Annotated in this window: 44 protein-coding genes; 20 read left to right on the top strand and 24 right to left on the bottom strand. The window is 45.2% G+C overall.

Features of this window, described 5'->3' with window-relative positions:
• Positions 1–56: 56 nt before the first annotated feature.
• Positions 57–392, bottom strand: coding sequence for a helix-turn-helix domain-containing protein (locus tag H6F98_RS09420; RefSeq protein WP_192218414.1), 336 nt, complete (start codon positions 390–392; stop codon positions 57–59).
• A 98-nt stretch (positions 393–490) separates the two neighbouring features.
• On the opposite strand from H6F98_RS09420, the gene H6F98_RS09415 reads away from it, so the two are divergent.
• Complete coding sequence (locus tag H6F98_RS09415) at positions 491–967, top strand: cupin domain-containing protein (protein WP_192218413.1); 477 nt, start codon at positions 491–493, stop codon at positions 965–967.
• Positions 968–1,086: 119 nt separating this feature from the next.
• On the opposite strand, the gene hemL is transcribed toward H6F98_RS09415, so the two are convergent.
• Complete coding sequence (gene hemL, locus H6F98_RS09410) at positions 1,087–2,385, bottom strand: glutamate-1-semialdehyde 2,1-aminomutase (protein WP_192218412.1); 1,299 nt, start codon at positions 2,383–2,385, stop codon at positions 1,087–1,089.
• Between the two features lie 106 nt (positions 2,386–2,491).
• Here hemL and H6F98_RS09405 point away from each other — a divergent pair, with 106 nt between their 5' ends.
• Both H6F98_RS09405 and hisIE read left to right on the top strand, forming a co-directional pair.
• Positions 2,492–2,680, top strand: a complete 189-nt coding sequence (locus H6F98_RS09405; protein WP_192218411.1) for a ChaB family protein — start codon at positions 2,492–2,494, stop codon at positions 2,678–2,680.
• A 431-nt stretch (positions 2,681–3,111) separates the two neighbouring features.
• The gene (gene hisIE / locus H6F98_RS09400; protein WP_192218410.1) at positions 3,112–3,762 is read left to right on the top strand and encodes a bifunctional phosphoribosyl-AMP cyclohydrolase/phosphoribosyl-ATP diphosphatase HisIE; all 651 of its coding nucleotides are present in this window, start codon (positions 3,112–3,114) and stop codon (positions 3,760–3,762) included.
• A 22-nt stretch (positions 3,763–3,784) separates the two neighbouring features.
• On the opposite strand, the gene H6F98_RS09395 is transcribed toward hisIE, so the two are convergent.
• The 9 genes from H6F98_RS09395 to H6F98_RS09355 all read right to left on the bottom strand — a co-directional run bounded on the left by H6F98_RS09395 (position 3,785) and on the right by H6F98_RS09355 (position 13,026).
• Positions 3,785–4,108 (bottom strand): hypothetical protein, encoded by a 324-nt coding sequence (locus H6F98_RS09395; RefSeq protein ID WP_192218409.1) that lies wholly within the window; start codon positions 4,106–4,108, stop codon positions 3,785–3,787.
• A gap of 371 nt (positions 4,109–4,479) precedes the next feature.
• Complete coding sequence (locus tag H6F98_RS09390) at positions 4,480–5,265, bottom strand: class I SAM-dependent methyltransferase (RefSeq protein WP_199348388.1); 786 nt, start codon at positions 5,263–5,265, stop codon at positions 4,480–4,482.
• 264 nt (positions 5,266–5,529) lie between these two features.
• Entirely contained in the window at positions 5,530–7,920 is a 2,391-nt protein-coding gene (locus tag H6F98_RS09385; RefSeq protein WP_192218408.1) for a glycoside hydrolase family 65 protein, read from the bottom strand.
• 125 nt (positions 7,921–8,045) lie between these two features.
• Positions 8,046–8,795, bottom strand: a complete 750-nt coding sequence (locus tag H6F98_RS09380) for an HAD family phosphatase (RefSeq protein ID WP_199348387.1) — start codon at positions 8,793–8,795, stop codon at positions 8,046–8,048.
• Positions 8,796–9,063: 268 nt separating this feature from the next.
• Positions 9,064–9,843, bottom strand: a complete 780-nt coding sequence (locus H6F98_RS09375) for an ABC transporter permease (protein WP_192218406.1) — start codon at positions 9,841–9,843, stop codon at positions 9,064–9,066.
• Between the two features lie 54 nt (positions 9,844–9,897).
• Positions 9,898–10,842 carry an ABC transporter ATP-binding protein gene (locus tag H6F98_RS09370; RefSeq protein ID WP_242058455.1) on the bottom strand — a complete coding sequence of 315 codons (945 nt, stop codon included), beginning with the start codon at positions 10,840–10,842 and terminating at the stop codon, positions 9,898–9,900.
• A gap of 363 nt (positions 10,843–11,205) precedes the next feature.
• A complete protein-coding gene (locus H6F98_RS09365; protein ID WP_242058454.1) occupies positions 11,206–11,589 on the bottom strand; it encodes a P-II family nitrogen regulator in 384 nt (127 codons plus the stop codon).
• Positions 11,590–12,021: 432 nt separating this feature from the next.
• Positions 12,022–12,396 (bottom strand): hypothetical protein, encoded by a 375-nt coding sequence (locus tag H6F98_RS09360; RefSeq protein WP_192218404.1) that lies wholly within the window; start codon positions 12,394–12,396, stop codon positions 12,022–12,024.
• Positions 12,397–12,585: 189 nt separating this feature from the next.
• Positions 12,586–13,026, bottom strand: coding sequence for a thioesterase family protein (locus H6F98_RS09355; RefSeq protein ID WP_192218403.1), 441 nt, complete (start codon positions 13,024–13,026; stop codon positions 12,586–12,588).
• 225 nt (positions 13,027–13,251) lie between these two features.
• On the opposite strand from H6F98_RS09355, the gene H6F98_RS09350 reads away from it, so the two are divergent.
• Positions 13,252–14,595 (top strand): Mur ligase family protein, encoded by a 1,344-nt coding sequence (locus H6F98_RS09350; protein WP_199348386.1) that lies wholly within the window; start codon positions 13,252–13,254, stop codon positions 14,593–14,595.
• A gap of 22 nt (positions 14,596–14,617) precedes the next feature.
• Here the strand turns inward: H6F98_RS09350 and H6F98_RS09345 are convergent, their stop codons facing one another.
• The gene (locus H6F98_RS09345) at positions 14,618–15,193 is read right to left on the bottom strand and encodes a Uma2 family endonuclease (RefSeq protein ID WP_192218402.1); all 576 of its coding nucleotides are present in this window, start codon (positions 15,191–15,193) and stop codon (positions 14,618–14,620) included.
• A 240-nt stretch (positions 15,194–15,433) separates the two neighbouring features.
• Here H6F98_RS09345 and H6F98_RS09340 point away from each other — a divergent pair, with 240 nt between their 5' ends.
• From H6F98_RS09340 to H6F98_RS32735, 3 genes are all read left to right on the top strand, one after another.
• Positions 15,434–16,252: a type 1 glutamine amidotransferase gene (locus H6F98_RS09340; RefSeq protein ID WP_192218401.1), complete on the top strand. Its 819-nt coding sequence runs from the start codon at positions 15,434–15,436 to the stop codon at positions 16,250–16,252.
• Positions 16,253–16,426: 174 nt separating this feature from the next.
• The gene (locus H6F98_RS09335; RefSeq protein WP_192218400.1) at positions 16,427–17,365 is read left to right on the top strand and encodes a hypothetical protein; all 939 of its coding nucleotides are present in this window, start codon (positions 16,427–16,429) and stop codon (positions 17,363–17,365) included.
• Positions 17,366–17,462: 97 nt separating this feature from the next.
• The gene (locus tag H6F98_RS32735) at positions 17,463–18,524 is read left to right on the top strand and encodes a peptidoglycan-binding protein (RefSeq protein ID WP_199348385.1); all 1,062 of its coding nucleotides are present in this window, start codon (positions 17,463–17,465) and stop codon (positions 18,522–18,524) included.
• Between the two features lie 148 nt (positions 18,525–18,672).
• On the opposite strand, the gene H6F98_RS09325 is transcribed toward H6F98_RS32735, so the two are convergent.
• Positions 18,673–19,497 carry a DUF2927 domain-containing protein gene (locus H6F98_RS09325; RefSeq protein ID WP_192218399.1) on the bottom strand — a complete coding sequence of 275 codons (825 nt, stop codon included), beginning with the start codon at positions 19,495–19,497 and terminating at the stop codon, positions 18,673–18,675.
• A gap of 262 nt (positions 19,498–19,759) precedes the next feature.
• On the bottom strand, positions 19,760–20,089 hold the full coding sequence (locus tag H6F98_RS09320; protein ID WP_192218398.1) for a hypothetical protein: 330 nt from the start codon (positions 20,087–20,089) through the stop codon (positions 19,760–19,762).
• A 32-nt stretch (positions 20,090–20,121) separates the two neighbouring features.
• Here H6F98_RS09320 and H6F98_RS09315 point away from each other — a divergent pair, with 32 nt between their 5' ends.
• Entirely contained in the window at positions 20,122–22,458 is a 2,337-nt protein-coding gene (locus H6F98_RS09315; RefSeq protein ID WP_192218397.1) for an NACHT domain-containing NTPase, read from the top strand.
• Here the strand turns inward: H6F98_RS09315 and H6F98_RS33095 are convergent.
• Entirely contained in the window at positions 22,408–22,578 is a 171-nt protein-coding gene (locus H6F98_RS33095; RefSeq protein ID WP_206759648.1) for a hypothetical protein, read from the bottom strand. The two genes, H6F98_RS09315 and H6F98_RS33095, sit on opposite strands and share 51 nt — an antisense overlap.
• Positions 22,579–23,071: 493 nt before the next feature.
• Here H6F98_RS33095 and abc-f point away from each other — a divergent pair, with 493 nt between their 5' ends.
• The 3 genes from abc-f (at position 23,072) to H6F98_RS09300 (ending at position 26,835) form a co-directional block, all read left to right on the top strand.
• Complete coding sequence (abc-f, locus tag H6F98_RS09310; protein ID WP_192218396.1) at positions 23,072–24,682, top strand: ribosomal protection-like ABC-F family protein; 1,611 nt, start codon at positions 23,072–23,074, stop codon at positions 24,680–24,682.
• Between the two features lie 124 nt (positions 24,683–24,806).
• On the top strand, positions 24,807–25,064 hold the full coding sequence (locus H6F98_RS09305; protein ID WP_192218395.1) for a TIGR03643 family protein: 258 nt from the start codon (positions 24,807–24,809) through the stop codon (positions 25,062–25,064).
• Between the two features lie 775 nt (positions 25,065–25,839).
• Positions 25,840–26,835: a tyrosine-type recombinase/integrase gene (locus H6F98_RS09300; protein ID WP_192218394.1), complete on the top strand. Its 996-nt coding sequence runs from the start codon at positions 25,840–25,842 to the stop codon at positions 26,833–26,835.
• Positions 26,836–26,841: 6 nt separating this feature from the next.
• Here the strand turns inward: H6F98_RS09300 and H6F98_RS09295 are convergent, their stop codons facing one another.
• The 5 genes from H6F98_RS09295 to H6F98_RS09275 form a co-directional block, all read right to left on the bottom strand.
• Positions 26,842–27,222 (bottom strand): hypothetical protein, encoded by a 381-nt coding sequence (locus H6F98_RS09295; RefSeq protein WP_199348384.1) that lies wholly within the window; start codon positions 27,220–27,222, stop codon positions 26,842–26,844.
• A gap of 246 nt (positions 27,223–27,468) precedes the next feature.
• Positions 27,469–28,143 carry a Uma2 family endonuclease gene (locus tag H6F98_RS09290; RefSeq protein WP_313929825.1) on the bottom strand — a complete coding sequence of 225 codons (675 nt, stop codon included), beginning with the start codon at positions 28,141–28,143 and terminating at the stop codon, positions 27,469–27,471.
• Between the two features lie 135 nt (positions 28,144–28,278).
• A complete protein-coding gene (locus H6F98_RS09285) occupies positions 28,279–30,219 on the bottom strand; it encodes a DUF3370 family protein (RefSeq protein ID WP_192218393.1) in 1,941 nt (646 codons plus the stop codon).
• Between the two features lie 177 nt (positions 30,220–30,396).
• Positions 30,397–31,881 (bottom strand): adenylate/guanylate cyclase domain-containing protein, encoded by a 1,485-nt coding sequence (locus H6F98_RS09280; protein WP_192218392.1) that lies wholly within the window; start codon positions 31,879–31,881, stop codon positions 30,397–30,399.
• A 136-nt stretch (positions 31,882–32,017) separates the two neighbouring features.
• A complete protein-coding gene (locus tag H6F98_RS09275) occupies positions 32,018–33,040 on the bottom strand; it encodes a molybdopterin-dependent oxidoreductase (RefSeq protein WP_242058453.1) in 1,023 nt (340 codons plus the stop codon).
• A 169-nt stretch (positions 33,041–33,209) separates the two neighbouring features.
• Here H6F98_RS09275 and H6F98_RS09270 point away from each other — a divergent pair, with 169 nt between their 5' ends.
• Positions 33,210–33,716, top strand: a complete 507-nt coding sequence (locus H6F98_RS09270; protein WP_192218390.1) for a helix-turn-helix domain-containing protein — start codon at positions 33,210–33,212, stop codon at positions 33,714–33,716.
• A 344-nt stretch (positions 33,717–34,060) separates the two neighbouring features.
• Here the strand turns inward: H6F98_RS09270 and H6F98_RS09265 are convergent, their stop codons facing one another.
• Positions 34,061–36,439 carry a DUF4347 domain-containing protein gene (locus H6F98_RS09265; protein ID WP_242058452.1) on the bottom strand — a complete coding sequence of 793 codons (2,379 nt, stop codon included), beginning with the start codon at positions 36,437–36,439 and terminating at the stop codon, positions 34,061–34,063.
• 521 nt (positions 36,440–36,960) lie between these two features.
• Between H6F98_RS09265 and H6F98_RS33090 the strand changes: the two genes are divergently transcribed.
• Positions 36,961–37,113 (top strand): hypothetical protein, encoded by a 153-nt coding sequence (locus tag H6F98_RS33090; RefSeq protein ID WP_206759647.1) that lies wholly within the window; start codon positions 36,961–36,963, stop codon positions 37,111–37,113.
• A 45-nt stretch (positions 37,114–37,158) separates the two neighbouring features.
• Here H6F98_RS33090 and H6F98_RS09260 read toward each other — a convergent pair whose 3' ends face one another.
• On the bottom strand, positions 37,159–39,915 hold the full coding sequence (locus H6F98_RS09260; protein ID WP_192218388.1) for a DUF4347 domain-containing protein: 2,757 nt from the start codon (positions 39,913–39,915) through the stop codon (positions 37,159–37,161).
• 861 nt (positions 39,916–40,776) lie between these two features.
• On the opposite strand from H6F98_RS09260, the gene H6F98_RS09255 reads away from it, so the two are divergent.
• Entirely contained in the window at positions 40,777–41,898 is a 1,122-nt protein-coding gene (locus H6F98_RS09255) for a response regulator (RefSeq protein ID WP_192218387.1), read from the top strand.
• 76 nt (positions 41,899–41,974) lie between these two features.
• Here H6F98_RS09255 and H6F98_RS09250 read toward each other — a convergent pair whose 3' ends face one another.
• On the bottom strand, positions 41,975–48,844 hold the full coding sequence (locus H6F98_RS09250; RefSeq protein WP_192218386.1) for an AAA family ATPase: 6,870 nt from the start codon (positions 48,842–48,844) through the stop codon (positions 41,975–41,977).
• Positions 48,845–49,290: 446 nt separating this feature from the next.
• On the opposite strand from H6F98_RS09250, the gene H6F98_RS09245 reads away from it, so the two are divergent.
• Together H6F98_RS09245 and H6F98_RS09240 are read left to right on the top strand one after the other, a co-directional pair.
• Positions 49,291–49,827, top strand: coding sequence for a hypothetical protein (locus H6F98_RS09245; protein ID WP_192218385.1), 537 nt, complete (start codon positions 49,291–49,293; stop codon positions 49,825–49,827).
• Between the two features lie 227 nt (positions 49,828–50,054).
• Complete coding sequence (locus H6F98_RS09240; RefSeq protein WP_192218384.1) at positions 50,055–51,422, top strand: CRTAC1 family protein; 1,368 nt, start codon at positions 50,055–50,057, stop codon at positions 51,420–51,422.
• 74 nt (positions 51,423–51,496) lie between these two features.
• Here the strand turns inward: H6F98_RS09240 and H6F98_RS09235 are convergent, their stop codons facing one another.
• Positions 51,497–52,030, bottom strand: coding sequence for an opioid growth factor receptor-related protein (locus H6F98_RS09235; RefSeq protein WP_192218383.1), 534 nt, complete (start codon positions 52,028–52,030; stop codon positions 51,497–51,499).
• 320 nt (positions 52,031–52,350) lie between these two features.
• Here H6F98_RS09235 and H6F98_RS09230 point away from each other — a divergent pair, with 320 nt between their 5' ends.
• The 4 genes from H6F98_RS09230 (at position 52,351) to H6F98_RS09215 (ending at position 57,455) form a co-directional block, all read left to right on the top strand.
• Positions 52,351–52,662, top strand: a complete 312-nt coding sequence (locus H6F98_RS09230) for a hypothetical protein (protein ID WP_192218382.1) — start codon at positions 52,351–52,353, stop codon at positions 52,660–52,662.
• A gap of 70 nt (positions 52,663–52,732) precedes the next feature.
• Entirely contained in the window at positions 52,733–53,593 is an 861-nt protein-coding gene (locus H6F98_RS09225; RefSeq protein ID WP_192218381.1) for a Uma2 family endonuclease, read from the top strand.
• A gap of 281 nt (positions 53,594–53,874) precedes the next feature.
• On the top strand, positions 53,875–55,227 hold the full coding sequence (locus tag H6F98_RS09220; protein WP_396811199.1) for a glutamine synthetase family protein: 1,353 nt from the start codon (positions 53,875–53,877) through the stop codon (positions 55,225–55,227).
• A 98-nt stretch (positions 55,228–55,325) separates the two neighbouring features.
• Positions 55,326–57,455, top strand: coding sequence for a molybdopterin-dependent oxidoreductase (locus tag H6F98_RS09215; protein WP_192218380.1), 2,130 nt, complete (start codon positions 55,326–55,328; stop codon positions 57,453–57,455).
• The last annotated feature ends 216 nt before the right edge of the window (positions 57,456–57,671 follow it).

Below are 57,671 nucleotides of genomic sequence, written 5' to 3'. Positions count from 1 at the left end.
CTCTCCGTTTCGGGGAGGACTGGGGAGGGGTTTTTCGGATTTATGCAAGAGGTCTATTACTCGCTAGGAACTCTCGTTTCAGGAATATGCTTTTGCCCCCAAGCAATAATTGTCTTTAGTACAGGACGAAGACTTTGCCCCCGTTCCGTTAGTTGATAGTTCATCCGACGAGGATGGCTACTGTATGGCTGCTTTTCTATCAAACCCATCTCCTCAAGAGATTTGAGGCGATTTGCCAGGATATTGGTCGAAATTCCTTCAGGGGATTCCAAGAACTCCTCAAATCGCTGCTTCCCGAAAAACATCATGTCCCGAATCACCAAGAGCGTCCAGCGATCGCCAACTAAATCTAATGTACAGGCAATGGGACATGGAGAACGACGTTCTTGCATAGATCAACTTTTGGAACCTTGTCAGTCTTACTTGCATTTTACAAGTTACTCTGTTACATTAACTTTCAACTTGCAACTTAAAAGCTAAAAGGCTAATCATGACAACAGTGCAACTAACCCCAAAAATGGGAGAAAACTTTGCTGTCGTTGATGTGGGTAAATTCTCAGAATTACATCAATTCACTTTTGAGGCTCCGGAAAATACCCTCAAGTTAGAAGGCAAGGTATTTCTCAAAGAGCTTCTCAATCTCACAAGTGCTGAAATTTCCCTCAACAAGCTCCCCTCTAAAAAGTCCGTTCCGTTCTATCACAAGCACCGACAGAACGAGGAAATCTATATCTTTGTTCGAGGTAGTGGCGACTTCCAAGTTGACGATCGCGTTTTTCCTGTAGGTGAGGGTACAGTTGTGCGTGTCGATCCTGAAGGAGAACGCTGTATACGGAATACCTCAGATGTAGAGGAGCTTTGCTGGATTGTAGTTCAATCACGGGTTGGTTCTTATGCAGACCACACAATTCAAGATGGGTTTGGTGTTCCAAAGAAGGTGAGTTGGGTTGGCAAGGAACAACTTTAAAAGTGTTTTTCAAGTCAATAAAATACAAATCTCTTGTAGGGGCGCACGGCTGTGCGCCCTTGAGAGTATTGCCCTAAATCGAAAACGGCTACGAGGTAAAGCCGAAATCCCTAATCGAGTTACAGACTCGACATAACCTGCCGTGCAGCTTCCAACGTGCGGTCAATATCTTCATCCGTGTGAGCGAGGGAAGTAAACCCTGCCTCAAACTGAGAGGGTGCTAGATAAACACCGTGTTCTAACATCCCACGATGGAAACGGCTGAACTTACTCAAATCAGACTTCTTAGCATCCTCATAATTATGAACAGGTTCGCCTGTGAAGAACAAACCAAACATCCCACTGATTTGCCCACCATAGGCAGCATGACCTGTTTCCTTCGCAACTTGTAGCAGCCCATCTGATAGCTTTTTAGTAATTCGGTCTAGCTGCTCATAAGTACCTGGTTTTTGTAGCAATTCCAGCGTTTTAATTCCTGCTGTCATCGCTAGCGGATTACCCGAAAGTGTTCCTGCTTGGTACATGGGGCCTGCCGGGGCAACCATTGACATAATGTCTTTGCGTCCACCGTAAGCACCAACGGGTAAGCCACCACCGATAACTTTGCCCAAAGTTGTCAAATCTGGTGTGACACCAAACTTTTCTTGTACACCGCCATAGGCAATCCGGAAGCCAGTCATCACTTCATCAAAAACTAGCAATGCCCCATTTTCTTGAGTCAGCAGCCGCAAGCCTTCTAAGAAACCTGCATCAGGGGGAATAAAACCCGCATTGCCAACAATCGGTTCTAGAATCACACCCGCAATTTCCTCTGGATGTGCTTCAAAAATCGCTCTGACCGCTTCAAGGTCATTGTAAGGAGCTGTTACTGTGTTGCTAGTCGCAGATTTTGGCACACCAGGCGAGTCGGGTAAGCCCAATGTGGCAACACCCGAACCTGCTTTGACCAAGAGCATATCTGCGTGTCCGTGGTAGCAGCCCTCAAACTTGATGATTTTGTCACGTCCGGTAAAAGCACGCATCAGGCGAATTACTGCCATACAGGCTTCGGTGCCAGAGTTGACAAACCGAACCATTTCAATGCTAGGGACGGCATCAATAACCATTGATGCCAAAACATTCTCCAGCGCTGAGGGTGCGCCAAAGCTTGTACCTTTTTCCAGGGCATCGTGTAGGGCAGCAATCACTTCCGGATGGGCATGACCGCAAATAGCTGGCCCCCAACTTCCCACGTAGTCGATGTACTGGTTACCGTCAACATCCCAGATGTATGCCCCTTTCACTCGGTCAAAGACGATTGGTTGTCCTCCCACTGACTTGAATGCCCGGACGGGTGAATTCACACCTCCTGGCATCAGCTTTTGGGCGGCAGCAAAGATTTCTTCTGATTGGGTCGTTTTAATGGTGGTATTGACCAACGTTCTCTCCTTAGAAGGATGTCTAAAACTCTACCTGTAGGCAGGGATAAGCTTAGTTCAAAACTCTTATATTAAATGATTATCCCATTCAAGAAAAATTGAGATTATGTTTTATAAAACAAATCAAGATTTGCCTTTAGAAATTCGCGATCGCTTATCCGAGGCGGCGCAAGACTTGTATCGGGCGGCTTACAACTCCACAATTCAGTGGTACGGAGAGGCAACGAAGGCGCATAAAGTTGCGGCTAGTGCGGTAAAAATGAAATTAGCTAGAGATTTGAGTATCCTCGTTTAAGCTTACTGTAAGCTGGCAATTGTCTCGTTCACCATCTTTCATTGATAAGTGCGATCGCACTAACCCCTAAGGTAAGAGCTACCTGATCAGAGCCTACCAAACTACGTCAACGCTTCATTCACTCGTCAGAAACAGACTCGACTGTATATCTTAAATATTGCGGGCAAATCAATTACGGCTTGAGAGATTTGTCGAATCGTACCGACTCTTAAACCTGACCTAAATCAGCCAAGCACTCCCCCTTAACTTCCAATCCGCCACGATAAGCGGGGACTGTAGGCAAAGAAATAATTATCTCAATCTGAATACTAGATGCTAGAGACAGCAACAAGGGTCTGCTCTAGAAGGCATCACGCTGGTTCAATTTGTAGCACTCACTTTAAATCCACAACGGAAATGGTATTTTTAACAAGTAGAATACAGCTACTGCAATGCCTACTGCTGAACCCAACGCTTTGAGCCAAGCCATTCCGGTTGACAAAATCCGCTATAACGAACAAGGACTGGTGCCTGCGATTGTACAGGATTACTTGGATGGCACAGTTTTAATGATGGCGTGGATGAATCAGGAATCCTTGCAGAAAACTCTGGATACTGGTGAGACATGGTTTTGGAGCCGATCGCGTTCCCAACTGTGGCATAAAGGGGAATCTTCAGGTCATCTGCAATATGTGCGATCGCTTCGTTACGACTGTGATAGCGATACGCTACTGGTTAGCGTTGAACAGGTTGGAGATATTGCCTGCCATACAGGTGAACGTAGCTGTTTCCATCAAGTCGATGGGGAAAAGCTTCCACCACCAGCAGATACCTTATCTCAGGTGTTTGGGGTGATATGCGATCGCCGAGATAATCCAGTAGAGAGTTCCTACACCTGTAAGCTTTTTGCAGGTGGTGATAACAAGATTCTGAAAAAAATTGGGGAAGAGTCAGCAGAAGTGGTGATGGCTTGTAAAGATGATGACAAGGATGCGATCGCCAGTGAAGTTGCCGATTTGCTATACCACAGCTTGGTTGCCTTAGCTCACCATAAGGTTGAACTGCGAGACGTTTATCGCAAATTGCAAGAACGTCGGCGCTAACTCAGTTGGTTACTTTTCTCCTCTACTCATTTGCTTGCTCATCCTTCTCTAATTTAAGGTTGTAATAAACTAGACCGACTTTCTGAAAGTCCCAAACAGCACCTATAAGCCCCGCCTTTTTCAATTTCCTCAAACAGTGGCTGATATGAGATGAGCTATATGTCCCTATCTTTTGAACTAACGAAGCAGACGTATGAGGTTGTACTAGCAGGTGCTTGATAACAAGAGTCATAGCCGAAGGCTTTACCTTACGAGCTTTGGCTGTCTCCTTGCTATCTTTATTTATCTTATCCAGTTTAACTAAGTCTCCAGGATTAGGTTCGTTGTTAGTACAAAATTCGATCATAATGAATAGTCGTATGTCTTAGAAGTAATAGCCAAATAATTCAAAGGAAAACACCCCTCCTTAATTAAAAAGCGGGGTGACTGAAATACAACTAAATCACTCGAAACTTACCATTATCAAACTTCTCTCCTATCTCCATAATGATGGAGCTTCTATTAAGGCACTTAGTATACATACATACACACAATTATTATGCCAAGACCTAGCCAGTTTGAGCAAAAGTCTTAGCTAATGTGCATTCATGGCAGAAAGCTATCAGCTATCAGCTATCAGCTTTTTTGTTTTCCTCGCTGTCTACGCAAGTTCCTCTGCCCTCTGCCTTGTCTCCTCGATAATGAATTGAAATGCCGATTAGCTTATTGCAGCTTGCCTTATGACCAATGACGCGCCACAGTTAACTCAAATCTGCTATTAGAATAAATAACCGTCTCCTGGGATTCGTAAGTTCTCAATGCCCAATCTTTAAGTTCCTGTATGGCCTGAGAAAAAATATTATCCGGGATTTGCCAAGAAGAACTGAAGAACCTGCCTTGATAAGTGTAAAGTAACTCCCCAACTGTGCGACTACTATTCCATTCAGCCGCTGTTACCTTTTCTAACATTCCACCCTGTTCAGTTAGCACCTCCATTACCTCTGCTTCAGTTGCGCCGTACCGTGCTAAGGGAAATTCATGCTGCTGAAGTATTGTTTTCCACTGCTTTTCAAAGATGTCGTATCCAGAGAAGCTTGCACTGCTATGACAGTGTAAGAAAACACCGTCTGGCTTCAGTACCCGACGGATTTCGGCAAGCACCGCTCGCCAAGCAGGAACTAAATGAAGTAGATGTACAGTCAGCGCTACATCAAAGCAATTGTCCTCAACGGGAAGCGATGTCGCATTAGCCTTCAGCAAAGTCAGGTTATTCGGAAGACCTTCCACCTTGCACCTCAACTCGTCCATCATCTTCTCTGAGATATCAACACCTGTGTAAGAATATCCCTTCTGTATCAGTGGTACAGCAATTCGTCCTGTACCTATCCCTGGCTCAAAAAACTTTGTGTCTGGTGTAGCTGAGACGATGCGTAATATACACTCCGTTACTTGTTCAGACACTGATTCTGGTAAACCCCTTGTGGCATCGTAGATGCTAGCAACCCGATCAAAAGAAATACTCAAGATTAGCTCTCCTTGGTCAACTCCCTGACAGCGAGGCTGGTAAAGATTGAAAATCCTAGACTCAGACAGATGATTAGCTAATTATCTATCGCAACTTGCTGATTTTGGTAAGCTGTTGTGTATCTAAACTGCATATTAAACTAATCGGTTTTGGGGGGGGGAAAGGGGAAAGGTGAAAGGGACAAACCTTTATCCCTTCCCCTTAACCTTTGTTCCCATCAGTAGACATTGCAATTTCAATGCGCGTTAGCTTAATAGGACTGTCTAGCGTTCACCCTTAGCCTCAAGTACGGGTTTCAGTTCTACCGTCACTGGCATTCCCTCAAGGAGTTGAATATCTTTACCTTGATGAGCGATCGCTAACTGAGTTCCTTGCCGCAGCAAATAGGTTGCTGTTTCTTCTTGAATATCAACCTCTAATCGCTGTCCTTGAATCGTTAAGGGAAATCGTAGACGTTTAACTGTCTCAGGCAGTTTTGGATGGAACGATAAGTGACCGTTGTAATCTCGCATACCTGCAAATCCATAAACGGCTACCATCCAGGTTCCTCCCATCGCCGCGATATGGCAGCCATGCTTCACGTTACCCGCCACATCCCCTAAGTCCATCAGCACAGCATATTTGGCATATTCGACCGCCTTCTCCAAATAACCAATTTCAGCGGCAACAATGCTCTGAATCGAGACAGAAAGGGAGGAATCTCCTGTAGTCAATGGATCGTAATAGTCAAAGTTACGTCGCTTCTGTTCCGGTGAAAACTCATTGCCTAATAAAAACATTGCCAGCACAATATCGGCTTGCTTAATCACTTGATGTCGATAAATCACCAAGGGATGAAAGTGTAGGAGTAATGGATATTTATCAGCAGGCGTATTCTCAAAATCCCAGACTTTTTCGTCCAGGAAGCCATCGTGCTGGATGTGAATCTTTAATCGTTCATCGAAAGGCAGATACATATTATCCGCTGCCTTCCTCCAATTTTCAACTTCAGAAAGTTCTAGTTTGGTCTTATCGACTAAAGCAATGAACCTGTCTGGATGGCGATCGCGCAGCATCTCAACGGTGTTTGCTGCATACCAGAGGTTTTCGCGTGCCATCAAGTTGGTGTAGGTGTTGTTATTCACCACAGCGTTGTACTCATCAGGTCCCGTAACGCCATGAATGCAGAATTGACCTGCGACTCGATTTGAGCAAAATCCAAGGCTGTACCACATCCGAGCCGTCTCAACCAACATCTCTGCGCCTTCATTGAGGAGAAATTCTTCATCCCCAGTCGCGTTAATATACTTTTTCAAGGCATAGATGATGTCTGCATTGATGTGATATTGAGCCGTGCCTGCCGCATAGTAAGCAGAAGCTTCTTCTCCATTGATGGTTCTCCAGGGAAATAGTGCGCCGTCTTGGTTAACTTCCCTTGCTCGCTGTCGTGCCTTATCTAGGATGCTGTAGCGAAATAGCAATAGGTTCTTAGCAATTCGGGGAGCGGTATAAGTCAAAAACGGCTGGAGATAAATCTCCATGTCCCAGAAGTAATTGCCTTCATAAGCATGACTCGTGAGTCCTTTCGCTGGAACGCCTCCTCCTTCCGATCGCGCAGATGCTTGAAGAACGTGAAATAAATTGAAGCGTAGCACTTGCTGCATCAATTCTGTTGTATCACTGGGATCGTGCGGGTCACCATCAATTTTGAGGTCGCTGCGATACCAAAAATCATCCAGGTACTGTCGTTGGCTTGCAAGCAAATCGTCAAAACCATGAACAAGAGCGCGATCAAGGGTGCGTCCGGCTCGATCGCACAACTCTTGTGCTGGAAAATGGTCAGAGGTGTGATACGTCATGTACTTGACTAACCGAATTGGGACGCCAGGTTGGGCATCTACCGAGAAAACGACCTTGCCATCGTCTTCCGAACACTGGCTGTCATAAAAGTAAGGCGATTTCGTTTCAAATTCATGATCGACACCACAAGCTAACGTCATCCGGCTGTTTCTCGTGATGTGACTCAGTACGATCCGCCGATCCTTAACCCAGTGCTGCTGAGATAACAAAACCCGCTCTTTAAAGCCCTTGGCGAGACGAGGATCGCCTTCACTGGCACGAGCAGAAGCGTTGTAGTGCATTTCTGAGGAGATGACAATCGGTGCTTTGGCGTTGAGGATAGTTACTTCATAACAAATCGCTGCCAAGTGCCGATGTTCAAAGGAAACGAGTCGGCGTGATCGAATCGATACTTGCTTGCCAGACGGCGTTTGCCAAAGAACTTCGCGATCGAGTGTCCCGTTTTGCATATCAAGTGCCCGCTCAAACTTGAGCAGATTCGCCATCGGTAGGTCAAACGGTTCATCATCGACGTACAGTCTAATAATTTTGCTGTCGGTGGCATTTACAATAGTTTGTCCTGTTCTAGCAAAGCCATAAGCTTCCTCTGCATAGACGATGGGCCAGGATTCATAAAAGCCATTGATAAAGGTGCCATTTTGTCCAACGGGAGTGCCTTCCTCAAATACTCCTCGCATCCCCAAGTAACCATTTGCTGTTGAAAACAAGGTTTCCATTTGTACCAGGAGTTTTGGATTGAATTGCTTTTCAACCCACCGCCAAGGATCGGGGGGATAAATATATTTTGGAGGAATTAAAGGTTTATGGTATTGCATTTATTTTCAACCTGATTAATGACTTCCTGATAGCTTCTTCAAGTAGTGATACGTTTGAACTCAGACTGACGTAACACCGCAGGCTAGTAACAATCCCGTGAACCTTAATTGTCCTTAATTCTCAGTTAAAGTAGCTCACTTAAATCCTGGACAACGATATCCGCCCCATTTTTTTGCAGCGCCTCAGGATCTCCTTTGCGATCGACCCCAACCACGAGTCCAAATCCACCGGCGTGACCTGCTTGAACACCAGCAATTGCATCCTCAAAGACAACAGATCGCTTTGGTTCAACCTCAAGTTGTTTTGCCCCCAAAAGAAAAGCATCTGGGGCAGGTTTTCCTGCTAAGTGCAATTGATCGGCTAGATTGCCATCAACGACAACATCAAACAGGTGATCGATTCCAGTCAGCTTAAGAACAGCTTTGCAATGGTGACTTGATGACACAACCGCTAATTTGAACCCTTGATCGCTCAAATGACGGATGAGAGCAACCGATCCTTCGTATGCCTCAACCCCTTCTGAATGAAGTACTTGGTCAAAAAAAACATCCTTGGAATTACCAAGGGCACAAACCGTCTCATAACCCGGAGGATCAGATAGCTCTCCATAGGGCAACTGAATTCCTCTCGATTCCAAAAAACTTTGAACGCCGACATACCGCATTTTTCCATCAACATACAGCTTGTAGTCATTCTGGATATCGAAGGGTTGAAAGGGTTCATTGGTCTTTTCAGCCCGTTGCTTTAGAAACCCATCAAATACCTGTTTCCAGCAAGCAGCATGAACCTTCGCGGTTGCGGTAATTACACCATCTAAATCAAATAAGACAGCATCAAACTGACTCGAAGTGATGGATGAGTTGAACTGGCTCACTCTCTTCATTCTCCTATCGTCAAACTAGTCCCAGCATCTCACTGAGCAGCAATCTATCACTGCCTACTCTCGATTGTGAGTTTTATGCACCATGCTTGCCTCTACCCTCAGTCGCGTTGGGACTACAACTTAATAAGCGATCGCTTAAGCTGTGACGCATTTAATCTGTAATAGACATTCATAGGAAAAAGGTTAAAGGGAAGGGAGAAGGATTTTCCCTTGTAGATTCACCTTTTCTCTAAAAATGCTGATTGTTCAATGACCTGTTTTACCGGAATAAGTGAGGATAAATCTGCCGCCAAGCCAACACGGAAAAGGCAGCAATCCACAACAGCAACCAGATTAACTGGAAGAACCAAAACGAAGGTAATCCCAACGGCCAACGTAATAAGTCAACGAGGGACGCTAGGGGTAACATAGCAGCAACAGAACCTAACAAGGATGGTAGAGTGTCGCGGGGAAAGTAGGTGCCACAGAGGGTGAACATCGGAATAACGAACAAGAAAATCGGCACATTAATGTGATCGACAGTACGCACGGTTCCTGCTGTGAACAGCCCCATGGCACCAAATAGCATACTGCCCAAAACAATTAAGGGGAAAGATATGAGTAAGTGCCATCCGGAGTAGAGTCCCCAGACTACGGCAACTAATCCAGTTAGAAGACCTGCAATTGTACCCTTGGTTGTTGCCCACAGCCAATCACCTAAGAATACTTCAGTGAAAGTCAAGGGTGCTGTAAGCAAGCCTTGCCAAGTTTTTTGATAGCTTAGGCGAAAGAAGCTACCGAAAGAGCCTTCAAAAAATGATTGGAACAGTACTCCAATTGCAATCATTCCTGGTGCCAGAAATTCTAAATATTCAATAGTTTGGCCATTGTATGGAACATCCCCTATAAGCGGAGTCAACCCATACCCAAAGGCAACAAGATAAATCAGTGGTTCTGATAGGGGTAGTAGACTGTTGACGAGCCAGGTCTTTTGATAAACTTTGGCGTGGCGATGCCAAACAGAGTAGACTCCCCAAGGTGTTATTGAGATGCCTTTCATACTGGTTATTAGTTATTGGTTATTGGTTGTTGGGTTTCCAATAAGGAATCAACGTTAGTCGAGTGATGTGCCTGTCAGTCGTAAGAATACGTCTTCTAAATTGGTGCGACGACGGGTTAGGCGTTCGGGTGCAATGCCACTTAGCTGTTCCCACAGTGGTTGGGGATTGTCTATTGGTAATCCTATTAAGTAGCTGCTACCAAAGGGTCTGTACCAAGTTCTTGCACCATTGGCTAGCTGTTGGAGTGTTTCTTCATTGATGCCCTCAATTTCTACCACTTCTCGACCAACTGTTCGCTCAATCAGTTCTTCTGGGGTACCTTCGTCAATCATCTTGCCTTGCTGGAGTAAGATAAGGCGATCGCATAATCGTTGTGCTTCATCCATGTAGTGAGTCGTTAACAACACCCCACATCCATTCTGCTTTAGCTGCGATACCAGTCGCCAAAAGTCCTGTCGCGCATCCGGATCGAGTCCAGTTGTCGGTTCATCCAAAAACACGACTTGCGGACTATTTATCATCGCTCGTGCGAGAACTAAACGCCGCTTCATCCCGCCTGAAAGTTCATCAACACGATTGCTGGCATAATCTTGCAATCCCACCTGTGCAAGTAATTCACCCGCGAGGTTCCGTGCTGCTTTGCCAACAATGCGGTAATGATGGGCAAAGTGAACCAAGTTCTCAAATACCGTAAAATCCGGGTCAAGATTGTCTTCTTGAGTAACAATTCCCATAGAGGCACGAGCTATTCGTCCTTGAGCTTGTACCTGATTTTTTCCCAGTTCGACAAAACCTCGGCTGGGAATCACTGCCCCATACAACATTCCCACCGTTGTTGTTTTCCCTGCGCCATTAGGGCCAAGAAGACCAAGAATTTCTCCGGGATTAAGAGTAAAGTTAACGCCTTGAACTACCTGCCTTTGACCATAGGTTTTCCACAAATCATAGGCAGTCAGCGCCATAGGTTCTGCAATTTGGCTTTTAGATGCAAGTCTCATAGTTTTATAGCGATTAACTATTCGCTTTGGCTCTTGAATGCCATGTAATACAAATTGTAGTCTGATTTGTATTTTTGTCAAATAGCCGAGTTGTTCAGTGATTTAGCCAAGCTCATCGTCTACCTTTGACTCAAGTCCAAGCTCATTGCTTAAGTCAGGTACAACAAAGATGAGAGTTACTAGAATGAGCAGGCAAAGTTTCACCTGCTCAGGCTTAAGTAACCCCAACGATACAATGAGCGATCGCTAATTTACTTCATCCAACTGGTTCACCCAATTGGGTGAAGTGATAATCGCTTAAGACTATAAAAAATTAACTTGCAAACTTCAAACTCTAATGAATGAAAAGCTCTCAAAACCCGATTAATCAGCCAAGGTTTCTACATCCTGTCGGAAGACAATTATGGCGTGCTTGCCCTGATAGTCTTTTACTGACCAAAGGATGGAATCAGATACTTCTCGTGACACAAGAGTCTTGATTTCAATATTGGTGTTGTAGCCTGCCATGTCTCCCATGCGTTTGCCATGGCTACCCTCACCCTGCACTTGATTAATGGTATATCCGCTTACGTTATTGTGTTTAAATAATTTAACGATTGGGTCTCTTAGGACGGTTTCAGCAATTATGGTGAGTAGCACGGCGGTTTGAACTGGGGCGACTTCGGGGGGCATTGGGAACTCCACTTTTGTTGGTTTGAGATTGTTGAGGTAGTTGAGAGAACTCTGTTGCCAAAATGGTATTGTCAACGCTTCTTTAGAGTTGATAAGACCTTTTGACAAACTAGCTTTGGGTGTATGAATACTAATGCTGTTGGCAAAGTGGTTTCAATGTTCTGAAAGCCTAATTCTGTTGTAGCTTTTTGTAACATTCTACAGGGGCGCAAGACATAACGCCCCTACAAGAAGGGTTGCTCTTAGAGGCAGGCTCCCGTTCTAATTGATAGAACCTACCGATAAGAGTAGTAGCTTACTTGACTCTAGGCATAACTTGATCACACTAGTGCAGCGCGGCAAAAATTAAGTGACTAGTTAACAACGGAGCCAAAAGTAGAAAGTCTAAGCCTTTCTGCCTTCTGCCCTATGCCTTCTACCTTCTGCCTTCTTGTACTAGACCCTTCATTTTAAGCCTTAGAGATACACTATTGCACAAAAAGGGCATCTCTAATCGTTGACTGACGCTTATTCCTTGCCAGTGACCTTATCAACTAGGTCTTTTGCTCCTTCAACTAAAGCATTCTCACCTGGATTTTCTTTTCTAAATTCCTTCAAATCTTCCTCATAAATCTTATCCAGACCTTTAGGGTCGTTGAGTGCTTCAGTGGCTTCCTCGTAAGCTTCTTGTCGAGCCTCTTCTTTAAGCCCCGTTCCTTCACTCAACGTATAGGCGCGATCGATTGTTTCCTCTGCCTTCGACGGACTATTCAAGGGTTTATCTGCTAAAGCAGGTTGATTAGCAAAAACAAATAGACCTGATAGGCTTAGCAAACTCATAAGAGTAAAAAGCAAAATGCGCTTAGCAAAAGCTTGCCCAATTGCTGAAAAAATCCGCTGCATGTAAATCTCCTTAAATTTCGTAGGATTCTGCACTACAAGCACAAACGAAGAAAGACGCGATCGCGATTCTCACAAACATCACGCGCCGTCCTCAAAGACATCCTACGGGTCTGGCGACAACAGACCTTCTTCCGGAAGATACATTCAAGCTGTATTGAGAGTTACAGATTATTACTATGGCAGACAATACTAATTTCTCAATGTTTGCTGCATTGAGTCTGACTGATTCGCTTGGTTAAACACATCAAGCAACTGACGAGGAATTGCCCGTGGGCGCATTGCTTGGGTATCAACCCAAACCCATAACACCTCAGCCGTTACTAGCAGTTGCTCTTCACCTTGTTTGCGGATTTCGTAACGCCGAATTGCACGCGGTCCCCGCAGTTGTTGTAACCAAGTTGTCACCTCTAACGTATCACCCGCAACGGCTGGACGAAGGTAATCAATTTCCACCCGCCGCATAACGAAGACACCACCCAGTTCCCGGTATTTCTGATGGTTAAAGCCAAGATGTTCTGAATGTTCAATAGCTGCTTGCTCTAGGTAATGCTGATACACGGCGTTGTTGACGTGTCCTAAAGCGTCCATTTCGTGGTATCTCACACGTAGCTTGGTGGTGAATCGTTGCATCTGAATTTGGTCTTTTCTATTTATTCGCTTTCCACCGTTAGATTATCTGTTGCTACTCTTGTCTATTCCCTACTCCCCACTGAATTCTTCCTGAAAAGCCGTAGACAGAATCTCTGTACCAACTAGCTGGGTAGTGTAGAATGCTGACGATCAATAAACAGGTGAGTAAATAGCAGTAAGACGCTAAAAGCGTAGAGACTGTGTTGCCCAAGCAGGAGTACAGAGTTGAGCATATCAATTATCGATAGATTGCGGTTAGGCGTCTCTGTTGGCGCAGCAAAAACGGTAACCTCTCTTGTGCGGTTACTTCGCCTAGGGGCGGCGAGTGTGCTGCCAGGAGATATGGCACGTCGTCTTCAGCCGAAAGTGCTGCCGTTACTATTTGGGCAGGTAAGGCGAGGGGTGATTCTCATCGTTGGGACGAATGGCAAAACAACAACCTCTCTCCTTTTGCGGACAATTCTTGAGCGTCAGGGGTGGCGAGTTGCCCATAATGCCACGGGCGCTAATTTGATTAACGGGTTGGTCACAGCACTACTAGACAATACGAGTTTGATTGGGCAACTTGATGCTGACTACGCGATTTTGGAAGTGGATGAGAATGTATTGCCCTTAGTATTGCGCTCTTGTCAGCCTCAGTTCATCTTGGGGTTAAATCTGTTTCGTGACCAGCTAGACCGATATGGGGAAGTTGATACGATAAGCCAGAGATGGCAAAAAGCAATTGCGCCTCTCCCGACTGATACAGTGGTGATTCTGAACGCCGATGACCCGACTCTCTCGCGCCTCGGTCAGCAACTCCCTCAAAAAGTCTTATTCTTTGGATTGAGTGAACCAGAGGCTTACCTTGATGAGATTCCCCACGCTGTAGATTCGATTTATTGTCCCAGTTGCGGGCATCCCTTGGACTATAAAGGTGTTTACCTGTCGCACTTAGGGGATTACCACTGTCCTAGTTGTGGTTTTAGCAAAAGTCAGCTAGCTGTTGATAGCCGGGAATGGCCGCAAATTTTGATTGGCATTTATAACAAATACAACACGCTTGCGGCGGGGTTAGTCGCCAAGGAAATTGGCATTGATATCCCTACTATCTACGACACCGTTAAGAACTTCCGCGCTGCTTTTGGACGTGCTGAGGAATTGGATGTTAACGGTAAGCATGTGCGGATTCTGCTGTCGAAAAATCCTGTAGGGATGAACGAAACCATCAGAGCAGTGAATGATATCCAAAAAAATGGAGGGGCTTCAACAAAGCTGCTGGTACTCAATGATCGAACACCAGATGGTACTGATGTTTCTTGGATTTGGGATGTCGATACTGAGAAGCTAGTAGCGTCGGGGGGAACAGTTGTAGTGAGTGGCGATCGCGTTTATGATATGGCACTACGTCTACGCTACAGCGAGACTGACGGGCAAAATAACTTCAAGTTAATTGTGAAAGAAGACTTAAAAGAAGCGATCGCTACTGCCTTGGAACACACTCCTGCCAATGAAACCCTACACATTTTGCCGACTTACTCTGCCATGCTGGAAGTGCGGGGATTGCTGACAGGTCGTCAGATTTTATAATTTGCTGTCAATCGTAAGTCACCTAGTTCAAAATCTGTGCCAAGTCTAGGACAAATCCAGGCAGCACATCCTCTCCAGACAAGCTAGTGGAAGATTCTAGAACTTCAATATCCTGCCCTAATCTGTAAATTTCCACCCGTTGATTTTGAGGGTCAATCAGCCAGCCTAGACGTACACCGTTGTCCATGTACTCCTGCATTTTCTGTTGCACTGTCTTCAAGCTATCAGAGGCAGAGCGCAACTCGACAGCAAAATCCGGAGCCATAGGCAGGAATCTAGTAGGGTCTGGATTCAGAGCTTCTAACCATTCCAGACTCACCCAGGATGCATCAGGAGAACGGTTTGCACCATTGGGGAGCTTAAAACCCGTTGAAGAGTCAAAAGCTAAACCTGTGCCATCAGCATCTGTCCAATTGGCTAAGCGCTGCGTCAGTCTACTGTTTCGGTTCCCGCTTTCCCATCCCGTTGGTGGCATAATGATTAATTCTCCCTCTGCTGTGCGCTCCAGGCGCAAATCCCGATTGTTCTGACAGAGTTGGAAGAACTGTTCATCGGTTAGCTCAATAGTGGGGCTTAAGTTGAGGATAAGGGCGGTCATCGATTACCTAAGAATCTCGCTAACTGTAGCGTAGCGTATGACGGGGTTGGCTCAGTAAAAGCGATCGCTTCTCGTCCAGCTTATTGGGCTACAAGGCAGACAACTTTCGGTCGTCACTTCCCTATCCATGAAACTAGAGTTTTTCTGCATAGAACATAAACTCTTCGTTTGGTAGAGTGGTTAAATTATTCTGAGGCAGTCAGGTCAGCCTTGAAGAATTCAAGAAATTAATTGATGGTGATGAATCCTCAACAACTAGAACTAACAATAGGCTGGCTCTATCCTAATCTGATGAGTACCTATGGTGATCGCGGTAATGTCATCTGTTTGCAACAACGTGCTCAATGGCGAGGAATCAGCGTCAAAATCATCTCTCTTGACGAGCAAGCCCCTACTGCCGAAATCCACAACGTTGATATCTTAATGGGCGGTGGTGCCCAAGATAGGCAACAGGAAATCGTTATGCGCGACCTCCGGGGCATCAAAGCCGACACATTACGTGAAAAAATCGAAGCGGGGACACCAGGCGTATTTACCTGTGGCGCACCGCAATTGCTAGGTCACTACTACGAACCGGCAATAGGTCAGCGGATTGAAGGCTTAGGGTTATTTGATATGGTGAGCAAGCATCCTGGAGCCGATTCTCGTCGTTGCATTGGCAATGTTGTCTTTGAGCTAACAGCATCACCCTTAGCACAAGACTTAGAAGCGACGCTAGGAACGAAACCGATAGTGATTGGCTTTGAAAATCATGGGGGTCGAACTTTCTTAGGGAATGTAGAAGCACTGGGTCGCGTTGTGAAAGGGTATGGAAATAATGGAGAGGATGGTACAGAAGGGGCAGTTTATCGAAATGCGATCGCTACTTATTCTCATGGGCCTCTCTTACCAAAAAATCCCTTTGTCGCTGATTGGCTCATCCAGACTGCTCTAACTCAAAAGTATCAAACCCCCGTTCCACTGAAACCTTTGGATGATACTTTGGCAATACAAGCACGGAATGCAATGTTTAAACGCCTCGCCCTTACCCACCTGATTAAAGAACCCCTACACTGTTGAAATAAACTACTCATCACTAAAACTCCCATAGGCTGTAGTTGCTGCTTGTGCCAGCTCTTAGGGATGAGCAGAAATGTTGCGTTTATCTAATCTCACGCCCCGTTATCAATCATCGACCACAATCTTTGCAATTATTAAGATGGTTTGCCATAGAATAAATTCGCAAGCAGGGACATGACTGGAAAAGTAATCGATAGCAGTGCAAATAACCTACTCATTCTTATACTCCCGATCGCGTTTTTGATTGTCCTCCTGTTCAAGGCTTGGCCAGCACTGCTGGCACTACTCATCTTCAGCATTTGTTTTCAAGTTTGGCAGCAATATCAATGGAAGCAGTGGAGTAAGCAAGTTAACCCCTACTTCAACCAGCTAATTAAAGAAAACCAGGGCTGTCTGACAGTGATGGACTTACACCTAAAAGCTGGCATATCGGCACCAGCAGCAACGCGCTACCTTGATAAAAAAGCCGAAGAATTCGGTGCCCAGCGTCAAGTCTACGAAGATAAAGGCACTGTCTATTACTTCCTCACAGCAAGCGCTCTCGGTAGTATGTTCGAGGAGAGTGAACCAACTGTTGAGCCAGAGGATGAATCGTTAGGCAGTCAACGTCCAAAGCTGATGGAACTCTTGAGTCAAAAGGTGTCGAGTCCGCCTCAAAGCGAATCCTCTCCTAGTGAGCTTATCGAATCTCCAGAACCTTCAGCGGAAAAAGAGCCTCAGCCAGTAGAAACTCCAGAACCCCCAGCCGAAAAAGAGCATCAGCCACTAGAATCTCCAGCCGAAAAAGAACCTCAGCCCCTAGAAACTACTCCCCCTGCCGATGAAATTAAGGCAGACCCCAAACCAGTGGAACACCATAAGCTGGAACAAACGGAGCCAGCAAGCGAAAAAGAGGACTTGTGGGCAGATACACCTGACAACGAGCAACAAATTTCTCAATCTCTCATTCAAGCCGAACTTGCGAAACGGCTTGACGTTCATTCGAGTACCGTTGGTAAACGTAAATCTGACCCTGATTTTTCAGAATGGAGTCAAAGTCGAGACCCAGAGGGAATTGCGTGGAAATACTCACCAAAGACTAAAGAGTTTGTACCCCTAGAGAAGAAGCCATAGTCAGAGCAAGTTCTTTTTTGTGTTGAGTTCTATAACAACCTCCAGAAATAACTCAAGACATTTTTGAAGTAGAAAAAAGAAGTAGAAAATATATGGTATGGAAACACTTGCCTACGCACATTTACATACAGCCTACGAAGAAGCAGACCTCAATCCGACTGCTTACGAGCTGAAATTATTTAACAACTTCAATTGGCAACCACCTAGCTCAGCTTGGATTAGGTTTTTAGCCACTGTTATCGCTATCTCGGTTTTGAGCATGGCTGGTAGTTCCCTGGCTGCCTATGTCAGAACCAATGGCAGTCCCTTGAATATTCGCGCCACGCCTGGGGGTGCTGTCATCGGCAGTTTACGCAATGGCACCTATATCGGTCTTAGTGGTTCTACCTCTAGTGGCTGGTCACGGCTTTCAACAGGTGGCTGGGTATCTTCCAGTTGGATAAGTGGTAGTGGGGGCGGCGGCGGTGGCGGTGGCAGTGGTTCTGGCTCCGTTGCCCTTGTACGCACGAATGGCTCACCGCTTCATATTCGCTCCAGCCCTAGTGGTGCTGTTGTCGGCAGCGTCGCCAACGGTAGCCGGATTTCCCTTAGTGGTCGTACATCTGGTGGTTGGTCACAACTTTCTAACGGTAACTGGGTATCCTCCACTTGGATACGAGCCAGTTCTGGTAGTGGTGGTAGTGGTGGTAGTGGTGGTGGCGGTGGGGTACCCTCAGGCACCTTGCAAATTGGTAGCAATGGCTCCGCCGTGACTAACCTCCAGAATCGCTTGAGAACTCTGGGTTTTTACAGCGGGCCTGTAACTGGATACTATGGTCAGTCAACTGCGGCAGCAGTAAGAAACTTTCAAGCCTCGGCGAGACTGCAAGTAAACGGTATTGCTGGACCGCAAACCCTAAGCGTATTGTATGGCGGTAGTTCTGGCGGAAGCGGCGGTGGGGGTGGTACGCCCTCAAGCACCTTACGAGTGGGTAGCAATGGCTCAGCCGTTACTAACCTTCAGAATCGGTTGAGAACCCTTGGCTTCTACAACGGACCCGTTACTGGATACTATGGTCGGTTAACTGAATCCGCTGTAAGAGACTTTCAGATATCCAGGAGAATACAAGCTAACGGTATTGCTGGACCACAAACCCAAGGCGCTTTGTATGGTGGCTAGTGCAGGGGGGCGGAAATAACTATCCAGTTGAAAAAGGTTAAAAAGCTTACTGTATAAGCTTTCTTTCCTTCGGCTTCCTGCATCCTGCCTTCTTGCACTAGGTTTTAGAATTTAGGAGTTTGAAATGAACTTCCTTTACGGGTGCATTCTACTGAAAACGAATTGAACAAAATGGATCAACTGAAAAATCAAGAGCAGGGTCGGCATCACTTGTCCCACAATTAGATATAGGTTCTTTTTTTGCTTCAAGTTTTTGCAACACCTCTAAAACTTGTGATTTGGTCATTCCTGGACGGATTTCTGGAAGAGTAAGCATTTGAATAACAGCTTTGTCGAGATCTGAATAGTCTGTAACATCAGTCCAGCCTTGATAAAAAATACTTTCTTGGTATATGTAGGAATCTTTCATTAACCCTAAAGATTGTGTGAGTTCTTCTCGAATCAGGTGAGAGCGTTCTTTTTGGGTTAGTCCAATAGTGGAAATTAGAACTCTCGAATTATAAATGGCATCATTATCCCAGTCTGTCCAGAAAAAGCCATAGTTGACGGGAGAATAGTTTGGCTCGTATTGTGCAAATTGGGATTCGGGAACAAAGTAGATTTCTAGATTAGGATTCTTAGCATCAATTTGCAATTTTATACTATTAGTTAAGGTATTGATTTCGTCAAGGACTGTTTGTAAAGTTTTAAGGTCTTCAGCAGTAGGAGAACCATTGACCTTAATTTTAATATCCCTATCCCATTTCTTAATGGTTGGATTTGAGCTTCCAAACTCAGAACCAAGGGCAATTTCAAAAAAATAATTAATTTGAGCAGGTGTGTAGTTTCTGTTAACTAGTTGAATATTGTTTTTTGTATCAAGCTGCTTGTGATTCCCATAGTCAGGTAGCTGGTAAGCCGAGAGTGTCTGCGAACTTAAGAGACTTAACAGAGTTGACTGAACCACTAGTACACAAAAGCTTGGCTTACGCATAGTAAATTCGGATAATCAGGTAGATGCATTGACGTTATCAATAACAATCAATGTTCCTTAGCATACCTAATTAGCGGTTAGCGAACTCTCTATCTTAAAAGTGAGAATCTAATGGCAAGGATAACGGATTGAGCCTAGTACTTCCGTATTATATTAAGGGTGTGCGTGAGTCTAGGATACTAAAAGCTTTCTTCTTACGATAAATGAGAGAAGTGAGTGCAAGAAGAGGAAAGAAGGGCTATCGGATAGAATGCGATCGCATTTAGTTTCGCAAACTCATAATGAGCTTTTTGTCTAGAGAGATAAGTAAGTTTTGCTCAACCGTTAGCACCATACCGTCATTGAGACTTCTATTTAATGTATTAATTGCTACTTTAGAAGTTATTGTTTTAGCCTCCGCTGGTTGTCCAGCAATCCAGATGAGGCAGACAGTAATAGCCACGGCTTCGAGTAAGAGTTGCAGATTCCGAAGGTTCATGCTAGCTAAGGGGATGTGACGGTTGAAGACTTCTGAAGATGAATTGAGTATAAAATCCAGATGTTTGCGATCGCGTTTGCACCAATGTTTGACTTTATGTATAAGTATTGGCACGCACAATAGAAGAAAAGTATTAGGGTTGGGGTATGGCAAGGCGATCGCTCCAGGCATCTGTAGAAGGCATCAAAAGAGCAAAACAAGCATTCCTGCGAAAAGGCTGGACGCAGGAGTACTTAGCTGGTGAGGTGGGTTTAGAGACTCGTCAGCCGATTTGGAAGTTTTTTGCGGGTAAGCCCGTTGATAGAGGTGTCTTTAGCGAAATCTGCTTTCAGCTAGACTTGCAACCAGAAGAGATTGCGCTTCAACTCCAAATTGATGAACCCACAGCAGAAGAGAAAGTTCAAGACCTCGCTAATGAGATTGATGCACTCGTAACCAGGGTGCGCTCAGAGCGTCACGATAAAATTCAAGACCAATGCGGCACCCTGCACCTCTTGGATATTGCACGACCTGTAGGTTTAGATGACCTTTACGTTGAGGTCAACATCCTTGAAGAAATTACCAGTCAGCGTTGGCTAGAAATTTCTGACTTACAAGGCTTCAAACCTGAAGAATTTGACCGCCTGGGTTTGGGGAAAGTGCGTCAGGAACAAGTACCAGGACTTAAAGCCGTTGAGCGGTATGCCAAATTGATGGTACTGGGTAAACCGGGTGCTGGGAAAACTACCTTCTTGCAGTATCTTGCCATTCAGTGCAATCAGGGGCATTTCCAAAGCGGGAGCGTTCCCATTTTCATCCGGCTGAAGAACTTTGCAGAGGATGCCCTGGATGAAGGCAACTTCAGCTTATTAAACTACATCAATCAAGAATTCTCCCGCAGTGGTGTTTCCGAGCAAGATGTTGAAACGCTACTCAATCACGGCAAAACCTTGATACTGCTGGATGGTTTAGATGAAGTACCAGAAGCAGCCAGTGATGAAGTCATCAAACAAATTCGCAAAATAGCGGAAAAATATTACAAAAACCAACTGATTATCACTTGCCGGATTGCTGCTCAAGAGTACAGATTTCAAGGGTTTACTGAAGTCGAGATTGCTGACTTCAAACCCGCGCAAATTGAAAACTTTGCCAAAAAGTGGTTTGTCGCCGTTGCGAGGAATTCACCCGAATCTGGCTTGAAAAAGGCATCCCTGTTTCTTGAGCAGATGGCACTGCCAGAACATCAACCCATCAGAGAACTCGCCGCCACACCTGTCTTGCTCAACCTGACTTGCCTGGTTTTCCATGCTAAGGCGGATTTTCCCGTTAAGCGCTCTGACCTTTACAAACAAGGGCTTGACCTGCTATTAATTCGTTGGGATGAATCGAGAGGCGTTAGGCGAGATGACATTTATCGTAATTTATCCTTGCCCCACAAACTCCAGTTGCTCAGTCAGCTAGCGGCAATTACGTTTGAGCAAGGGGATTATTTCTTTGAAGAGAGCCGACTCCAGCAATTAATTACGGACTACTTACGCACCTCAGCCAACGCACAGACTAACTCAGTGACTCTAGAGCAAGATAGTCTTGCTGTTGTGAAATCTATCGAGATACAGCATGGACTGTTAGTTGAGCGAGCGCGACGGATTTACTCATTCTCCCACCTAACGTTTCAAGAGTACTTCACAGCAAGAGCGATCGTTACTGGTTTTCATTTATCCTTGCCACAGCTAGCGGAACACCTAACAGAGAAACGTTGGCGAGAAGTGTTTTTACTAACTGCTCAGATGTTGCCGAATGCAGATGAACTGTTGCAACTAATGAAGCAACAAGCCGATGCTCTAGTATCTGTGGATGAGACATTACAACCGTTCCTCAATTGGGTGTCAGAGAAATCTCTTGAGGTAAAGACACCCTACAAACCAGCCGCTATTCGTGCCTTTTATCTAGCGCTTGCCCTTCCTCCTAACCACCGACTGGCTAGTGACCAAACTTTAGCCTTAGCCATTGACCGCAATCTCGCCGGTAATTTTGGAGGTGACCTTGCCCTGGATTTGGCTCTAGTTCAGGCTTTGGGGGTTGCCCTCGCACTGACTCCAGAATTAGCCTATAACCGAATATCTGCCCTTCGCCTTGCCCTTGACCTTAACCACCTAACTGGGGTTGAGGTAATCAACGATTCACTCAAGCAACTTAAAAACCAGCTACCGAATTCAGATGCAGACCAAGAAACTATAAAGCAATGGTGGCAAGGAAATGGTCAAGATTGGGTATCGCAACTGAGAAGTATCATGATTGACCATCGCAATATTGGTCATGAATGGCACTTGAGCGAAGCCTCACAACACTTGGTCGAGCAGTATGCCAATGCTAGTCAGTTACTCGTAGAGTGTCTCAACAGTAATTGTCAGCTAACACCAACAGTACGGCAGATGATAGAGGAAACATTGTTGTTAAGTCATTACTCGTTCTGCGGGGTCAACTCCAGTAGTTCCTGCACGTAGGCACCAGTGCGATCGCAATAGTGAATCTTCGTCGCTTGGGGGTTTCGGGTCAGGAGGAAATTGCATTTGCTCAGCTAGAGGAGGAACTTTCCAACCATCAAAATCACTTGGTAGTTGCACGTTGAGGTAACGTAATCAGGACTGACGGGCGATTGCCTACGGCACCAGCAAAGCTGATCGCATAAAATCACATAGATGAGCGATCGCCCAATCTCCCCAGAGTGCCTTTTGTGTTCACCAACTGCATCAAAACTTATGCAACTGTCATATGCGATCGCACTTCATCCCGTTGTCTCACCCAATCGAGTGAACTGATAGGGTGAAGTCTACTCCCTACTGTGGAACTTACTTTAGTCTTAGTGATGTAAGCCTAGTTCAGTGAATACAAGATTTTAGCGCGAAAGGAATTGTCGAATTCTTTGATGTAGTATATCCTGTAATATGGATTCTCTTGATTTCCAATCCAGACATGAAGTAACGACGCTACAACGAAAGCTAAGAAAGAATCGTTTACAGGATGGCAGCAGCGACGCACCGAACACAAGATAACGTTCTGCCGCTAGCAATTCCTGTCTGAGCCTTTTCAACAATTCATAACTTGGAGGTGGTCAATATGCCACAACAGCCCTATTTGTTGGCTGACGGCTTGACATATGAACTTCCGCCCGATCGCACGCTATTCAAAAATGTGCAATTAAGCCTTGCTGTAGGCGATCGCGTGGCGCTTGTCGGTGCGAATGGAGTGGGTAAATCGACACTGCTGCAAATTCTGGCAGGACAAATCGAGCCTAGTTCCGGTTCTGTGCGGTGCAATGGTTCGATCTACTATTTGCCCCAAATCAGCACGATTCGACAGCAAATCAAAGCGGATACAGTGCAAAATTTCCTTTTTTCCATCTCCGATGAGTGGTGGAAGATTATCAACATTCTAGAGACACAGTTCACCACAACGCTGGATTTGTCTTTATCGATTACCCAATTAAGCGGTGGCGAACTGACGAAGCTGTTTTTAGCGATCGGTTTGTCTCAACAACCCAATGTCCTGCTGCTGGATGAACCAACAAATCATATGGATTATCTGGCACTGGAGGAACTGTCGCAATTCCTCAAGCCGTTCGATGGTGCGTTTGTGATTGTTTCTCACAAGCCTTTCTTTCTCGATCGAGTTGTTGATACAACTTGGGAACTAACGCCTAATGGGGTGAGTGTATACGGTGGGAATTTCTCGTTGTACCGAGAGCAGAAACAGGCAGAATTAGAGGCAAGATTGCGATCGCACGAAGTTGCTAAAAAAGAACTCAAACGTGCCCAAGCTACGGCAATGCAAGAGCAGCAACGCGCCGCCCAATCTCGGAGAAATGGTCGGCAAAAATTTTTAAGTGGCAGCATTGACAAAATGGCAGCCGGAGGATTAAGGCGAAAAGCCGAAGTGACGGCTGGAAAACTCAAGCAGAAACATGAGGCAGCTATTTCAGATGCCGATCAAAAAGTGGTCGAGACGAAAGTTAGAACGAATAAAGCAACAAGTATCCAGCTTGAACAAACCAGTCAAAAGCACAAAAATCTCATTGAAATTCAGGGGGCAAATCTTTGGGTTGCCAATCGCCTGTTGATCGAGAACATTCAGTTTCATCTGGCTTCTGGGGAGCGAGTTGCGATCGCTGGGGCAAATGGTTCCGGTAAATCTAGCTTGGCAAAAGCAATTTTCAACAGGGAAGGAACACACGCATTTCTGGAATCAGGTGAGGTATTACTTTCTCCAACGATGAATGTCGTGTATCTTGATCAAACCTATGAATTGGTGAATCGGGATTTCACAATTCTGGAGAATATCCAATCTGCCAATCCGGGGCTAGAGTATCAACTTATCCGACAGCAGCTTGGACATTTTCTCTTCTTCAATGATGATGTTTATAAATCGGCATCGGTGTTGAGTGGAGGAGAATTAGCGAGATTGGCACTGGCAATGCTGGGTATCTCGAAAATCGATTTGCTGATTCTGGATGAACCGACTAACAATCTGGATATTCCCACCGTGGAGCAAATGGTGGAAGCGGTGAATGAATATCACGGTGGACTTTGGGTGATTTCTCACGATTTAGATTTTCTGGGCCGTATTCAGATTACGGATTCGTATTTGTTGCGCGATCGCACACTGCAAAGAACAAATTATTTACCGGATGAGAGGGAAGAATATTACGAGGAGTTAGTCGATCGCCTATAGCGGGTGTGTTGATATAGCACTCTGATTGGAGTTGTAAAATAATCCTGGTACCTACTCCCGGATTCCTGAATTCGATACGTTAGGCTATGAGTATGTACTCCACTGTATTTCTAACGTCGTTGCAATGAATCTCCCTAACCTCGATTCTGAAACCATCGATCGCATTATAGAGATGGCGTGGGAAGACCGCACACCCTTTGAGGCAATTGAACAACAGTTTGGGCTTCAGGAAAAACAAGTCATTGCTCTAATGCGGCGAGAAATGAAAGCGTCTAGCTTTAGGATGTGGCGCGAACGTGTAAGTGGGCGTCAAACCAAACATCTCAAACAACGCGACTTCGTTTCTGGACGCTTTCACTCTCAAAATCAGAAAGGTTCTTGATGGATTCTAACAGAGGATTTGGGTATTGGAGTAATAGTGCGCCCTCGTAAAAATGTCCACCTAATTAAATAGCTCACAGCACTTAGCAGCAGTTTAGTAAAGGAAGTAGACAAGGTTTCTAGAAGTTAGATTCTCTCTCAAGAGGTTTGTAGTTAATAGTACAAAATTACTTAATATTAGACCCTTCCTATGGGCAGAGGATTAGACCAAGTAGCAAAGTTAAAGTCTACCTAGGGCTTTTACTGGGCTATTAACAATTTCACTAGAAGCAAACAGTAACTTTTGCTTCGATTGACAAAGTGGATGAGATTCACCGCAGTATTTACGAGATGCGTAAGGAGATAAAAAGCCTTGGCAGAATAAAGCTTAGAAAATCTCATTTCTGCGATAGTGCAAAGATGATGAGTGACCTTGAAATAAAAATATTTTCATTAGTATTAGGTCTTTTTGTACACCTTCTTAGATACGTCTGGAGTTAGATGTGATTTCTAGTAGGAGGAGTAAATTAGAAGATAAGTAAAGATAGCAATCACTGATATGAAAAGCGGAAAAAGACAGAGTTACGATCCAGGTTCTAACGATATTTCGAGCGCTATAGATCATGGTCAAGACGGACTGAATCCGAAGAAAAGTCTCCCTGTTCAGTTGACATTCGGTGTCTCAATAGGAGTTTTTGTACTTCTGCTTCTTGCCACGCTTCTTTATTATAATGGAGCTTTCACTTAGTGCTATTTAGTTAATGGATGAGGGTACTCACCTGAGGTTAGAGATAGCTATGCCTACTGTGGCGACGCCAAGCCAAGTCACATCTCAGTCATCCAGCTTGGTAGTCACGACAGATAACCTGCTGGAAATCTTCGCTGAGTTCCTAAATATAGATGTCAGTGCTGGCGATGCTGCCTCAGATACCCTCAATACCTACCGTCGCCAAGTTCAGCAATTTGTTGATTGGTGCGATCGCCAAAAACTCAATGCCGCTGAAGTCACCAAGGATGACATTAAGCACTACCGCCGTTGGATGGTAGAAAAACAGAAATTTAAACCAGCTACCGTAGCCTTGAAGCTATCTGTGGTCAAACGCTTTTATCAAGCCGCTGTGGAAAAAGGGCTGATTTCCATCAATCCTGCGCTTGGTGTAAAACCACCACGCGAGAAACGTGATCCAGCCGAAAAAATTACCTATCTAGAAAAAGCAGAAGTTGAAAAATTTTTAGAAGCCATCCCTCAAGATGGAACACTCAAAGCTGCACGGGATAGAGCCATGCTCGCGATTATGACATTAGAAGGGCCACGTACAGTAGAGCTACATCGTGCGAATATTTCTGATGTTGTAAGGCAGGGGGGAAATTTAGGAATCCGCGTAGAAGGCAAGCGAAATATTCGGGTTGTTCCTTTAATCCCAGATATTGCCAACATTTTGATGAGTTATTTGGACACAAGAGAAGAGAATGGCGAAGAACTAAAACCTTCTAGCCCTCTATTTATCGCCGTAGGAAATCGAGCAGGTGGAGAGCGAATTTCCCGTCGTGGGATTAGGCTGATTGTGGATAGCTATCTCAAGCAAACAGAACTGAAGCAAACACCAGGTAGAACGATTTCAGCGCACAGCTTGAGACACACGGCTGGCACTCTCGCCTTGCGTTCTGGTGCAGAGTTACGGCAAGTGCAAGACTTATTGGGACACGCCGATCCAAGAACGACTTGTATTTATGCTCATGTTGCTGATCGTTGGGAGAATAATCCAGCACTGAAGCTAGGGATTAAAGTTTAAGAAACTCTAATCAGGCAACGTTGTAGATGGGGCACGTCCTTCGGAAAGTACCCGCTCAATCTTAAAATCCTCAATATTACTTTCAAAGCGATTGAAGATTACTCGCATCTCGCTATACCCAACGGCGCTGGAGACACCTCGCTGGTTTGGACACTTCACCCGTAACAATGTTTGAAATCCTCCTGAGTTTTCATTGAGATAGAAAGTTTTGGGACAGCCTGGACTGATAAACCCTTCAATCGCTAGTTGGTTAAGTGCAGCGATACCCAATGGACTATCTAAAATGTATTGCAAAGCATTGGCTTGCTCATCCGATGTCATACGCCGCCATTGCTGAGGTTGAGTTTGGCTGAGTTGCAAAGCAGGTTCGCGAGGTTCTGATGTCATTGCAGCCGAACTACAGACACTCATTAAACTTATCCCCAAAGCAAGGCAACTAACCAGGCGAGTTACCTTTCGGCTGTTAATTGAGCAAAAGTTTAGAAAAACATAAAAATGCTTGGAACTATCCATCAAATTGAGACTCCCTCGTTTTGGGTAGAAGCGCGGCGAAAATTTTACTGCCAAAATTGAAGTTAATACTTCACCACAAAGATTTTGACGGTTATCAAGAGATATTGCTCCCGCATACCGTCAACCTTGACTAAAAGTTTTGAGTAGCCAGAGATTAATCTTCGTATCATCCTCTATCTGACTACGTTTGATCGCTTCTTCTACTGATGCGATCGCAAGTCCCGGCAAAACCTGTGATTCTCGAACTCTACCACTCCGCCCCTCTGCGATCGCAAATGCCACTATTTCGCCAATATTCAAATCATTTACCCAATATTCCTGCACTCCTGACTCTTCATACATCAAGCGCTTGCGTCCCAATTCATCACTCACACTAGCAGCACCAAGTTCCACTACTAAACTTGGCGGGTCAAAGTCTTGAAGGTCAATTGGTTCATTGCTTGGCGGTGGGACTCTCAACCCAGAACCAATATAGAACGCTAAATCGGGTTGAAATTCACCCACACCCGCATTCCGAAAACTCGTGTTGGCAAACTCAACAATGCGGATGTTCTTAATGGTGGCAAAAAGACTAACCGCCTTGGAAATAATCGAACTTTGACGACCATGACGGGGACCAAGGGGCGACATCTCTATTCTTAAGAGTCCTTGATGGTAATAAAACCTGCCATCGGCATAAGCAGGATTTTCAGCTAGTTCAATAAATTCTTCCCAGCTAACCTTGCCCCACCAGGTATCTGTCACCAAATTTTTTGTAAGGGTAGCAACTCCGTAAGCGCTCGATGAACTAATCACAACGACCCGCCTCTAAAATTTGAGTGTGTTCACACTTACAGAGGTTTTTCTCTTTATCCGTATAGTAAATATAAAGTTATTGCGATCACCTAAATTGGTAGTTGGATATTTGGCTTGTGCGATCGCATTCTCCACTTATTTGCCCAAAGTCCTAACCGTTAAAACCTGGGGTGGAGTGGAATCAGGCGGATAGATAAAATCTACCTGTACCTCTCGCTGCGCCCCAGGTGGTAAGTTCAGCGTCACCAGTGGTTCCCCCCGTTGTCCCCGTCTCTGTACCAAATGCACGTAGCGCGTCTGAGTTTGCCCATTCTCATCCTCGTAACGCACCTTCACCGTACCCCGAAAGAATACCTGTTCAACTCGTGGATTCAAGAACAGAAGGTTATCGTTACCCCACTCATCTTTCAACGGTGTTTGCACAGACACAGTAACGGTTTGCGCTTGACTCGTAGAGTTTTGCAATGGCAAGGTGAGATTGTATTCCACCCCATAGTTGCTGTGGGCAAAATAGGCAGTATCAGAATAGCGCTTCAGCATAGGCGCACTTTGAATTTGCCCTGTGTTGAGAGTAATTAAATGTAGTGTTCCTAGTGGGTAGGAGAATGCCTTTCCTGGTTGTGGAATACTGAGATGTTCGATATTTGGATTATCTGTAATCTGTGTTTGCCATTGCGAACCCTCAGAAACACCTGCCACGCGCCCAAACACCGTTGGTTCTCTGGGTGGATCGAGGGGAGTAGGAACGGGACCACGCGGTTCTGCTAAACTGCCTCTATCTAGTAAGTTTTGCCATTCTGTCAAGTTGGGTGCGCGATAGGTGCCATTACTAGCTTGGGGTGCTTTCATCATTAAATTGGCAACATAAACCGCACCATCACTCCTCAACCGCATCATTGTAGAACGACCATTCGAGGAGGGAGTACGTTCTATGGGAATCGGCTGATTCATTAATATTTGGCTTTGTCCCGGCTGAATCACCAACTTTTCAGGGAAAATCGCTTGCCGAACTCCCCGCAAGACATCACTCATAGTACGACTACCGGGGCCAGAGTAGACATTGCCATTGGAATTATCCACCATATCGGGCAATGTTTTGAACGGTGCATCCGGAGTTCCGAGATAACTGACACCTTGCAATACATCTACCGTGACGGGTTTGTCAGTCTTGTTGTGTAGAATCAAACCCTGGTAAGAAGGGCGATTTTGCGCGGCAGTTTCTGCCCGGACAATGTGGTGAGTGAAAATATCAAAGCGTCCGTTGAAGGCATAGTTTAGGTGGGCAGAGGGTATTTGTTTGCCTTCGGGTGGAAGCGTTGAAAGCAAAATGCCTTCTGTTTCTACGAGTTCTGGGCTATTACTGTTAAATGTGGGAATGGTATCGAGTTTTCCTGGCAAAGCCCGGATTTCCTGGGGACTGACTTCTACTCCAGCCATGTACTGCGGTGGTACGGCGTAGATGAATAAGGCGCGACAGATTAATGCCGCGATTTCCCCACGAGTAGCAGTTTGGTTGGGCTTTAGCTGTTTGACGTTGGGATAGTTGACGACTAGGGTATTGACGGCAGCAGATGCGATCGCATTTTTCGCATAGGCTGGAATCTGGGCTGCATCTTCAAAATACTGCCTCAACGTGCTATCAGGATTAGCAGGGATACTGAAATTTTTAGCACCTGCTAAGACACCAATCGCTTGCACTCTTGGAATCTGCTGGTTCGGTTGAAATAATCCACCAGGATAACCCGAAAAAAATCCTCGTTTGTACGCCTCTTGAACTGCCGAATATGCCCAAAAATTAGTCGGCACATCTTTAAAGGTTGTCCCACTCCGCTTAACTGGCGCATCGGGGAAAGCATTCAGCATCAAAACAGCAAACTCAGCACGAGTAATAGTAGCGTTGGGGCGAAAGCTACCATCTGGGTAACCACTTACCAGCTTCCGGGGTGCCATCTGGCTGATACACTCTTTTGCCCAATGATTGTCGATATCTGTAAAAGCGATCGCATTGGGTATTGATATTAGCAAGGAAGCCGCCAAGACTGAAGTGTTTGTTAGTAATTTCAAACCTAAACGCATGAATGGACTTCTACTTCAACTAAAGTCTTTGAAGTTTTTTATAGAGAATTTGTTGCCAAAACTCAGTCTTTTTTTGTTGCAACATTATTACTGTATCAGTAAGTTTGAAACTTAGTCAAGTATTTTTTATTACAAATAATAAAATTATTTCAGTGATATTACGGAGTTAATTAGGAACTAGTTCCCAATCCCCAATCCCCGTGAACTCGCCATCAACTCATAAATCGCCACTGGCTCATTCTTCCCCTTAACCTTTACTGATTCATCAACCAAACGCAGTTCAAACGCCTCTGGTCGTCGTAGCGCCGCAACAACAGACTCGGTTACTAAAACATCACAGTTGTATTTTCGGGTAAGACCCTCAACCCGCGCTGCCACATTCACGGCATCCCCAATCACCGTAGACTCAATCCGTGAAGTGAAGCCAATCGTACCCATGACTACCTCACCTCGATGAATACCAATACCAATATTGACTGTGGGTTGAAATTCGCGACTTCGTTTCTCATTAAACACCTTGAGACTCTGCTGCATTGCTAACGCTGCGTGTAGCGCACAGCCAGTTGTCTCATCCTCAAAGAGTGCCATAATCGCGTCACCAATGTATTTGTCAATGAAACCACCAGTATCATTAATCACTTGCCCCATACAGGCGAGGTAGTCATTTAACAAGGCAAAGGTTTCCAATGGTGTCATTTGTTCTGACATGGATGTATAGCCGCGAATATCGGCAAACAAAATTGTGATCAGGCGTGTTGAAGCGACACCAACCTGGATGTTCTCAATGCCATCAGACGCAATAACCGTCAGAAATTTCCCCGGTACAAAGCGTTCAAACGATTCAAGTGTTCTCTGAAGCCGACTAAAGGACGCTTGTAGAACTGTAGCCATTTCATTAAAAGTCGCCGCCAAAGCGCCAATTTCATCAGTACGCTGGATGTCTGCACGATGCTCCAAATCCCCAGCCGCAATCTTCGTCGCACTTATCTGTAAACGTCGCACTGGGTTAGTCAACTCTCTGGCGAGAATGTAAGCTCCCACAAGTCCAACACCAAGTCCGAGGACACCAACCAACAAAGCCTTATTCACTGCCTTGACTATGGCGCGGTTAACTTGTCGTAGTGAAATTCCAAGACGGAAAGTCCCAATTTTCTCACCAGAGGCATTACGAATGTCGGAGGCAACCTCAAGCACTCGTTCACCACGACGCGCCCGCCGTTCACCCTGAAACTCAATGTCTCGCAGAATGAAGGTTTCCACGACAGGGGGAGTATCTGTGTACACCTGAAGCGCGGCATTGGTAATATCGGCTGGCACAACATCAGGAATGTACTGATCCTGAAAATCATTGGGCATGGCAGCGACAATTTGGTCAGAGGCGCGTGCATCTGAAACCAAGATGTAGACAAACTCAGGGTTTCGCCTCAACATCAGATTGAGACCGAGGCGAATTTGACCCCAATTTTGATCGACCAGTTCATTGGTCAAGGCATTGGATAGAGCAACAGCAAGAGTCTGAGCTTGCTGCCGCTTTTGTTCGCGATATACATCACCTTCATTTTTTGCCCAGCTCCAAACCACAGCACCAACAATCGCCACAATCAAAAGGGTGGTGGCAGTCATAATCCGAGTGTGGATTGAGTGGAATATCGAGAGCTTCATGGAGTTTTGAGAGTTGGGTGTTGCCGAAGCGGTACTGTATTTACTATCACGTCTTCGTTTTTAGGCAGCTATGCATTGGTCTATAAAAATCGCCGCATAACCTTGTAGAGGTGTTTCGGCGGAACGTCTCTACGACTTATTGTGTGACCTCAAGTTCCTCGACGAACGTGGCCCATCGCCGCGCATCAGCCTGATCTTGACAAGCTGATGAAAGTGCTAGAGTTACGGGACCACCCATTTTTGCTGGAATCGGTAGTCGCTCATCACCCCAGTGAGTTGCGAGGAGAATATCACATCGTTTGACATCCGAGGCTTTTAGGCGGATTGGACTTGCTGGGTCGCGGTAAAGGGGGGATTTCCCGCGAACAATGACGGCACCGTTTTGAGGAAGTGTGAGTCCAGCAGATGCGATCGCATCTTGCACCCGTACACCATGAAGCTTGACTTTATCAGCTGGCCAACCAATCCGGTAGCCAACGGCTTCTTCAATGGTTGTTTGAGGTAGTTTTTCAAGAGCAGCCGCATTGAATAGGCGACTACCCACTTTTAACTGTATCGGTTCGGTACCGACTACCATATCCGTGAGGTAAAATGCCCAGAAGCGATCGGGATACTTTTGCTGAAGTTGGGGAAACTGAGTCTGAGGAAATACTAAGTAAAGGGGGCCACCTTCACTGCGGGAAATCTTTGTCCCATTCCGCTCTAGAGCAATGATAATCGGGTATTGCCGCAGGTCAGCAAGGCTGACTGTGGCTCGAAAGCCATCACGCGCAACAAACGTCACTTCACGAACCGTCGGTGCAACACCCACTTCATTGAGCAGGGTTGAAACAGAAACTCCCCGGAAGTTGAAAATTGCATTGGGAGTGTTTGTATTATGTGGCTCCTTCGTCTGGATTGTTGTCGTTGCTAAAGCTTCCAGTTTTGACAAGCTCAATACAACGGGCTGATTTGTTGAGGTTTGCCCTTGAATAACGAACTGCCAATCATTCTTGCTTTTGTCTGACTGTAAGTTCGCGATTATTGCTGCATTTTGTGCGATCGCTTCTTGACTCCATGCATCCAATTCGGCACTCGTGGGTCGGCTAGTACAGCCAGTTAAGGGAGCAACTATATTCAACATTCCCAAAGCCAAGGGTATGTACATAAACGAATGCATCGTTTTTGGCATTTCTCTTTTTCTTTTTTTCTTTGCCAAAAGCTGTAGCATCGTCAGAGATTTTTTCTTAATCAAAGTAAATCCATTAATGACTGGAAATTGCAGTTCTCTCACTATTTTTAGGCAGGGTTTATATTAAAAGTATTTCGATGCGGAAAAATAGCAATCCATGGCTGGCGTTCTCAAAATCAACATTACACAGACCGCCCAACAGCTTAAAACTCTACTAGCTAAACAGACAACTGCAAGAGGTAAGGAACGTGTTCTGGCGTTGTACTTACTCAAAATAGGTAAAGCCACAACCCTAAAAGACCTAGCCCTTGTTTTGGGCAGAGATACCGCAACGCTTTACCGTTGGTTACAAAAGTATAAGACACACGGACTAGACGGAATACTTGCAGTTAGGAAAGGTCAAGGCAGAAAACCAGCTATTCCAATAGAAGCTATGGAGCGATTGCGACAGCAGTTGCAAAACCCAGAGGAATTTAAAACTTATGGAGCCGTTAGAAGTTGGTTAAAGGAGGAGTGTGGAATTGATGCCTCCTACAAAGTCGTTCACGAAGCCGTGCGCTACAAATTAAACGTGCAATTGCAATCAGCCAAACCTCGGAACGCACAGAAAAACCGCCCAACCAAAAAAGCCCTGGTAGAAACTACCTCACAAAGTCGTTGTTAGTTGTTGGTTGTTGGTTGTTAGAAAGACTAGTGCAGCACGGCGGAAATAACTATCCAGTTAAAAAAGGTTGAAAAGCTTACTGTGCAAGCTTTCTTCCCTTCTACCCTGGAGCCTCCTATCTTCTGCCTTCTTGCACTACTCGGAGACGCGGCTACACAAACAGGCACCCGCCTACGGGGGTTCAAACCATCGCAAAATGTTGAGTCCGCGCAGGCGGACTTGGAATGCAATAGCCCCAGAATTGAACCAAAAATCCCCACCCTACTTCGTTGAGGGTGGGGAGTGTTAATTCAGATACCTCCAGAATTGGTATTAGCCCAACGCTACCGTTAGCTCATGCCTATTTAGACTACTGAAGAGGGCGCAATGTTGTGCAGGACAGTTCCGGTTTGTATCACCCAAGATTGATAGGTAGTGTCTTCATTTAAGATATGGGCTTCTGTGGTATTCGTTCCGGTTGGAGGATTCCCCTTGAGACCGATCACACCCATGGAATTATTAGTGTTGTAGTCGTCCATGACGAAGTCCCAGCCGCTCGGAGTCTGATGCAGTGTCGTTTCGGTGTGCAAGCTGAATGTTTGATAGTTGGTTTTTCCATCTAAGACATGGACTTCTGTCATGCCCTTCGGCGTGTCACTCTTTTTAATAGCCGCGATATCCATAAGACCATCGCCGTCGTAATCTCCCACCTGGAAGTCAAAGTTGTCCCCAGTCTGATGCAATGCCGTTCCGGCGTGCAAGCTGAATGCTTGATAGTTGCTGGCACCATCTAAGATGTGGATTTCAGTACTGTTTGTACCTGTGCCACTCTTTTTAAAACCGACGAGATCGGTAAAACCGTCGCCGTTGTAATCAGCCGCCTGGAAGTCCCAGGTATCATCAGTTGCGTGCAGTGCTGTTCCGGTTTGCAACACCCAAGATTGATAGTTGTCGGCTGCATTCATGATGTGGACTTCTGTCTTGCCATTCGGTGTGCCACTCTTCTTGATACTCAAGATATCGGCATGACCGTCGCGGTTGGCATCGCCCTTGGCGAAGTCCCAGGTATTATCAGTTTGGTGCAGTACCGTTGCAGTTTGCAAAGCCCAAGATTGATAGTTGTTGGTTCTATCCATAATGTGGACTTCTGTCATGCCCGAACCCGTGTCACTTTTCTTGATAGCCACGACATCGGTAGTATTATCAAGGTTAAAATCTCTCGTGACAAAATCCCAAGTACTCGTTTGGGTTGACCCTGGATCGATTGGGTCTGGATCGATTGGGTCTGGGTTAGTCTGGTCGAAAGTAACGGTTGCTGTTCCACTGATATTCAGAGGAGAAGGATCTCCTGCCATCCCACCATACTCAACCACGTAACCTGCGATTGGTGTGATACCGTCGAGACCCTCAACAGTGTCAGGGTAATCATTCCACTGACCCGTATTCTGTGCTGTCTGGAAAAGGAAGTGACCATAGTCTTCTCCCTCAGGCTTAGTACCCCCATAGTTTGAATTATTCGGCTCTAAACTCTCATTGCTGTTGTACGTTGATGCCCAGTTGCTGTAGGGAAACTCTACTTCCCCTTGCCCCTGCCCCAACCCCTGCCAAAATACAGTACCTGCTTCGGGTCCAGTGACCCACTTCCATACGGTCTCCTCTTCTGCATCACTTGCTCCAATCCATCCTTCACCTTGGAGCTTATTACTAGCAATAAACTCATTCTCTTCTTGTGAGGTGATAGTAGCTAGGTATCCTTCGAGACCAAACTCGTTTAGCTGTGAAGCCTTCTCCTTAGCCTCCGTCCAGCTAACGTTTGGATCTTCGATAAAGTCATAGTAGTTACCGTTGACTTCGTTGTAGAGGGCAGTCCCCAGAGTAAACTGTATGTCGCGAGCAGCGGTGGTAGGTGTAGCGCTGTCATTTTGATAGGTAACCTGGCGCAGAAGTGACTCGTAAATGGATATATCAGCTTGACCCGTTAGGGTCATCACACCTGAAGTGACATCATACTCCCAGCTAATGTTACCAATCGAGCCGCTTGGCTCACCCTCAATGCCCAAAATCTCTTCTCCAGTGACATCGCCATTGAGTACTACCGTGGCACCGTTTAGGAAAGCTCCGTCATCCGGGTCACTTATGGTGAGGGTGGGAGCGACCAGTACTGGAGAACCGTTATATTGAGTTTCGTCACTTACGCTTAAGACGGAGGGAGTGTTTAAAATTCCTTCGTAAGCCGCCATGACTGAGGGTGAAAAGGCTAACAGAGGCTGTTGTTGACCGAGTACTACCTCTAACTCCCAATTTCCGCCTAAAGCCGCATTACCAGTAGGAGTTGTGGAAGCGGCAATATTGGCTCCTGTCAGTTGGTGCAACTTCGCGAGAAATTCTTCCCCAGCATCACCAGCCGCGACGTTACAACCATAGAGTAGGAGAGAAGGAGCATTCCACTGTTGCAGTTGAGTGGCGTAGCGGTTGAAAGTATCTAAGCTCAGCTGCGTATTTCCCAAATACAAGCAACCGGGCGCACCGTGGGAAACGATGTGGACAGAACCAACATCCTGACGCTGTTGTAAAACTTGGCTAATTTGCTCGATTCCATCAGCCGCCGCCTCTAAAACAAATACTTCGGCGGAGGAAATTACACCGTTAACTAATTGCTGGTAATTTTCAACTCCAGCATCAATAAAAACAACTGTAGCGATTTGATTAGAGATTTTTTTGGTTGAATATTTGGTAGATTGCATATGCATCCTTCAAGATTGGTAGTAAAGTTAAACGGCGTAGATGTAGATGCACGAACAAATAGTTAATTACTCTAATAAAGTCACAAAACAAAGCCTTACTTAATTGAAAGTAGGCAGTTTAGGTAAAAACAATAGTGACTAAATAGTATTAGATTTTCCTACAAAATTGAGATACATTTGGACTTTGTTAGCTGAGTTTTTCAGCTTTAAGGCTGTACCTCATTTGATTAATAAACTTGGTAGTTGCAGTTGCTCTTTTTGCAAGAGGCTGTTCCTTTCCATATCCCTATCATGCCTAACCTCCCCCACCCTCGTCAGTCGGAAAGGTCGGATCATAAAGTCGGAAAAGTCGGATCGTCGCCGAATTTAAATATTCAATGATTAGCTGCAAAAATGCGCTCTAAAACACATCCGCAACATTGCTGAAAATAAAGAAAGTTGTCTACGCTAATCGGCGTATATTTTTTATTTCTTAAGATAAAAAAAGTAATTCACCCTTATCTTTACCCATAAAACAAGGCTTGACACGGAGTTACACAGTTGCTGGTTCTTGTGCGAACTCTTACTTTATGAAAGATGATGCATCCGTAATCTCTAGGAAATGTTGGGTTGAACCCATTGCTCAACCCAACCGACAAGAGTGGCGATCGCACTACATCCAAAAGTGTTATTGATAGTAGTGCAAGCTCTAAGCCAACGCTAGGTTAGCTCATGCCCATTTAGACTACTGCAGAGACCGCAGTTTCGTGCAGGACGGTTCCGGTTTGTATCAGCCAAGATTGATAGTTAGTGCTTGCCTCTAAGATATGGACTTCTGTGGTGCCCGTGCCGGTGTTACCTTGATTGAGGCTGATGAGATTGTTGTTGCCCATAGCAAAGCTCCAGTTGTTTTCAGTCATCCCCAGTACCGTTGAGGTTTGCAAGCTGAATGCTTGGTAGTTGCTGGCTCCATCTAAGATATGGATTTCGGTACTATTTGAATCCGTTGCACTCTGTTTAACACCAAGGATATCCATAAGGCCATCGCCGTTGTAATCGCCCACCTGGAAGTCCCAGTTGTCCCCAGTCTCATGCAGTGCGGTTCCAGTTTGCAACAGACAAGATTGATAGTTAGTGGCTCCATCTAAGACGTGGAATTCGGTGCTATTTGTACCCGTCTCACTCTTTTTAATAGCGAAGATATCGGTATAACCGTCACTGTTGTAATCACCCACCTGGAACTCAAAGTTGTCCCCAGTCTCATGCAGTATTGTTGAGGTTTGGAACACCCAAGATTGATAGCCGGTGGCGGCATCCATGATGTGGATTTCTGTAGTACCCGACTCCGTGCCACTCTTCTTGATACTCACGATATCGCTAGCGCCATCGCCGTTGCAATCGCCGTGACCGAAGTCCCAGGTATCATCAGTCTCATGCAGTATCGTTGAGGTTTGCAAAGCCCAAGATTGATAGCTCGTGGCTCCATCCATGATGTGGACTTCTGTCTTGCCCGATGCCGTGCCACTCCTGTTGAGCGCCATGATATCAGTAGCGCCATCAAGGTTATAATCTATCGAGACAAAATCCCAAGTATTAGTTTGGGTAGGCTCTGGGTTGGGATTGTCGTTACTGTCGGCGATCGCTAAATTAAAGGTATCGCTGATACTAGCACCAAAGGAGTCTGTGGCAGTCAGTGTCACACCGAGGATGCCCACGTCACTAGTGCTGGGAGTCCCACTGAATGTACCGGTAGCGGCGTCGAAGCTCAACCAACTCGGCAGAGCCTCACCCGTTTCGAGTGTGGCTGTATAGGTGAGGGTATCCTCTGCATCTACATCGTTGAAGGTGTCGCCAGGAACCGTAAAGTTAAAGACGCTGTCTTGTGTCGCACTTTGGTCGGCAATCTCATTGGCAACAATTGGAGCATTGTTTGGGGGTTGGTTAGCGTCGGCGATCGCTAAATTAAAGGTATCGCTGATACTAGCACCAAAGGAGTCTGTGGCAGTCAGCGTCACACCGAAGATGCCCACGTCACTAGTGCTGGGAGTCCCACTGAAGGTACCTGTAGCGGCGTCGAAGCTCAACCAACTCGGCAGAGCCTCACCCGTTTCGAGTGTGGCTGTATAGGTGAGGGTGTCCCCTGCATCTACGTCGTTGAAGGTGTTGGCAGGAACGGTAAAGTTAAAGGTGCTGTCTTGTGTCGCACTTTGGTCGGCAATCTCATTGGCAATAGTTGGGGCATTGTTAGCCGGAGCCGACATCAAATTCAAGGTGTTTGCAAGCTGTTCGCTGGTCAACCCATCCAGGAGAGTGCTGGCTTGCAAAGCCGCCATGTCATCAAAGATCGAAACATTAGCCTGAGCAGTTGCTGAAGTATCGCTTAAGGCATTGAAAAATAGTAATGAGCGGGTAGAATTGGCAGGTATGGTAACAGTAAATTCAGCCAGAATTCCCTCAGTAGTATTAAATTCATCACTGAAAGCTGTTTGAGATACGGAATTAGGTGCTAAACCATTTGGAAGGAATAGCACATGGGTATTAGTAAGGTCACCATCAGTCGGAGAGTCATCCGTAATTACCCAGCGATCGCCAGTTGTAAAGCTTGTGTCACCACTGCTGGTTGCTTGCACGGTGGTTTCATCGTCAGAGCCTACATTATTTGATAAGCGATACGTTATTGTGATCGCACTATCCGTAGGATTCTCTAAGCTCACAAATTGACGTAAGATAGGTTGAGTTTGGTCAGCATAATACTGTGCTGTGACATTCAACCCCGACATGACTACTGTTGATGAAGAAAAGGTTTGTCCTGTCGCTGTTCCATCCGTAGGCGGAGCGAAGGCTTCACCATCGATTTCTATCCGCAAAGCATCATCGAAGGCATCATCTTGCCCACCGAGTGTAGCCTCCCCTATGCCACTACCATTGTCGTAGTAAGTCCAAGTTGCCCCTGCTCCTGTCAGAGTTCCCAGAATTGCAGGATAATTTTCTAGGGTTACTGGCTCAAAGGCTAATGTAGCAAAGGCTTTAGCTGTCGTTACTTCTAATTCCCAGTTTCCACCTTTAGCAGCACTACCCGTCAGTGTCTTAGATGCCGCGATTTCTGCACCAGTCAGAGTGTGCAACTTAGCGATAAATTCCGCTCCGGCATCACCAGCCGCAACGTTACAGCCATAGAGGAGAAGATTAGCAACATCCCACTGTTGCAGTTGAGTCGCATAGCGGTTGAAAGTATCTAAACTCAGTTGGGTATTACCCAGATACAAGCAACCAGGCGCACCGTGGGAAATGATGTGGACAGCACCAACATCCTGACGCTGTTGTAAAACTTGGCTAATTTGCTCAATTCCATCAGCCGCCGCCTCTAAAACAAATACTTCGGCGGGGGAAATGACACCATTAACTAATTGCTGGTAATTTTCAACGCCAGCATCAACAAAAACAACTGTAGCGACTTGATTAGAGGTTTTTGAGGTTGAATGTTTGGTGGATTTCATGTATATTTTTCAGAGGTAGTATTAACGTTGAACAAGTTAGATGTCGATGCGAAATTAAATGAATAGCACAGCAGCTTTTCATTTAAGACTCGTAAAAAGTCACAAAAAAATCTTGACCTAGTTGATAGGCGGTGGAGACATAGAGAATCGTGACTTGAGGAGTCTTACGCCAAGAAAGCTTTCAAGTATTGGTAGAGAAAATAAAACCCTGAGGAGTATTTAGCCTTTAGGCTTGATGTTGTTCACAGTCTGACGATATAAAGCTTCAGATGAATCGCTCAAGGGGAACTTTAGTCCGGCTTAACTTGAAGCCAAAAACTACTGTTCACTCCTACAAAGATTTACATCTACTAAAAGACCTATCCGGAAAATATTTAGCGCGCCTACATAAAGAAGTTCTTACACAATTGAGATACACCAAGACTTTGTCAGCTAAGCTTTTCAGCTTTAAGAATGCACCTCATTAAATTGAGAAACGCGGTAGTTGCAGTGGCTATTTGTGCAAGAGGCTGCATCTTTTCCCTGTCTCTATCATGGCTCCTCTTCCCTACCCTTGACAGTCGGAAAGGTCGGATCATAAAGTCGGAAAGGTCGGATCGTTGGTTAATTTTAGAGATTTCTACCAGCCGCAACATCATCTCCTAAAACCCATCCGCAATACTGCTGAAAATTAATGCCATTGTCTACGCTAATCGGCGTATATTTTTTAAATTATCAGAGGAAAAAGATCGGCTCATTGCCTCAACACCCTGCACCAGAAGGCTGACACGCTATAGATGGACTTGCACTTCCACGTTGTATTCGTCAATACTAGAGGGGGTGCAAGAATCAAAAACCTTGCAACATGACATTGGTGTGCACATGACCTTTGAAGAAGCCCTCGAATGGGTAGAATTTACTCTTGAAGCCAAAACAGGAAAACAACTAACGGCGCCAGAAAAACAAATCTTAAAAGCGGCTTGGGACAACGAAACCTACGGCGCTGTTGCCGAAAGCTTATACATGAGCGTGGGGCATATTAAAGACTTAGCTTATCCCTTATGGCAACGCCTTTCAGACCTACTGGGAAAAAAAGTAACCAAGAATGACTTTCGCCGTTTACTCCTAGAACGAAGCGCCACACCCACTCTCGCCTCTCCAGCAATCGAAGAAAGCGATGTTGAACACACAGGAGACTTCAAAGCCAATATTTTAATTGTTGATGACATTGTAGAAAACCTGTATCTTTTAACCGACATCTTGACCAAGCAGGGGTACAAAGTTCGCAGCGTCACCAACGGCAACATGGCATTAAGAACCGTCCGCAATAACCCTCCAGATGTCATTTTACTAGATATTAAAATGCCAGATATCAATGGCTATCAAGTCTGCTCAACGCTGAAATCTGATGAAGAAACCTCAGAGATTCCCGTTATTTTCCTTAGTGCCTTAAACGAAGTTTTTGATAAAGTCAAAGCCTTTCAAGTTGGGGCAGTTGATTACATAACCAAACCCTTTCAACCCGAAGAAGTCCTCGTCCGCCTCCAAACTCACCTCACCATCCAACAGCAAAAACACCAGCTACAACAAGAAATCGACCAACATCAACAAACCGCAGAAATTCTCTACCAATCTCGCGCCCTCCTCGCCAGTTTGTTGAATAGTTCAAGAGATGGAATTGCCGCCATGCAAGCCGTGAGGAGTTTAATCACTGGAGAAATCGAGGACTTCCGCTATCTATTGGTTAATCCCGTCTTTGCTAAATTCTTGGGGAAAAAACGAGAAGAACTCACTAGTAAGTCGGTTGGGAAGAAACTGCTGAATCGACTCACTCCGGGATTATTTGAAAAGTTCATGCAGGTGGTTGAGACAGGAGAAGCACTCTCGCAAGAATTTTGTTGGGAAACGGATACCGAAAAAAAATGTTATGACTTGATTGCTGTTAAGTTGGGAGATGGATTTTCAATTACCATCCGTGAGAAGCAAGGGACAAGGGAAAAGTAGTTGATAGGCTAGGTTGAGGCTACGAAACCCAATTCTCCACCGATGCTGCGTTAGGTTTCACTTCGCTATCCCCAACCTACAATTGTTCTTTACTGACGCAGGATTCAGTTAAATTCAAAATCTTTTCAAACTGAAACTTCTTAACCCAATTCCTGAGAGTCTCAAGCTCGAAAACGTAGGATTTAGGAACTTCCTCAAGGAGTTGAGATACTAATCCAGAATCCGCGTCAAGAGTTGCTTCATGCAATTTTACAACCCAAGTTTTAGGCATTGTTGTTAATAAATCCGTTAAATTTAACCGTTCTCCAGCCACATGAGATGGGTGGGATAGTTGCTCTTGCTCCTGATAAATATAACTAACTCCCAAATGTTTAGCCATGATGTCAAAGATGGTTTCTTTGCGGAAAGGTTTTCGCACAAAATCATTGCAGCCAAGAGACAAAATTACCGCCTTTTCTTCTTCCCACACACTAGCTGTCAGAGCAATAACAGCAGTGGCTTGCCCTTTAGTCGTGCTTTTAATCCGTTTCGTGGCTTCATAACCATCCATCACCGGCATTCGCATATCCATCCAGATGAGATGCGGTGAGTAGGAATCCCAAATTTCAATCGCTTCAGTACCGTTAGTTGCTTCTTGTACTTCAAAACCAAGAGGTTCGAGGAGTTTAACCAAAAGTTGCCGATTGTAATCTCTATCATCCACCACTAGAATTCGATATTGGGGTTGGTTGGGAGCTAAGGCAACAACACGACGACTGTGGGATTGGTGTTCATTTTCGCTTGCATCAACAATGCCCACTGGAATGTCAAATTTAAATAGTGTGCCAGAGGGAGGTGGAGAAGATAGGGAAGATAATGAAGATGGGGAAGAAATTACTCCCGGACTTCGTCCCGCTTCGCTAACATTTCTCAGAGAAGTTCCAGGGGTGAAGACTTTGCCGCGACTGATAACGGTGAAATCCCCGCCCATCAAGCGAACAAATTGACGGCTAATCGTCAGTCCCAATCCCGTTCCTTGCTGCACTCGCTGCCCCGATGCTGTTTGGAGGAATGGTTTGAATAGTTTCTCCAGTTCGTCCACTGCAATACCAACTCCCGTATCTTTTACTTCAAAGGTAATAGTTGTTAGTTGTTGGTTGCTAGTTGTTTCTCCCCAGCCCCTCTGCTCCTCTGTTCCGGGTTCCACTTTGACTGACACGCTCCCTATTGAGGTAAATTTAATCGCATTACTGATCAAGTTAATCAGCACTTGCCGCAACTTGACCTCATCAGTATAGATATATTGGGGAACATGGTCAGCACAGTCAAATCGTAACTCTAAGCCTTTATCTTGTGCTTCTAACGCAAACATATCCTCGACATCAGCCAGTAAGTAATAGAGGTCGAAGTTAGTTTCGTTCTTAGCCATGCGTCCGGCTTCAATTTTGGACAAGTCAAGGACTTGGTTAATTAAAGTCAACAAATGCTCTCCACTACGATGAATGATGCCAAGGTTCTCTTTTTGTTCTGTCAAGAGATTTGCGTCCTGGTTCATCAGTTGGGAAAAGCCGAGAATGGCGTTCAGAGGAGTTCGCAATTCGTGGCTCATGTTGGCAAGGAAGATGCTTTTAGCGCGGTTGGCAGCTTCGGCGGCATCTTTTGCCCGTTCGAGTTCTGCTTCGGCAAGTTTACGATCGCTAATATCTCGTCCTACCGCCTGGAATTCAACAATGCAACCGGAATCATCGAATATCGCTCGGTTAACCCACTGCGTCCAATGCACCTGGGAGCCAACAATCACCCGATTTTCAACTGTGATCACAGGATTTTCTTGGCTCAGGGAATTAACGAGTCGGGCTACATATTCGCGGTCTTCTTCAAACACGACAGGTTTGTAGTGATGCCCGATGAGTTGTTCCTTGGTCAGTTCAAAAAATCGACAGAAGCCTTCATTGACAAAGGTCACGGTACCATCTGGCAGATACCGGGCAATCAGTTCTGTCTGGTCTTCCAAAATACCAAAGTAGCGTGCCTCGCTCTGCCGAAGAGCCTCTTGTGTAATTCTTTGAGCGTTAATTTCCTGTTCTAAGCGGACATTTTCGATGAGTGCTTTCTCAGCTTGCTTGCGATCGCTAATATCTTGAAAAGCTGCGATCGCATACTCTACACTACCCGTTTCATCGAAAATTGGCGTGCTGGTTGCTTCTAAGGGAACGATTCGCTCACTGTCGTGCAGTTCCAAATCATCTGCCCGTGTTTCTTCACCTAAGAGCGCTCGCGCCAGGGGTAGCTCTTCCACTGGATACCTCTCCCCAGTGCCTGCCCGATAAATCTGATAGGTTTTTGAGAGTTGCTCGATTTCGGTTTTTGGTAAATCTTGAATATTAAGTAACTGCTGTGCAACTGGATTGGCGTAAACTAGTTGTCCATTGGCGTCGTGAACGGATATGCCAAAAGGAATGGCATTGAGAAATTTATCCAGGCGATTTTGCGTCGATTGTACTTGAGTATAGAGTCTGGCATTCGTCAGCGCGATCGCCGCCTGTGTTGAGAGCAGTTGAATCACTTCCAAGCGATCGGGTGTAAAAACACCATCGGCTAGATTATTTTCTAGGTAGACAATCCCAATCAGTTGCCCCTGATTGAGCAGTGGCGCACAAAGAATCGACTTGGGCTGGTAGGTTTGAATGTAAGTATCTTGGGTAAATCTGCCTTCACGGGCAACATCGCTTTCAATCAGTCCTTCCTGAGTCCTTGCAACATAGTGAATAATCGACGCAGGCAGGCAAGTTTCAACGGGAGTCGATTGCAACACTATCACCCGATTTGAATTAGCCTCACCTGACGCTTCGACTCTCAGCTCTCCTTGAGACTCTAAAATTAGATAGCCAGTTTGTGCCCCAGAACTTTCCAGCAGAATTCTCATCAACGTCGTAAGCAGTTTATCCAGCTCAATTTCACTGGCAATTGCTTGAGATGCTTTCATCAGTGCTGTCAAATCCAGGATTTCACCTGGAGTATTGCCAGACGCATCAGGTAGGCTCTTGCGCGAATCTCTGGACATATTGGCTGTTGAAAAACGCTTTAGTATTTGTGGATACTGCTGTTCTAAATCCCTTATTTTAGCGGTTGCACCCCAACGTAAATAGCAGTAGTGAGCATTTAAGACATAAGCTTGGGCAACTTCCTTTTTTCCCCAAGCGAGGTAAAATTTGGCAGCCAGTTCATTCGCCAAAGCTTCTTCGTTGAGATAGCCATTTTCTTTGGCTAAGGCAATGGCGCGATCGTAGCACTCAATTGCCTTCGTCTTTTCATCCAAAACTCGATACCGCTCTGCCTCCACTAGATAAAATTTATGGAGATGAGTCATCGGAGCAAATCTCGCCCATTTTTTTAGCTTTTTCTGGTTGGCATTCACCTTCTGGAGGATGAGTTTTTGCTCAGATTTAGATGCCTCAGAATAGATAGCAAGATGGACTAAAGAATTGTAGAAGTGGGAGAGAGGAATCGTTCCTACAGCACTATCAAGACATTTTTCGACCAACTTAGCATTTTCCAGAGCCTGCTGATAGTCTTGGAAAAGATAGCCAAGAACTAACTTGTAAAAATAAAGAGCGTGACAAATATTTTGAGCATTTGCCTCCAGATGCAGAGGTAACATTTTTACTTCGTCATAGCTTTCACCGATTAAACGGCACTTATCGTCAGCCCGCCCCATCAAGTTCAATACAACCTGACGATTAAGTTGGTTATAATAAAATGCTGTTTCTTGCCCCAGTTGGCTTAGAGCATTACTGTACATTGCCATCTCTCGCTCAACCATTGCCAAGTCCTTACCCAATACATAGGAATGGTAGGAGTATACACAAGCCGCATAAGCTGCGTATTCTAAATCTCCGGTTTCTAGTCCAATCGAGTAAGCATCCCGCAAAGGATTTAGGGTTTCTCCAAGATGCTCTTTCCAATGTTTAATAAAATAATTAACGATAAATAACGTCCTAGCTTTGAGTTCTTTGGCATTGAACTTATCGACCAACCTAAGAGCCAGTTGACCAAATTGATAGCCAGTTTCAATATCTCCTACCGCTTCCCCAGAAAGAATGAGTCCATAAGTGGCATAGGCATAGGCAGAGAGCGTTGTGTTGCCATATTTCATTGATAAACTGACCTGTTTCAATGCCAACAATGGAAATAGTTTTGGTGCCGCAACATAGGCAGCAGAAAATACATCCGATAGGATACGCATTACCGCTAGCTTGTAAGAGTCAGTCATTTCCGGAAGGTTGATTAAATCTTCAACTCGTCTCCCTACCAAACTTAACTTTGTCCTTACCAGTTCAACTAAAATATCTAATTTATTGGGATTTCTTGGCAAGCGAATTCCCAACAGCTTTAATACTGAAAGTGCTGTCTCTATAGCTTCTAAGGCTTTATTCTGAACAGTAAAAGCTTGAATCTTAACTCCATAGATTTTTACTGTATCCAACAGCGTTCTGGCTTGTTGCAGGACAACAGAAGCTAATTTTTCCATTTCCTCAAACTTGCCACTTAAGATAGTAACTTCTGCGGCTTCCACATAAAGTTCCAGAGTTAGGTTATACTGACGACTCCAGCTATCTGCACTGAGGTAATCTAAACCAATTCTTAAGTAGTTCGATGCCGCTTCCCAAGCGGCTGATGCTTTCGCTTTCTTACCAGCAATGAGATTTAATTGAGCGAGTTTATCTCGTTCTAATTGAACGTTAATTGCTTCAATACCGAAGTTGAGTTGATTGACAATATCAAAAATCTTTTGTTGGAGTATCTGTGGCGAATTATTTTGCAACAACAATTGCCCGATTTTCCAGCGCACAGCTTGCTTGTCCTCTGAGGGAATCATGGAATAGGCAGCTTGCTGGATGCGGTCATGAGCAAATTTATAAGTAATTTCTAACTCATTTGATTCTCGATCTGTTTGAATTAATTTGTAATCATCTCCGACAGGTAATATTAATCCCGCTTGAATGGCATTCCATAATTCATGAGCCGTTTCTTTTTGAGAATTTTCATTAATAATTGAAAGCGTTCTTAAATCAAATTGGTTGCCAATACAAGCGGCTAACTGTAAAACTCTTTGTGCTGACTTTGATAATCGTTGAATTTTCTCAGTCATTAATTCAACAACATTATCAGTTATGCTCCTAGTTATAATTTTTTCTAAATCCCAAGACCAAGCTCCAGCATTAGTATCAAATTTTAGGAATTGCTCTGCATAAAGCGACTTGAGAAACTCCTTGAAAAAAAAAGGATTCCCCTGCGTTTTTTCCCAAACCAACTCGGCTAATCTTTGCGTATGGATGCACTCAGTCTTCAGGGTATCCGCAATGAATTCATTAACCTGGTTTAAATTTAGGGGTGAAAGCGAGAGATGATTAACTATTACCCCCTGCTTGTTCATCTCGGATAAAGCCAGCATGACAGGATGAGTGGCGCTGACTTCGTTATCTCGATAAGCTCCAATCAAAAACAGATAGTGAGTATTAGCATGGGTCATTATAAGCTGGAGCAATTGCAGCGTAGCCGTGTCTGCCCACTGAAGATCGTCTAGAAATAGGACGACCGGAGCTTTAGTGAGGAGATGCTCTTGTTTGCAAAAGACTTGAATAAAGTTTTGAAAAACTAAATTAAACCGATTTTTTGCTTCTGTTGAAGGTAATTCCGGGATGGTTTTCTGTTTACCAATAATTAGTTCAACGTCTGGAATGATATCAATAATAATTTGTCCGTTGGCTCCTAGTGCATGTCCAATCCTTTCTCGCCATTGTTGTAATTGGAGTTCAGGTTCAGTGAGCAATTGCCGCACCAATTCTTGCAAGGCAGCGACCAATGCCTGATAGGGAATATCCCGGTGAAACTGGTCAAACTTTCCTTTAATAAAGTATCCGCGTTTCTGAGGGATAAGCTTGTATAGTTCCTGAACTAAAGCTGATTTTCCAATACCAGAGTATCCAGAAATTAGCATGAGTTCAGTTTGCCCAAGACTTGTCCGCTCAAAGGCAGTCAATAAACTCTCAATCTGCGGTTCTCTCGCGTAAAGCTTTTGAGGAATTCGTAATTGAGGAGAAGTATCTTGGCATCCTAAAGTAAACCTTTGGATTGCACCGTTTTTATATTGAGTAAGACAAGTTTCTAAATCGGCATTGATTCCCCTAGCACTCTGATATCGCTCTTCAGGCGTTTTTGCCATCAACTTCATGACAATGTCTGAGACAGTCAAGGGGATTTCTGGATTGATTTCATGAGGATATATCGGTTGTTTAGCAATATGGCAATGAACTAACTCAAGTGCATCGACAGATTCAAAAGGAAGCTGGTTAGTTAGCAATTCATAAAAGGTGACACCAAGAGAATAAAAATCGCTACGATAGTCAAGTGGACGATTCATCCGTCCTGTTTGTTCGGGAGACATATAAGCCAATGTCCCTTCTAGAACATTAGGACTTTTGAGGCTAGGATTCTCTTGAGGTAAAAGGGTAGATAGTCCAAAATCAATAAGTTTTAATTGTCTCGTTTGAGGATTCAAGACAATATTAGATGGATTGATATCTTTGTGAATTACATTTTTTTGATGAACTTTGCCTAAAGCATCTGCGATTTTGATGGCAAGGTGGAGAAACTCTGGTAAAGAAAAGGAACGCTCCTCTATCAGGATTTTTAAGGACTCTCCTCCAACATCCTCCAACAACATGACTTGTGTGTTGTGGTATTTTCGCAGTTCGTAAGCTTTAATCGTTTCCTTTAAATTGAGACGGCGAATGATTTCGTATTCCTGCTGATAGCGGTAGAGTTCGGCTGTCGCGGGATAATCCTCTTTGAGGAGTTTCAAAATCAGAGGTTGCTGATTTCTATTGAGGATTCCTCGGTATACAAGGGAATTAGCACTTTCGTAGATTTGGCTGACAATTGTGATATCTGGCAGTGAAATCATGTTTGGGATTACTGCTGATTAAAAAGTTGAATACTATTCAATTAATCTAAGCTATAGTTCACCAAAAAATTGTGAACTATAGCTCTTTTTGTCCAAATTTCAAAAAGTCGAATTATGAGTTTGTAATGTTCGTTACGAATCTAACATTTTCCTTGAGGGCTATGCCAGAAAAATTGATTTGTGCAGAACTTAGACGTTGACAGGAGACAATCATGTGCAGTAGCCCTGAGCGGCTTAGCACGGTCTAGGGTTCATGGTTCATTGTTGATAGCTCGATTGTCCATGAACCCTGTTCGGCGCAGCCGTTGCCGAAGGCTACTATGAACCATGAACCTTACTAAGGGTGTCATTGTTAAAACCAATTGGTATAGTCGTTGCTATTCTTGTCTTTTTATAGTACAAATGTACCAGTAATTTTTCAGTCGCTAGTAGCGCCTCAAACCGACATGAAAGAACTGCAAGCAGGAATTCAACGAATTCAAGCCAAGTGCATTCCGCTCAATCGGAACCCTGTCTCAGAAAAGAAGCCAAGGAAACAAGGGCGATCGCATCCAACTATGGTGAAAGCACCACCACAACAGCTTGGTGAACCGCAAAGACCGCTTTTATCTTTTCCAGTCGGATCGTCTCTAGAGGTGCTACGCAAACGAATGAGTAAGGGAATGAGGCGCTTGGAAAGTCAAGCAGAACGGATTAATCGACTTTCTGCTGAGTTAGAAGTAGCGGTGTTGGAATTAAAAGCGATCGCATCTGATCTCAACCGAGATTGGAAAGCCATCCAAGCAACCCAAAAATCCTCTACAAGTAGAGATATCTGCGAGTATCGTGCTGTTGTACCACAAGTTGAAATAAAATCAGATGGGTCATTTGTGCTGCAATCAAGAGCAGTAGATTTATTTCAAGCCGAACGCGAAGCAGCATTACTAGCCCAGACATTGCGACATCGGGCAAAGCAAAAGCGAGAACACCGTAGCGGCAAATAAGGAATCAGGTTCCCAGTCGCCAGTCCCTAGTGCAAGAAGGTAGAAGATAGGAGGCAGAAGGAATATTTCTTGCACAGTAACCTTTTTGACCCAAACGGCACACGCTGGTCAAGGCTTCCTGTAAAAAGTGAGCTTCTACAAACCCCCCTCACGACTGAGCAACTAGGAGCCTCAAACTGCGAGAATAACCCCCAAGACGAAGAAAAAGGCAGAAACTACTAATCAAAATGTTTATCGACAAAAGCAAAGCCCTACTAGATAATCCCAAGCAGATGAATTATGGCATTGCTGTAACTGATGTCGATGGGGATGGCTCGTTTGAGTTATTTGTCGCTGGTTATAACGGTGCGAACCTAGTGCTGAAGTATAACGGTGAGGGTTTTGTCAATATTGCCGATGATGTTCTTGCCGATGCTGGACGGCAAGCGATTGGTGTCGCAGCAGGTGACATTGATGGGGATGGACGAGAAGAAATTTATGTATTGAATACCGACTCCTACGCAGGACGAAAGCAATTTGCCGATAGATTGTTTGATTACCAAGATGGGAAATGGGTGGATTTATTTTCCTTACCCGAAAATCAAGACGTCCTCAATCTCACAGCAGGTCGTTCGGTGATTTGTATAGACCGTAATGGTAATGGAAAGTATGGTTTTTTTATTGCCAATTATGGCAGCCCAATGCGGTTGTATGAGTTGGATGATAACGGTCGGCTGGTTGATGTTGCACCAGAAGCCGGATTGGATTTAACAACGGGTGGACGGGGAATTATTTCACTGCCCTTAGTTTCCGATCGCATGGATATTTTTACGACAAATGAGCGGGGACCGAACTTTTTATTTTGCAACCAAGGCGATGGTACGTTTGAAGAGATTGCGGAATTAGCGGGTATCAGTGACCCCTACCAAAATGGTCGCGGTTTAGCTGTTTTGGATGCTGATGAAGATGGTCGATTTGATATTGTATACGGCAATTGGCAAGGACGACACCGGATGTACTTACAACAGGAACTGGGAAAATTTAAAGAAGTCGCCTCTCCAGACATGGCAATGCCATCTCGTATTCGTACTGTGATTGCTGCTGATTTTGATAATGATGGTTATGAAGAATTGTTTTTCAACAATATTGGTGAACCTAATCGCTTGTTTGCACGCCAAGATGACAACTGGAAGATGATTGATACTGGTGATGCTTGGGAACCGGATGGTTTGGGGACAGGTGCTGCCGTTGGTGATTTAGATGAAGATGGTCAGCTTGCTATGTTCATTAGTCATGGAGAATCGGGTTCTCAACCCATGACATTCTATTCTCCACCAAAAAACGATAACTTTTGGCTTAGGGTGCTACCACTAACAGCTCAAGGTGCCCCTGCAAGAGGAGCAATTGTTACATTAGTTGGCGAAGAGAGAATTCAACGACGAGTAATTGATGCAGGTAGTGGCTATCTCTGCCAGATGGAACCTGTCGCCCATTTCGGACTTGGGAAGAACCCTTTTGTTAAACACGTTGAAGTGCGCTGGACCGATGGTAAAACTGCCAAAATTGAATCACCAAAACCGAATCAAATTATCCGGGTTTCTCATTCTTCTTCTTAACAGTTGGCTATCCTATATAAGTAGATGGAGTGCAACTTATTGCGTCTTTGCCACACCGTTATTTATTTAACTCGTTAGCCTTCAGCAGCACTTTCCCAATAAGAATAAGTCTTACTCCCAATGTTCTTATTCTCTTCTATGTAAATTTTGTTTAAACACTTGAAAAGAGCCTGAGCATAGTCTTCTAAGCCAAGGAGTCTCAAACTGGTCAGAATTCTAGTGAGGCGAAGATAGTTGTGATTTCCCTCCTCAATCCAGTTTAGTTTTCTCTCTTGGTAATTATCAGACTTTGTTATTTCTACACCTGTATCATCAATTTCGTTGCATTGCAGTCCGTAAAATTGAAGCATTACTTCGAGGGATTTTCTCAATCGTAATCTTAGTTGCTCGTCTCTCCTAAAGGATTGAATCACTTCATCATTCAGAATCGGTGCATTTTGGTTAAATCGACTTTTTTCCTTCAAAGGAAAGAGCCACTGAATGTAGTCATGCGTATATTCCAGCTTTTGACAATCCCATAACCAAATATCTTCTAGCATTCGCCCTGATGAGTTGGGAGAGCGACCTTGATAGAAGGCAAGAATATTTTCTGATAGTTCGTTAGACATGAGGCTCTAAAAACCTTGATTATAAGCGTTAGTTTCGATTAAACTCCAAAAATAGTAGCGAGGTTCTTCCAGCGTTAGTTAGATATTAAAATGTTCCGCTTGGTATCTTGTTCTTAAGTTTTATATCTATTGAGAAGTAGTATAGCGATTCTCGTATCAGTGAGGTACATCTTACTTTCTTGCCAATTCCCAATTCCCAATTCCCAATTCCCAGAACCTTGTACCTCATCCTTTAGGAGAACCCCTATATTAGTTGGTGACGCTCGTGAACGAAACTAATCCTGAAACAACGCCGTTACACTCAATGAATCCGCTGGAGGGTGAAACTAGCCTCCAACAATCATCCGGCTGAGTCACGTATGGTTTCAGTAGACCCATTACTAAACAGTCCACTTTTCCCAAACGTCCGTTGCTACAGCTATGAGTATCGACAACCGCTAGATTTGGAAGGGCTAATCGGTCGCGCTCAGAGTGTATCGTACCTCCCACAAGAAGGAGAAGCACAACAGCAGCTTGTCTCAGGTTTGAAGGAAATCTATGAACGAGATCGCGATGAACATGGCTTAGTTTATCTGGCATATCACACCAGTGTTTACCTCGCCCAACCGAAACTGGAATATCAGACGGTCTAAAGCCCCTTGATCTAAAATCGCTATGCTGTAAAAGAGCATCTGTCCTTTCACGAGTGGATAGTTGACACCCATGACCAAAAGCCTCAACCCCACAACGCTGCCCCCCGCCTTTCCCGACCATACCCAACTCCCCGACTCCGACGGCACGTTTGTGAAAAACTTCCAAGAACATCCCCAGAGTATCCTACTCACCGACTCCCTGGAAACCACACTGCAAACCCTCCACCCGGACGGAGAGTATGCGATCGGGCAAGATTGTGGCATCTACTGGCGCGAAACCGAGCCTCCTGAACGTGGTGCAGAAGCTCCTGACTGGTTCTATGTTCCTAACGTTCCGCCCCTTTTAGATGGCGAAATTCGCCGATCTTATGTGTTGTGGCGAGAGTATATTGTGCCACTGATTGCGATCGAGTTTGCTAGTGGTGATGGTTCTGAAGAACGAGACAATACCCCTTTATCTCGCCTACCAGAAGGAATTAACCAGAAGCCGGGAAAATTTTGGGTCTATGAGCAGATTATCCGGATTCCCTACTACGCTATTTACATCATTAAAACCAGCGAACTGGAAGTTTATAACTGGGTCAACACTCGCTATCGTCGCTTGGAACCCAACGAGCGCGGACATTACACGATCGAACTAATGGGAGTAGAATTGGGTGTATGGGAAGGCAGCTATCAAAATCAAACCCAGCGATGGTTGCGTTGGTGGGATAATCAGGGAAATTTATTGCTAACAGGTAGCGAGCAAGCCAAACTCGAACGTCTCCATACCGAACAAGAACGCCAACGAGCTGATGCTGAGAGCCAACGAGCTGACGCTGAGAGCCAGCGTGCTGAAGCAGAACGGCAACGCGCCGATCGAGAACAGCAACAGAAAGAGCGATTAGCGGCGTATTTGCGATCACAGGGGATCGATCCTGATCTGATTTGAGCCTTGGCGATTGCTGTATTTTTCTAGGATCTGGAAAAATGGCGATCGCTTGCGACTTCTTCTCAGAAAGTGTTTGTACATCCTCGTTAAGCAGTTTTAGGTTCCCTTGTTCGACGATTGTTCACTAATTGCCGGATGACGCTTGCGCCTTTTTTCCGAAAATGGGGCACAGAGACGGGGTTTAACCGCGTTCTAGTCAACAATTAACCGTCAACGTCAACAACAAGCTGCGATGTTTGTCAATTGTGCTAAGGAGCGTGGTAATTTGCAATGTACAGACAATGACAAAGTACAAACGCATGAACCGCGAAATCCTGCAAGCTCTCGATGATGTTGGTATTCGGTTTGTTCGCATTCTCTGGTGTGACAATGCAAACATCATACGCGGCAAGGCGGTACACCGAGTTACGTTGTCTGACTACCTCAACAATGGTGTTGGTATCTCAGCCGCTCAGCAAGCTGTTCCTGTAATGTATGATGCCCCAGTACCTGGTAGTGGTCTGGGGCCAGTGGGTGAAGTGCGCTTGGTGCCAGACTGGAATACCTTTACACCCTTACCCTATGCTCCTCGTCACGCTCGTGTGATGGGAGATATGGTTAAAGATGGTCAACCTTGGAACCTCTGCCCTCGGAACTTCCTCAAAAAGATGATTGCTGAGGCGGCAAGTGAGGGGTTAGAAGTGGTTGCAGCGTTTGAGAATGAATTTTACCTGTTGCGGCAAACGGCTGAGGGGATTGTGCCAGCAGATGAGACGGTTTTTGCCTCAACCTTGGCGATGGATTTGCATCAGTCAGTGATTGATGAGATGGCAGAAGCACTAGTAGCGCAAGGAATGCTAGTGGAGCAATATTATCCAGAGTCGGGACCAGGACAGCAGGAGATTTCGATCCTTTATTCTAAAGCGTTAACAGCAGCCGATCAGCAAATTGCCTTTCGTGAGACGATAAGAGCGATCGCACTTCAATACAATCTCAAAGCCTCATTCTTACCCAAAATCTTTGCTAACAAAGCAGGTAGTGGCTGCCATCTCCACCTCAGCCTTTGGCATGATGGACAGAATCTTTTACCAAATCTAGACGCTGAGGGAGAACTTTCAGAAATTGCTCGTCGCTTCATTGCCGGAATCCTCCACCACCTCCCAGCACTGATGGCATTGACAACACCCAGCACCAACTCCTACCGGCGGATTCGCCCCCAGTCTTGGAGTGGGGCATTTCGCTGTTGGGGAATGGATAACCGTGAGGCGGCGATAAGAGTACCCAGTAATCCTGAAGAAGAGAGTCCCACGCATTTTGAACTCAAAACCGTAGATGCCTCTGCCAATCCTTATCTAGCATTAGGCGCAGTCATTGCGGCAGGACTGGATGGTGTACGACACTGTTTTGAGCTAGGAGAACCTGTATCAGTAGACCCTGGATACTTAAGCGAGTCAGAACGCAATACCCGTGGTATTGATTTGTTGCCCATCAACTTAGGTCTGTCGATTGAGCAACTTAGCGGCGACAACGTTCTCTTGGATGCCTTGGGTACAGAACTTGCTCAAGCCTACCTAGCTGTACGCAAAGCGGAGTGGGAGGCGATGAAGGATTTAGAACTGGAAGAGGAAGTAAAGCTTTTATTAGAGCGATATTAAACAAAATCCGCCTGGTAAGCCTTTTGACAGTTTCATCAATCAGACACCACTTAAACTAAGCGAACCAAAACATAGTTCTATTGAGTGGGATAAAAGCTATGGTCAGTTCTACTAGCGAAAAGTCAGTGGTGTATGGTGCCTGTCCCCATGACTGTCCCGATACTTGCTCAATGCTGGTTACAGTGGAGAATGGTCGCGCTGTGAAGGTAGAAGGACACCCTGACCATCCCTATACGCGCGGTACGCTCTGCGGTAAAGTTAGCGATTATCTTGACCGAGTTTATAGCCCCGATCGCATCCTATATCCCATGCGGCGCGTTGGGCAAAAAGGCAGTGGGCAGTTCGAGCGGATTAGTTGGGATGCTGCCCTCGATGAAATTGCCTTCCGCTTCAAGCAGATTATCAATGATTACGGTTCGGAGGCAATTATGCCCTCTAGTTACTTGGGGCATGAAGGTCTTCTTAATGGTCTAACGGTAGGCGATGCCTTCTTCAATCGTTTAGGTTCCACCATTGCTGAACGTACCTTCTGTATCTCCTGCACCAGCACCGCCTATTTAATGACCTACGGCCCGACTCATGGCACTGACCCCGATACATTCAGCCACTCTCAGTACATTATTCTTTGGGGCTGTAATGCACTAAGTACAAACGTCCACTTGTGGCCGTTCATCCAAGAAGCGCGGAAAAACGGGGCAAAATTAGTCGTTATTGACCCAGTTCGTACTCGCACTGCCCAACAAGCGGATTGGCATATCCCTGTTCGCCCTGGTACTGATAGTGCCCTGGCTTTAGGGATGATGAATGTCATCATCAACGAGAATCTAATTGATGCTGACTATGTGGAAAAATACACCGTTGGATATGAAGAGCTGAAACAACGGGTTAACGAGTACCCACCTGAGCAAGTTGCTGAAATTACGGGTATTTCTGTAGAAGACATTGTGACTCTGGCACGAGAATATGCTATAACACAGCCATCAGTAATTCGCGTCGGAGTAGCTCTAGAAAAACAGGCTGGCGGTGGTCAGGGAATCCGAGCGATTTCGTGTCTACCTGGGTTGGTGGGTGCATGGCGACATTTAGGAGGAGGAATGCTGCAAGCCCCGATGTGGCCCTTCCCGATTCGTGGAGAAGTCGTTCATCGTCCTAACTTCATTAAGCCAGGGACGCGGGTTGTCAACCAGTGGCAACTCGGTCGGGCGCTAACTGGAGAACTTGCTCTTGACCCTCCCATCAAGGCATTGTTTGTCTACAACTGTAATCCAGTAACCCAATCAGCAGAGCAAGATAAAATTGTGGCGGGTTTAGCCCGTGAAGATTTGTTCACTGTCGTTAGTGAACAATTTATGACGGATACGGCTGACTATGCCGATATTGTTTTGCCCTCAACTACTCAGGTTGAGAACTTGGATCTGATGTTTTCCTGGGGGCATACTTATGTAACCTTAAATGTACCTGCGATCGCACCTTTAGGAGAAGCTATTCCTAACACTGAGCTATTCCGTCGTCTAGCTGCCCGGATGGGGTTTGAGGACGACTGCTTTAAGCTCAGTGACGAAGAGTTAGCAATGGAGGTACTCGATTGGTCGGCACCTGTTATGCAGAATATGGATATGGATCTGCTCAAACAGCAGGGCTATGCCAAGTTGGATGTCAATTTAGTTCCTCACGCTGAAGGGAATTTCCCAACTCCATCAGGCAAGTGCGAATTCCTATCCTCAATGAAGGTCGATAGCAACTATGTTGTCCCTGTGTTCCGCCAGGGGTACGAAGAATACTCTCCAGGAGAATTCATCGACCCACTGCCAACGTACACTCCCCAACGGGAATCTGTGCAGAGCAATCCAGAACTGGCAAACCGCTATCCTCTGAGTTTGTTGTCAGCTAAGCCACATCAGTTCATCAATTCCTGTTTTGCCAACTTACCCAAGCACCTGAAGCTTCAAGGTGAGCCAAAGGTAATTATCAATCCAGAAGATGCTCTCAAGCGAGGTATTGTTGAGGGGCAGATTGTGAAGGTTTTCAACGACCGAGGTGCATTTCAAGTACCCGCAAAAGTTAGTGATATCACTCGCCCAGGTGTTGTGGTTGCACCTCTAGGCTATTGGCGTAAACTCAGCCATGCAGGTAACACCATTAATGCTGCTACTGCGGCTACGTTTGCAGATATGGGTCATGCCGCTGCGGTTGGAGATTCGTTAGTAGAAGTTACTTCGGTCAGTTAGTCATGATTCACTTGGCTTGAGGCTGTGAAGAGGGGAGTCATGGGTCATTTTTCTCAAACATTACCTGTCTTCCCCTGCTTCTCTTCCTACTTCGTCATTTAATCTGAAGTTCCCCTTTGACAAATCGCCATAACCCATGCTGTGACTGAAGTAAGGGCAAGAAATCCCCCGACTTTACTGGGTACAAAATACACTCACGCCCAGCAAATCAAAAGC

Source organism: Microcoleus sp. FACHB-SPT15, from assembly GCF_014849525.1.
In the GTDB taxonomy this organism is placed as follows: Bacteria; Cyanobacteriota; Cyanobacteriia; order Cyanobacteriales; family Coleofasciculaceae; genus Symplocastrum; species Symplocastrum torsivum.
The sequence above is the reverse complement of the archived record's forward strand: the minus strand, read 5'-3'. Positions and strand labels throughout refer to the sequence as shown.

Coding starts and splice junctions, on each gene's coding strand:
- H6F98_RS09420 (WP_192218414.1), bottom strand. CDS start 392: ATGCAAGAACGTCGTTCTCCATGTCCCATTGCCTGTACATTAGATTTA.
- H6F98_RS09415 (WP_192218413.1), top strand. CDS start 491: ATGACAACAGTGCAACTAACCCCAAAAATGGGAGAAAACTTTGCTGTC.
- H6F98_RS09405 (WP_192218411.1), top strand. CDS start 2,492: ATGTTTTATAAAACAAATCAAGATTTGCCTTTAGAAATTCGCGATCGC.
- hisIE (WP_192218410.1), top strand. CDS start 3,112: ATGCCTACTGCTGAACCCAACGCTTTGAGCCAAGCCATTCCGGTTGAC.
- H6F98_RS09395 (WP_192218409.1), bottom strand. CDS start 4,108: ATGATCGAATTTTGTACTAACAACGAACCTAATCCTGGAGACTTAGTT.
- H6F98_RS09385 (WP_192218408.1), bottom strand. CDS start 7,920: ATGCAATACCATAAACCTTTAATTCCTCCAAAATATATTTATCCCCCC.
- H6F98_RS09375 (WP_192218406.1), bottom strand. CDS start 9,843: ATGAAAGGCATCTCAATAACACCTTGGGGAGTCTACTCTGTTTGGCAT.
- H6F98_RS09370 (WP_242058455.1), bottom strand. CDS start 10,842: ATGAGACTTGCATCTAAAAGCCAAATTGCAGAACCTATGGCGCTGACT.
- H6F98_RS09360 (WP_192218404.1), bottom strand. CDS start 12,396: ATGCAGCGGATTTTTTCAGCAATTGGGCAAGCTTTTGCTAAGCGCATT.
- H6F98_RS09355 (WP_192218403.1), bottom strand. CDS start 13,026: ATGCAACGATTCACCACCAAGCTACGTGTGAGATACCACGAAATGGAC.
- H6F98_RS09345 (WP_192218402.1), bottom strand. CDS start 15,193: ATGACCGCCCTTATCCTCAACTTAAGCCCCACTATTGAGCTAACCGAT.
- H6F98_RS09340 (WP_192218401.1), top strand. CDS start 15,434: ATGAATCCTCAACAACTAGAACTAACAATAGGCTGGCTCTATCCTAAT.
- H6F98_RS09335 (WP_192218400.1), top strand. CDS start 16,427: ATGACTGGAAAAGTAATCGATAGCAGTGCAAATAACCTACTCATTCTT.
- H6F98_RS32735 (WP_199348385.1), top strand. CDS start 17,463: ATGGAAACACTTGCCTACGCACATTTACATACAGCCTACGAAGAAGCA.
- H6F98_RS09325 (WP_192218399.1), bottom strand. CDS start 19,497: ATGCGTAAGCCAAGCTTTTGTGTACTAGTGGTTCAGTCAACTCTGTTA.
- H6F98_RS09315 (WP_192218397.1), top strand. CDS start 20,122: ATGGCAAGGCGATCGCTCCAGGCATCTGTAGAAGGCATCAAAAGAGCA.
- abc-f (WP_192218396.1), top strand. CDS start 23,072: ATGCCACAACAGCCCTATTTGTTGGCTGACGGCTTGACATATGAACTT.
- H6F98_RS09305 (WP_192218395.1), top strand. CDS start 24,807: ATGAATCTCCCTAACCTCGATTCTGAAACCATCGATCGCATTATAGAG.
- H6F98_RS09300 (WP_192218394.1), top strand. CDS start 25,840: ATGCCTACTGTGGCGACGCCAAGCCAAGTCACATCTCAGTCATCCAGC.
- H6F98_RS09295 (WP_199348384.1), bottom strand. CDS start 27,222: ATGACATCAGAACCTCGCGAACCTGCTTTGCAACTCAGCCAAACTCAA.
- H6F98_RS09285 (WP_192218393.1), bottom strand. CDS start 30,219: ATGCGTTTAGGTTTGAAATTACTAACAAACACTTCAGTCTTGGCGGCT.
- H6F98_RS09280 (WP_192218392.1), bottom strand. CDS start 31,881: ATGAAGCTCTCGATATTCCACTCAATCCACACTCGGATTATGACTGCC.
- H6F98_RS09275 (WP_242058453.1), bottom strand. CDS start 33,040: ATGCATTCGTTTATGTACATACCCTTGGCTTTGGGAATGTTGAATATA.
- H6F98_RS09270 (WP_192218390.1), top strand. CDS start 33,210: ATGGCTGGCGTTCTCAAAATCAACATTACACAGACCGCCCAACAGCTT.
- H6F98_RS09265 (WP_242058452.1), bottom strand. CDS start 36,439: ATGCAATCTACCAAATATTCAACCAAAAAAATCTCTAATCAAATCGCT.
- H6F98_RS09260 (WP_192218388.1), bottom strand. CDS start 39,915: ATGAAATCCACCAAACATTCAACCTCAAAAACCTCTAATCAAGTCGCT.
- H6F98_RS09255 (WP_192218387.1), top strand. CDS start 40,777: ATGACCTTTGAAGAAGCCCTCGAATGGGTAGAATTTACTCTTGAAGCC.
- H6F98_RS09250 (WP_192218386.1), bottom strand. CDS start 48,844: ATGATTTCACTGCCAGATATCACAATTGTCAGCCAAATCTACGAAAGT.
- H6F98_RS09245 (WP_192218385.1), top strand. CDS start 49,291: ATGAAAGAACTGCAAGCAGGAATTCAACGAATTCAAGCCAAGTGCATT.
- H6F98_RS09240 (WP_192218384.1), top strand. CDS start 50,055: ATGTTTATCGACAAAAGCAAAGCCCTACTAGATAATCCCAAGCAGATG.
- H6F98_RS09235 (WP_192218383.1), bottom strand. CDS start 52,030: ATGTCTAACGAACTATCAGAAAATATTCTTGCCTTCTATCAAGGTCGC.
- H6F98_RS09225 (WP_192218381.1), top strand. CDS start 52,733: ATGACCAAAAGCCTCAACCCCACAACGCTGCCCCCCGCCTTTCCCGAC.
- H6F98_RS09220 (WP_396811199.1), top strand. CDS start 53,875: ATGACAAAGTACAAACGCATGAACCGCGAAATCCTGCAAGCTCTCGAT.
- H6F98_RS09215 (WP_192218380.1), top strand. CDS start 55,326: ATGGTCAGTTCTACTAGCGAAAAGTCAGTGGTGTATGGTGCCTGTCCC.